Here is a 56,821-nt window from a genome sequence, read left to right on the forward strand (position 1 = left end):
CTACCACGCGCTGATCGGCACCCTGGAGCAGGTGCTGCTGTGCAGCCTGATCGCCGTGCCGATCGCGGTGCTCACCGCGATCTACCTGATCGAGTACGGCGCGAACGGCCGGCTGGCCCGCGCGGTCAGCTTCTTCGTCGACGTCATGACGGGCATCCCGTCGATCGTCGCGGGCCTGTTCATCGCGGCGCTGTGGCTGCTGACCTTCAAGTTCACCTACTCCGGCTTCGCGGGCGCGCTGGCGCTCAGCATCCTGATGATCCCGACCGTGGTGCGCGCCACCGAGGAGATGCTGAAGCTCGTCCCGAACGACCTGCGCGAGGCCTCCTACGCGCTCGGCGTCCCGCGCTGGCGGACCATCATGTTCGTGATCCTGCCGACGGCGCTGCCCGGCATCCTCACCGGCATCATGCTCGCCGTGGCCCGCGTCATGGGTGAGACGGCCCCGCTGCTGCTGACGATCTTCTACACGCAGGTGATCAACAACGACCCGTTCAGCGGGCCGCAGGGATCGCTGCCCACGTTCATCTGGTCCAACATCGGCGACCCGCACCAGACCGCGCACGACCGCGCCTGGGCCGGGGCGCTGCTGCTGATCATCATCATCATGGTGCTCAACCTGATCGCCCGGTTGGTCGCCCGCCGATTCAAGCTCGCCGGCCGCTGAGCCGTCCCGAAAGACCCATAAGGAGCATCAACCCCATGGCGAAGCGGATCGAAGTCTCCGGACTGCACGCCTACTACGGCGGCGTCCACGCCATCGAGGACATCTCGATGACGGTCGAGCCGCGCTCGGTGACGGCGTTCATCGGCCCCTCCGGCTGCGGCAAGTCCACGTTCCTGCGCACCCTCAACCGGATGCACGAGGTCATCCCCGGCGCCCGCGTCGAGGGCAAGGTCCTGCTGGACGACGAGGACCTGTACGGCAGCTCGGTGGACCCCGTGGCGGTCCGCCGGGTCGTGGGCATGGTGTTCCAGCGGCCCAACCCGTTCCCCACCATGTCGATCTACGACAACGTGGCCGCGGGCCTCAAGCTGAACGGCGTGCGCCGCAAGTCGCAGCTGGACGAGATCGTCGAGGAGTCGCTGCAGGGCGCCAACCTCTGGAACGAGGTCAAGGACCGCCTCGGCAAGCCCGGCGCGGGCCTGTCCGGCGGCCAGCAGCAGCGCCTGTGCATCGCCCGCGCGATCGCCGTGCAGCCCCAGGTGCTGCTGATGGACGAGCCGTGCTCGGCACTGGATCCGATCTCCACGCTGGCGATCGAGGACCTCATCGCCAAGCTGAAGCACCAGTACACGATCGTCATCGTCACCCACAACATGCAGCAGGCCGCCCGTGTCAGCGACCGGACCGCGTTCTTCAACATCGCGGGCACCGGCAAGCCCGGCAAGCTCATCGAGATCGACGAGACCAGCAAGATCTTCACCAACCCGGAGCAGAAGGCCACCGAGGACTACATCACCGGCCGCTTCGGCTGATCTTCGCGGCCTCGGGGGCCTCGCCTAGCGGCTCGGCCCCCCGAACCGCAAAGAGTGCGAGCGCGACATCGCTTCGCGATCTTCGTCCCGGGCGCTCGCCTTCGGCGTCGCGCCCGGGACTCAGGTAACGCGCTCGCGTGCGGGCTGAGGTTCTCGCGGGGACTGCGCCGGGTGCTCAGGCGGGGGCGGGGGCCGCTGCCTCCTCGGACTCTTCGGGGCGGTGGTCGGGGACGAAGCGGTAACCGACGTTTCGGACCGTTCCGATGAGCGACTCGTACTCGGCGCCGAGCTTGGCGCGCAGGCGGCGGACGTGGACGTCCACGGTGCGGGTGCCGCCGAAGTAGTCGTAGCCCCAGACCTCCTGGAGGAGCTGCGCGCGGGTGAAGACGCGGCCCGGGTGCTGGGCGAGGTACTTCAGGAGCTCGAACTCCTTGAAGGTGAGGTCCAGGATCCGGCCGCGCAGGCGGGCGGTGTAGGTGGCCTCGTCGATGGTCAGCTCGCCGCTGCGGATCTCGCCCGGCACGTCCTCGGCCTCGGCGACCGACACGCGGCCCACCGACAGGCGCAGGCGGGCCTCCACCTCGGCGGGGCCCGCGGTCTGCAGCAGGACGTCGTCCAGGCCCCACTCGGGGCTCAGGGCGGCCAGGCCACCCTCGGTGACGACCGCGAGGAGCGGGCTGTCCAGGCCGGTGGTGCGCAGCAGGCGGCACAGGCTCTTGGCCTGGACCAGGTCGCGGCGCGCGTCCACCAGGACGACGTCGGAGGGCGGCGCGTCCAGCAGCGCGGACGCCTCAGCCGGCGCGACGCGGACCGAGTGCAGCAGCAGCCCGAGCGCGGGCAGGATCTCGTCCGACGGTTCCAACGCGTTGGTCAGCAAGAGCAAGCTGCTCAAGTGCCGCCTCCTCGCCCTAAAGACGTCAAGGACCCAGGCGGCTCATCCTCCAGCCCGGCCATAGGCCGCCGACTCTGGGAGGAGAGGTGACCATGAAGGGTGGTGAATGAACTCCATGGCCTCGTCGCCCGGATCCCTCACCCTGAGCATATCCGAGGTCCTCATCTCGGCAATGGGCTGTTTACGGCGGGTTTCCGGGTCAACGGAGATGAGACGCTGGTGCCATGGCCAAGGGAATCATCCGTTACTGGGCCGCGGCCAAGGCCGCGGCGGGCGTCGCCGAGGAGCCCTACGACGCGGCGACGCTGGCGGACGCGATCGCGGTCGCGGCCTTGAAAGAAGGGCGAAACGGAGATTTCGAGCGCGTGATCGCGAGAAGCTCGTTCCTGGTGAACGGCGACCCCGTCGGGACGCGCGATCACGACGGTGTGGCGCTGCCCGAGGGCGGTGTCGTCGAGGTCCTGCCGCCCTTCGCGGGTGGCTGACATCACACCGCGGGGTCGTTCCGTGAACCGATGCGGCACCGCCGGGATCTCAATCCGCAGGGCGACCCGGCGGGGGGACGCGGCCCACTATCGTGTGGCGATCGCCGCCGTCGCCTAGAGGAGAGACATGCGGAAAGTACTGCTGGTGTTCGCGATCCTGCTGGTCGCGGGCGTGATCGTCGCCGACCGGGTCGGCGTGCGGATCGCGCAGAACGAGATCGGCAAGCAGGTCGCCGCCCAGTACAACCTGCAGACCCAGCCCGAGGTCACCATCCACGGGATCCCGTTCCTCACCCAGGCGATCCAGGGCGACTACGACCAGATCGACGTCAAGCTCGGCAACTACACCGAGCAGGGCGTCACCGTGGGCGATGTGACGATCGAGATGCGCGGGGTGAAGGCCCCGCTCTCGGAGGTCGTGGGCGGGAACGCCGACAACGTCACCGCGCGGACCGCGACGGCCTCCGCCGTGATCCCGTACAGCGTGATCAAGCAGCGGGCGCCCAAGGAGGTCCAGGGGATCTCCGCCAGTGGCGACAACCTCAAGCTCGACCTGGCCGGCGCCCTGCTGGGCACGCCGCTGAAGGGCAGCGCGGTCGTGTCGGTCAAGCCGTCCGCCAAGGGCATCGTGATCACGCCGATCTCGGGCGGCCTGGAGGGCCTGCCGCAGGTGCCCGCGATGGGGCAGCTCGTCAGCTGGCGCGTCCCGGTCGCCAACCTGCCGGTCGGCTCCAAGATCACCGAGATCCAGCCGACCCCCGAGGGCCTGAAGGTCGGCGCCACGGCCAGCGACGTGCGCCTGAACGACCTGCCGAACGACGTGCCCAAGGGCTGATTCCGCGCCGGAGGGCTGATCCCGGCGCCGAAGGGCTGATTCGGGGGCGAACGGGTGTTCGCGGCCCACGGAAGATTTCCGCGGTCTTGTGAACCGGAGCGAATCGGCGTACGTGGTTGAGGTGTGGGTCCCACCGCGGATGAGGGGTTGCTTCGCGCCCTCTACATGGAGCACGGCGGTCCCCTCCTCGGTTACGTACTACGGCTGACCGGAGGGGACAGGCCGCAGGCCGAGGACGTCGTCCAGGAGACGCTGCTGCGAGCCTGGCGGCACCCCGAGGCTCTCGCGGGACGTCCCGTACGGCCGTGGCTGTTCACCGTGGCGCGCAACCTCGTCGTGGACGCGCACCGGGCACGGCGGGCACGGCCGCCCGAGACGGGGATCGACGAACAGATCACGCAGACGCCGGGTGCGGACGACATCGACCGCGCCCTCGAGTCATGGACCGTCGCCGAGGCGCTGGCCGACCTCAGCCCCTCGCACCGCGCGGTCCTGGTCGAGACCTACTATCGCGGCCGTTCGGTCGCCGAGACCGCGAAGGAGCTGGGCATACCTCCCGGCACGGTGAAGTCCCGCACCTATTACGCGCTGCGTGCGCTCAAACTCGCGTTGGAGGAGCGGGGGCTGGCGCCATGACCACGTGCGCGGAACTGAAGAACACGCTGGGGGTGTACGTCCTCGGCGCGATCGACCCCACCGAGCGCGGGCGGCTGGAGACCCATCTGGCCTCCTGCCCCGCCTGCCGCGACGAGCTCGCCGGGCTCGCCGGGATGCCCGCGCTGCTCGGCCGGGTCGAGGAGGGGCAGATCGACCAGCTCGCCGGGCCGCCCGACGAGCTCCTGGACTCGCTGCTCGCCCGGGCGGCGTCGGAACGGCGCAGGGGTTCGTTCGGACGCGTCCTGGGCGGGCGCGGGCTGAGCTGGACGCCGCTCGCCGCCGCCGCGTCGGTGGTCCTCCTCGCGGGCGCGCTCGTCGGCGGCATGCTGCTCGGCGGGAAGAACGACGAGGCCAAGCCTCCGCCGCCGCAGGCCGCGCCGACGGTGACCGTCTACCCGAAGCCCCCGATCGACTCCAAGCCCGAGGCCCTGCGGGTCAGCTCGCCCGACGGCAAGGTCGAGGCCGAGATGATGCTGACCAAGAAGAAGTGGGGCACCGCCGTCGAGCTCTACCTGTCCGGCGCCCCGTACGGCGCCCGCTGCCGCCTGTACGCGGTGGCGCGCGACGGGCAGCGGGACATGCTGGGCAGCTGGGCGGTGGCCTACCGGCACGGCTACGGCGAGTACGAGGGCTCCACGATGTTCCAGCGCAGCCAGATCTTCTCGTTCGAGGTCGTGACGGTCGAGGGCCAGCCCCTCATCACCATCCCCGCCTGAGCAGCGGGAAATCTGGGGCCCGCGGGAATCATCCGGGCCTGCGGGTACTTTCATCTGTTGATGACTGGTGCGGTGGTCGCGGGCGTCGTGATCGTCCTGGCAACGGCGTTCGGCCTCATGAGGCGGCGCCGTGACGGCGTGCTGCGCCTGACTAAGGCCGTGCCGTTGAACGAGAAGTCGCACGAGAAGGGGAGCGGCGAGGTGGAGGACGGCCTCGGAGCCGCCGAGAGCCTCGCGGCCGCCGATCTCGGCGGCGCGCAGCTCGGCGAGCGGGCGACCCTCGTGCAGTTCTCCAGCGCGTTCTGCGCGCCCTGCCGGGCCACCCGGCGGGTGCTCGGCGAGGTCGCCGGGATGGTGGACGGCGTCTCGCATGTCGAGATCGACGCCGAGGAGCACCTGGACCTGGTCCGCCGCCTGAATGTGATCCGCACCCCAACCGTGCTCGTCCTGGACGAGGCCGGTCGGATCGTTCGCAGAGCCGCTGGTCTGCCGCGGAAGGCCGATGTCATCGCGGCTCTCGGCGATGCGATCGCCTGACTCATCAGCCGAGAAGGGACCGTCGTGACCTGCGCTAAGAGCGCCGCCACTGTCTCGGAACGCGAGACAGATGTGACAGGGCGACGGAAATCGGCTTACCATCGATCCGTGCGTTACTGGACAGAGCAAATGCTCACGAAGCGTCGCGCGGTCGACTTCTGCCGCGTGTCCGCCTCGCTCTGTCGCATGGCCTGAGGCATCGAGCCCGTTCGCCCCTGAGCTCTCTTGACTAGCTCGTACGCACACTCTCTCCGCCAGGAGCAAACCCGATGCAGGTTGACCCGCGAGGGCAGCGTTTTGCTGCGGCCATCACGTCGGTCGTTCTGATCGGTGTCCTGATCCAGGGAAGCTGGGTGTTGCTGGCCTGCCAGGCGCTGGTGTTCGCACTCGCGACCTTCCTCGGCCTGCGGTACGCCCCGTACGGACTGATCTTCAAAGCGCTCGTCCGGCCGCGCCTCGGCCCGCCCACCGAACTCGAGGACGCCGCACCGCCCCGCTTCGCGCAGGGCGTCGGCCTGGTCTTCGCCGTGGTCGGAACGGCCGGTTACGCCCTGGGGATCACATGGCTCGGAATCGGTGCCACCGCCCTCGCACTGGCGGCGGCGTTCCTGAACGCGGCGTTCGGGTTCTGCCTCGGCTGCGAGATGTATCTGCTGGTCCGACGTTTTTCTCCGAAGAAGCACTCCGACAGGGAGGTTCCCGCATGAGCCGCTCCGACGTCCTGGTGGACGCCAGCTGGGTGGAGTCCAACCTGGACGCCCCCGGCCTGGTTCTCGTCGAGGTCGACGAGGACGTGTCCGCCTACGACAAGGGCCACATCCGTGGCGCCGTGAAGATCGACTGGAAGACCGAGCTGCAGGACCCGGTCCGCCGCGACTTCGTGGACAAGACCGGGTTCGAGCAGCTGCTGTCGGCCAAGGGCATCGCCAACGACGACCTGGTCATCCTGTACGGCGGCAACAACAACTGGTTCGCCGCCTACGCCTACTGGTACTTCAAGCTGTACGGCCACCAGAACGTCAAACTGCTGGACGGTGGCCGCAAGAAGTGGGAGCTGGACTCCCGCGAGCTGGTCACCAGCGTCCCGTCCCGCCCGGCCACCGACTACAAGGCCAAGGACCAGGACCTCACGATCCGGGCCTTCCGCGACGAGGTCGTCGACGCGATCGGCACCAAGAACCTCATCGACGTGCGTTCCCCTGACGAGTTCAGCGGCAAGCTCCTCGCCCCGGCGCACCTCCCGCAGGAGCAGGCGCAGCGGGCCGGTCACGTGCCCACCGCGCGCAGCATCCCGTGGTCCAAGGCCGCGAACGACGACGGCACCTTCAAGTCCGACGACGAGCTCCGCCAGATCTACGGCGACGCCGGCGTCGACCTGTCCAAGTCCACCATCGCCTACTGCCGCATCGGCGAGCGGTCGTCGCACACGTGGTTCGCGCTGCGTGAGCTGCTCGGCCTGCCCGACGTGAAGAACTACGACGGTTCGTGGACCGAGTACGGCTCGCTGGTCGGCGTGCCGATCGAGCTCGGCGAGGCCAAGTAACACCCTTCCCTGTTCCGGAGTCGATTCACCGCCGTCCGAGGCGGAGAAGGAGGAAGACATGACTCAGGGCTGCGCAGCGCCCGCGCAGACGGCGCACCTTCCGGCGACCGTCGACCTGAACAACGAGGCCGTCATCCAGGGCACCGTCACCCGTGACGGCGCGCCCGTGTCCAGCGCCTACGCCAGGCTGCTCGACTCGACCGGTGAGTTCACCGCCGAGGTCGTCACCGGCGACGAGGGCGTGTTCCGCTTCTTCGCCGCCGACGGCGACTGGACCGTCCGCGTCCTGGCCGCGGGCGGCGTGAGCGTGGACAACGCCGTCAGCGCCAAGGTCGGCGAGGTCGCCGCCCTCGAGGTGGCCATCTGAGCCGCGCCTGATCCCGAGCCATCGGGCCCACCGGCGGACCCCGTCGCCCCGCGCCTCAGCGCGGGAGCGGCGGGGTCCGTCGCGTTCCCGGGGTCCGCCGCGCTCTCATCGTCGTCTCATTTTCCTGCTGCAAGATCATGCGATGGCGCCGGTGGGGATCTTGAGGACGGCCTCGTCCCCGGTCCCGGGCAAACCCGCTCAATTTCCCCGAACCTTCGGGTGAGAGCGTGCGTCTCAGTAGTGAGGTGTGTGGTCTCCGTGAACGAGATGGGTGCAGTAGACCAATTTTGGCCGATGTAGTCGACTGGTTACTTAGTTGACCTATTCTTCGTTGCGCGACGAGCACACCACCCCCCGCAGGCTCCCGAGTGAAGGACAGGACGTTGGGCAACATCATCCAGGTCAATCCGGAGCGGATCGAGCAGCACGGCAAGGACATCGACAGCAACATCACGCCCGAGCTGGAGAAGGTCGGCTCGGAGACGCTGGGCGGCGACGGGGTCTACAACCTCGAGGGCGGGTCGTTCAGCGTGACCTGCACGGCCGCGTCGGTGACCTACCCGGGCGCGATCCAGTTCGCCTTCCAGGATCTCCGGACCCATCTGGAGATGCTCAAGCACTTCGGTGAGGGCATCGCCACCACCGCCAAGAACTACACGGCGGCCGAGCAGGCCAGCGTCGTCTCGTCCTAGCGATCCGGCTACCTCACAGCGAAAGGCGCGATCATGACTGCGCTCCCACTGGCGAACAGCCTGATGGACACCGCCTCCACCGAGGCCGCCATCGCCGGGTCCATCCTGCCGCCGGCCCTGATGATCAACTTTGAGTTCAAACTCTCCAAGGGCGACCCGGAGACCCTGGACAAGGCCGGCCAGGCCTGGCGGAAGGCCTCCGACCAGATCAACCAGGTCATGCAGAAGCTCCAGGACAGCGTGTCGGGCATCGGCGGGCAGGACTGGACCGCCGAGGACCGGCCCGCCTACGAGAAGAAGGTCCAGGAGTTCACCTCCCAGCTCCAGGTCCTGTCCACCTACTGCATGGTGGTCGGCATCGCGCTGACCACGCTCGCCTACGCGCTGCTCGTCTACGCGATCTTCGCCGTCGGCATGGGCACGTTCCTGGGCGCGCTGGCGATCGAGGCCGCGGCCGCGCTGGCCGTGCCCGTCGTCGGTGAGGCGGACTACGCGGCCGCCCTGGGCATCGCCGCGACCTGCCTGACGATCACATCGGTCGCGACCGGCGTGCTGGCCGCCGCCGGGCAGCTGGCCGGCGCCGCCTTCGCGGGCGGCTCCCTGGTCGCCGCGACCGTCGAGTACAGCAGGGGCAACGACCAGGCGTTCAGCGACTGGGCCAAGGCCCAGGAGGTCGGCGCCGCGGGCGCCGCCGCCAACCTGCTGCAGAACGCCGGCAACGCCGGTCTGGACTTCCTCAACCGCGGCGGTGGCAAGAGCGGCAAGGGCTTCCCGGTCACCGCCGTCGACGCCGACGCCGACCGCGGCTGGGACAAGACCTGGAGCGTCGGCGGCGGCGCCACCGTCGACACCAAGGGCGGCGGCAGCGTCGACGCCAGCGGCCACGTCAAGGTCGGCGACCACGGCATCCAGGGCGCCGACGGCGACGTCAAGGTCACCGGCAAGGGCGGCACCGAGGTCGAGGGCAAGGGCGGCTGGGACGAGGACGCCGACGGCAACGACACCTACTCCGGCGGCCTGTCCGGCAAGACCAAGGGCGGCGCCCACGCAGGCGCCGAGGGCGAGTACGGCGACGACGGCCACTGGAAGGGCAAGGTCGACGGCGGCTACGAGAAGGGCAACAGCGACACGACCGGCTCGGCCGGCGTCGACCACGACAAGGACGGCAACACCAAGTACACCGGTGAGGCCGGCAACACCTACCGGGGCGTCACGACCGGCAGCACGAACCAGGAGGTCAGCACCGGCGACGGCGGCACCCAGTACAAGGGCAGCTACACCGGCGCCGGCGGCGCCTACGACAGCGAGAAGCCCCCGTGGGAGTCGTGACGTGCCGGGTGACGGCCGCCGATCCGAGCTGACCTAAGGTGACCGGGATGAACGACCTCTGGAACGCCCCGTACCTCAAGATCGACCAGCCGTCCTCGGCGCTGACGTACGAGATCAGCGACGGTCAGGGTGCCCCCCTCGGGCGGGGCACCCAGGCCGCCGGGCCCGAGCCCCGCAAGTTCGGCGGCAGGCTCTTCGGCTCGGGTGTGAGCGACGAGCGCGTGGTGGTGCAGATCGCGGCCCTGGACGGCGTTCCGCGGATCTATGTCGACCGGGCGCCCGGCTCGCCGATCGCGATCGTGGCGCCGGACGGCACGGTGCTGGGCCGCTTCCAGAAGAACATGGCCGCCGAGGCTGCCAGCTTCCTCCAGGGCGCCCAGCAGCAGGAGGTCGGCAGCCGTACGCTCCAGAGCCACTACCGGATCCTCGACGGCGCGGACCGGCCGGTCTGCGACATCGCCTGGGAAGAGGTCGAGATCAGGCGCGGCTGGACCCTCGACACCTCCACCGACCAGGCCGGTGACGTCACGTACGGGCAGCGGCCGAGCACCGGCGGCCGCTACTGCACGATCACCGACATGGCGGGCACGCAGATCGCGCGGATGGACCTGAACCTCGACGCGGTGCACCAGACCGTCAAGGACGGCTACTACCTGCAGATCAACTACCAGCTGCCCGAGCCGCTGCGTAGCCTGGTCATCGCAACGCCCATCGCCTACGACATGACCAGGGACCTGTAGTGACCGACCTCTGGAACGCCCCGGCGTGGGTCCTCGAGGAGCCCGAGCAGCGGCGCGAGTACGTGATCCTCGATCAGGCCGGCCAGGTGCTGGCCAACGTTCCGCGCGTACCGCTGCAGCCCCAGGGCGGACAGGGCGGCGGCGGTGGAGGCGGCGGAGGCCTGCCGTACGCCAACCCGCACGCACAGCACGACGAGTCCCGCGTGGTGGTGCGGGTGGCGGACCCGAGCGGCACCACGCTCTTCTTCGTCGACCGGATCGGCACGCCCGCGGACGGCACGCCCGACCACGTGCTGGTCGTGGCCGGCGACGGGCAGACCATGATCGGCTCGCTGGCCCTCGCCACGGCGGGCGCGCGGTCGGCCTTCCGGATCGTGCGCGGCGGCGGCTTCGGCGGCACCGGCTACGCGATGCGCGACGCCCAGGGCCAGGAGGTCGGCCGCGCCACGCGGCAGCCCACCCCGCCCGGCACCCCTGAGCTGCACTTCTCGCTCGCCGACGGGCAGGGCACCGAGGTCGGGCGCCTGCACGCCACCCAGTCGGCCTACGGCGAGCGGCGGCGCCGCTGGGAGCTCCAGTGGGGCAACTGGCCGCAGGATCCGCTGCGCATGCTGGTGATGGCGTCACCGATCGCGATCGAACTGCTCACGCCGATCGACATTCATCGCTGATCAAGCCCATAAGGGTACGATCTGCGCGTGCTCGGACCATCCCCCCGGTCGCCCCTCGTCCTGCCGTGGGCCACCGTGAAGCTCGCGGGACGGTTCGTGCTGCCGCTGACCCTCTGGTACACGATCGGCCAGCTGCTGCGGTACGGCCTCCTGTACGGGGGCTACAAGATCGGCCAGCAGAAGGGGACCCTGGCGACGGTCGTGCCGCTGGTCATCATCAGCCTGCTGATCCTGACCACGCTGTTCGTCACGGTCGCGATGGTGCACAGCGTGCGCGAGGGCCTGGACGTGGTGAACGCCCGCGAGGCGGGCGGCGGGCTCACGCCCTGGGCGGTCGGCAACGACGAGTCGATGATCGAGGCGCTGAACCGCGCGATCGTGCCGTTCGTGATCTTCTACCTGGCGTGGGGGATGATCAGGGACGACGCCCTGGAGTTCGCCGACTCGGCCTCCAGCCGCGGGTTCGCCGACGGGGGTTTCGAAGGGAGCACCAAGAGCCTCGGCCTGGTGAGCGCGCTCGACAAGCACATGCCGCTGGCGATCGGGCTGACCGCCGCGTTCTTCGTCCTCCGGCTGTTCGCGGACTGGCTGCTGTCCCGGCGGTTCCAGAGCGCCGCCGGGATGATCCGGGCGTTCCTCGAGGTCAACTTCGCGCTGTTCGCGATCTTCACGGTCGACCACGCGCGGGGGCTGGCGGGGGACTGGGTGGTCCAGCGCGAGGCGTGGGGGTGGTTCACCGACCTCTCCGGTGGCGTCCTCGGCCTCTGGCCCTCGTTCAAGTACGCCGTCCTGGGTGGCCTGGTGTGGCTGGTGATCGCCGGGGTGATCCTCGGGCTGGACGCCAGCGACGAGCGCGTCGTGCTCGGCCAGAGCCGCGCGGCCAAGCGCCTCGCCAAGGCGAGCGGCATGGAGGGCGACAACGGCCTCATGGAGGTCCTGACCAGGGGCTTCCGCGAGATGTGGCTGCCCGCCTGGTACGGGCTCCGGCTGGTCCGCCGGGCCGGAATCGTGCCGTTCGGCGCGTTCGCCATGCTCTTCAGCGGCCTGTACGTGGTCGAGGACCTCTCCCGGCGGCTCGTCTACGACCTGCTGGGGCCGCACGAGGCGGGCTGGTGGATGCCGGTGCTGCCGATCGTCGGGTTCTGCACCGGGCTGATCTTCGAGATCCTGCGGATCTGCCTGCTCGCCGCCACGTTCAACCTGGTGATGGCGCGGGTCACTGTGCAAACCGCAGCGAAACCTGTCGCGCCGGCTTTCGCCCCACCGAGTCAGGCTGGATCTGCAGGGCCACTGAACCGGCCTTGGACCGAGGGAGCACGCCCGTGACGACCAGGCGCAGCACCACCCCCGGCTGAGGGTTCGCGGTGTTGCCGTCCGGGGTGTCGGCCGTGGCGTCCCACTCGCGGCCGTCCTGATCGCGGAACGAGTACTCGAACCCGTGCCCGTCGATCTTCTTGGCGCCCGCCGCGTTCAGCGGCTTGACCAGCATCGTCAGCTTCAGCTCGGTCGCCTGCGGGTCGACCTTGGAGTACGGCGGGGCCTCGGCGCGCTGCTCCAGCTTCCACTGGACCTCGCCGATCGTGCCTGCCGTGCCCTTGGTCACCTGCGTGGGCGCCTCGGGCCCGCCGAACGTCTTGTCGGAGTTCTTCTTCCAGTCCACCCACTGGAGGCCGAGGATCAGCGGGATCATCGCCACCAGGGCCAGCGCCTCGATGATCCGCCGGTCGCGCAGCGGCATCCGCCGGGCCGCCCGCCTGAGCTCGGCCTCGCTGGGCTGCTTGGCGGGGTCGGGCCGCGTCTCGTCGAACGGATCCCGTTCCCGCCGCTGCTCCTGGCCGCGCCTCCACTCGTGCGTGCCCTGGCCGCCGCCGTACGGGCCGTTCTGCGTCTGCTGCCGCTGCCACTCGCCGGTCCCGCCCTGCCGCTGCCGCTCTCCGGTCCCGCCCTGCTGCTGGCCCCGGCCAGGCTGCTGGCCCCGGCCAGGCTGCTGGCCACGGCCGGGCTCTGGGCCACGGCCGGGCTGCTGCTGACCAGGGCCAGGCTGCTGACCAGGGCCAGGCTCCGGGCTACGGCCGGGCTGCTGGCTACGGCCGGGCTGCTGGCCACGGCCGGGCTGCTGGCCACGGCCAGGCTGCTGGCCACGGCCGGGCTCCGGGCTACGGCCAGGCTGCTGCTGGCCAGGGCCAGGCTGCCGGTCACGGCCAGGCTCGGGGCCCCGCGAGCGGGGTTGGGGCTGCGAGGGCTGCTGGGGGTGGCGCGGGTCGGGCTGGGGCGGGCGCCTGTGCGCGGGGCCGCGCCGTGCGCGCGGGTCCGGGTCGGACGGGGGCCAGGGAGGTGGCGCGCTCATTGCTGCACCGTCCGCATGTCGAAGCTCGCCGGTGCCGTACGGATCATCTCGTCGGCGCGGGACTTGCTGATCCCCAGGTCGATGTCGGTCGCCGCGGACAGCTGGGTGAACAGGCCGCCCTCGCTGACCACCATGCGCGCCCCGGCCAGCCTGTTCTTGGGCAGCTCGAAGAGGAACGCGGCGCGGCTCCAGACCAGGGGCGCGTAGTCCGGTTCGAGCAGGCCCGAGGCGCCGAGCCGCGGGCTCTTGTTGAACTTGTAGCCGCCGGGGGTCTCCAGCGTGCCGGTGTTGAGCCTCAACGGCTTGCGCCGGCTGGTCGCGCGGAACTGCACGATCAGGAAGATGCCGTCCGTGGCGGTCGGCGGGTTGATCGACAGCGAGGGTGCCAGGGAACGGGCCGCGGTGACGCGCTCGACCTGGAGGCTGAAGTCGGCGTTGGTGACGACCTTGCCGACCTTGCCCTGGGTACGGATCGGGTCCATGACGTCGGCCTCGACGTGCGGGCGCAGGGAGTGCAGCCACATGGCGGCGGCCAGCAGGGCGGTGCCGATCAGCGCCGATCCGCCGCGTACGAGCAGCATCCGGGTGTTCATGAGGCGGCCAGCCGAAGCGTCAGCTTGCCCGCGAGGGCGTCATCGGTCGGGTCCGTGCGCCAGTCGTACTCCTTGTCGGTGAACCCGGTGCCCCACTCCCACTGGCGCAGGCCGACGGTGAACTCCTTGGGGGCGTCCGCCGGGCCCATCTTCCACATGGCGACCGCCTCGACCGGCAGCCCGGGCTGGATGGACAGGGTCTTGCTGCCGGCGGCCGTGGCCTCGATGTCGTCGGGCGGGACCCACTTGCCGGTCTTGGTGCGCGCGGCCACGCCGTTCAGCAGCCCGCCGGAGCTCAGCGAGGCGCTCTCCTTGTCGTGACTGACCACGTGCATGCGGACGATCACGTACCGCTGGATCTTGATGTCGAGGGCGCCCTTCTGCATGACGATCTTCGCGTCGCGTACCGTCACGCTGAATCGCCCCTGGTCGATCTCGTTCCCCGGAGCCTTCACCGGCTGCTGCGGGGTCTCCTTCAGCCCGCCCACCACCCACAGCACCCCGACGAACAGCGCGAAGGCCACGGCCGCTCCCACGGGCAGCACGAATCGGTGCCAGCGCGGCTTGGGCCGCGGGGCGGGAGCTCCGACCGGGGGTGGCGGGGCAACCGGGGGAGGTGATCGCATGCGGCAGATGGTAATGCCTGACCGGTTTCGGGTCAGTTCGGACCCGGATTCCGGGATATCAGTGCGGTTCTAGATCCCGGGATGTCGGCTCCGGCAGCGGGCCGGGGATGTCGGCTCCGGTCGCGGGTCAGGGAGGTCGGCTCGGCGGCAGGGCCGGGGCGTCAGTTCTGGTCAGGGTCCCGGGAGATGGCGACCCGGCCCGGGCGCCAGCCGCGGCGCTTGCCCGCCGGGATCAGGGTGCCCGCCGCGAGCGCGACGAGCGCGAGACCGAGGGCGCCCAGCGTGATGATCGCGGACAGGTTCCGGGTGGTGGAGTCGGCCCGTTCCGGCATGACGATCTTGACCGGCGTGATCGGCGCCGGGGCGTTGGGCTTGGCGTTCGGGCTCAGCACGGCCGAGACGGCCGCGTTGGGGTTGACCTTGCCCTGGCCGCTGCCCTCGCCGATGTTGCCCTCGGCGGTGGCCTCGATGCGCTGCTTGACCTGCTGGGGCGTCAGCTTGGGGTAGCGCTCCTTGATCAGCGCGACGACGCCGGCGACGTACGGCGTGGCGAAGCTGGTGCCCTCCTTCGGCACGGCCCACTGGCCGTCGGGGGCGGTGGTCAGCGTGTCCTTGCCCGGGGCCACGACGGTGACCTGGCCCTTGCCGTTGGAGAAGTCGGTCAGCTGGCCGTACTGGTCGATGGCGCCGACCGAGATGACGCCCGGGTACTGCGCCGGATAGAGCGGCCCCGGGGTCTGGCCGTTCTTCTTGTCGATGTTGCCTGCCGCGGCCACGACGGGGATGCCGTGCGCGAGGGCGTTCTCCACGGCCTGCCGCATCCGCGGGGTGTCCTCGGGGAACTGCGCCGACACGTTGATCACGTCGGCGTTCAGCGAGACCGCCTTCTCGATGCCCTCGCTGATCGGGTCGGCGCTGTTGAGGTCGGCCGTGTTGGAGATCTTGACCGGGATGATCTTCGCGTCCGGGGCGACCCCGTAGAACGGCGTCATCCCCTTCTTGGCGGCGATGATCCCCGCGACCCAGGTGCCGTGGCCGACGCAGTCCTCGGTGCTGGTCTTGGTCAGGTCGGCGCCGCCGCTGACCTGACCCTTCAGCTGGGGGTTCTCGGTCGACACGCCGCTGTCCACGACGGCGACCGAGATGCCCTTGCCGGTCGCCTTGGACTGGGCCTCGTTGATGCTGAGCACCTTCTGCGGCCACGGCTCGTCGGTGATCTGCTTCTGGGTGAGCTCGGTCACCTGCTCGGGCTGGCTCTGGCAGCCCTTCGGCGCCGCGAGGGCCGGCTGCGCGGTGAGCGCGGGCGCGAACGGCACGAGGCATCCGGTGACCGCCACCGCCGCCGCCCATCTCATCCCGAGGCCTCCAACACGTAGCTCACCGTCACGTTCGTCGCACAGATCCTACGGGACCGCGCGACTTGAGGGGTCTGGGGCCTTTCTTTTCGTTCAGAACGCATCTGACCAGCTGAGTCATTTGCCCCTTACGGATACGCTTCATGATCACTCCGCTCTCATCGAAATCTCATAGAGCTACCTCATAGAGCTCCTCCGACCGACCGAACCCCCCGCTGAGGCCGACGAAGGACACGCATGGGCAACCAGATCTACGTGGATCCCGACGGGATCTCCAAGCACGGCAAGGAACTGAAGGAGAAGTACGTCACCCAGCTCGAGAAGGTGGGTGAGGACATGAGCAAGGACGGCGTCTACAACCTCGAGGGCGGCGCGTTCAGCATCACCTGCACGATGGCCTCGGTCGCCTACCCGGGCGCGATCCAGTTCGTCTTCCAGGACCTCAAGACCCACATCGAGATGCTGGACGGCTACGCCGGGAACATCGAGGTGACGGCCAAGAACTACCAGGGCGCCGAAGACGCCAGCCGGATCACCGGCTGACCTGCCTGCACTCCTTGCCCCCGTACGTACTGAAGGAAGGTTGAGCCATGGGAGCCGGCAGAGCCCTCGGAGCCGTCGAGACCATGATGAGCACGGCGGTCACCGAAGCCGGGACCGCCTCGTTCGTGCTGCCACCGGCGGCGATGATCACTTTTCAGTTCAAGCTGTCGACCGGCGACGCCCCCGCGCTGGACGAGGCCGGCCAGGCCTGGCGCGACGCCTCGGAGGCGATCCAGAAGCTGATCAGCGAGCTGCCGCAGAGCGTCTCGGCCGTGCCGGGCGAGACCTGGACGGCCGACGACCGGCCCGCCTACGAGGCGAAGGTCCAGGAGTTCTGCTCCCAGCTGGACGCCCTGCAGACCTACTGCCAGGCCGTCGGGATCTCCCTGACCTCGCTGGCGTACGCGCAGCTCACCTACGCGGCGTTCGCGGTCGGCATGGGCACCTTCCTCGCCGCCCTGGGCGTGGCCGTGATCGCGGCGGCCGCCTCGGTCGTCGGCTCGCCCTCGATCGCGGGCATGGAGGCGACGGCCGCGACCTGCCTGACGATCACCACCGTCGCCACCGGGATCCTGGCCGCGGCGGGCCAGATCATCGCCGCGGTGCTGGCCGGCGGCGCCGCCCTCACCGCGGTCACCGAGAAGGGGCGCGGCAACGACCAGGCGCTCGGCGACTTCCTCAAGGCGCAGCAGGTCGGTGCGGCGGGCGCCGCGGCCAACCTCCTGCAGAACGCCGCCAACGCCGGGCTCGCCTTCGTGAACCGCCGCCAGGACGCCGTGCTCCCCAAGGGCAAGAAGCTGCCCAAGGGGCAGAAGGGCACGCCCCTGCAGGGCGTCGACCTGGACGCCGACCGCGACTTCAACAACACCTGGAACGTCGGCGGCGGCGCCAACATCCAGACCCCCGGCGGCTCCTCGCACGAGTTCGGCGTCCACGGCAAGAAGGGCGACGGCCAGGCCTGGGGCGTCGACGGCAACTACTCCTACGAAGGCCCGCTCGGCAACTCCGGCAGCGTCGAGGGCGGCTACGAGCAGGACAAGGACGGCAAGGCCACCTGGAACGGCAAGGGCGAGTACAGCAACCAGTTCGGTACCAGCGGCAACGTCGGCTACGAGCACGACGACAAGGGCCACGACAAGGTCACCGGCGGTGCCGGCATGGAGCGGGGCCCGGTGACCGGCAACGTTGAGGGCAACGTGAACGCCGACACCGGCGAGTGGGGCGGCAAGGCCGATGGCTCGGTCGCGCCGGGCGGCGCCGAGGTGTTCGGCGGCTCGGGCGAAGTCCAGGGCCAGGGCGGCAACGTCACCGACGCCAAGGGCGACATGCGCCCGCCGTGGGAGATCCAGTGACCGACCTGTTCAGCGCACCCGTTCTGCGCTACGACGAGCCTGACGGCGAGGGCGATTACCGCATCACCGACGCCGAGGGCCAGGTCCTGGCGACCGGCAGCCGCGTCATGGGCGACAAGGAGAAGGGCTGGCTGAAGTCGGTGATGGCGAGCGGCGAGGAACTGCGCGGCCGCGCCATCGTACGGATCGACGCCCCCGACGGAACACCGCTCTTCTTCGTCGACCGTTCAGCCGACGAGCCCGGCGGAGCGGCCCGCGTGGCCGGCCCGTCGATCGCGGTCGTGGCCCCCGACGGCAGCCTCATCGGCCGCGTGGAGACCAACCTCCAGATGCTCGCCGAGACCGTGTCCGAGGGCATGCCCTCGTTCCCGGGGATGGGCCACTCCTACACCGCCGGCGACCGGGTCTTCGACGCCTCCGGGCAGCACATCATGGACGTCGTCTGGGAAGAGGTCCAGATCGACTACCACCACAACTGGTCGTCGGACGGCACGGACATGCGCACCGGCGGTCGCTACTGCGTCATCAGCGACACCAAGGGCGTGAACCTGGCGCGGATGGACGACAACTCCAACACCCGCAAGGACAAGTACGAGCTGCGCATCAACTTCCAGCTCCCCGAGCCCCTGCGCACCCTCGCCATCGCCACCCCGCTGGTAGTCGACCTGGGCGCCGCCCACTGAGGAGCCGACCATGGGCAATCCGCAGGACCCTCAGGCGCCCTACCCGGGCTTTGAGAACGTCCACGCCGACCACCACCAGCGGACGCGGCACCAGGCGGAGCTCGCCGCCCAGCAGCCGGTCCAGCGGGTCACCCCGATGGACCTCATGCGAGGCGCGAGCGGCCCACCCGGCCCCGCCGCCGAGGTCGGCAAGAAGTACAGGAGCCAGCTGATCGTCCTGGCCGCCTTCTTCGCGCTCCTGGCCGTCATGGGCCTCATGCTGCTGATCAACAAGGCCCTCTGAACCAAGAGACCGGCCCGGGCGGAGATCATCTCCGCCCGGGCCGATCTCTTATGCCCTAGTTACCGTCGCTGTCCCAGGGCGGGTTCTCGTCCTTCTTCTTCTCGACCTTCTGGGTGCCGCCCGCCGTGTTGCCCTCGAGTTTCCCCTTGGTCTCACCGTCGTCGTTCACCTGCCCTTCGGCCGAGCCCTTGCTGCCGGAGGCTCCGTGTTCGATGCCCACCTTCCCGCCCCCGTAGAAGTCCCCGCCCTTGCCGTCGGGATCCTCCTGCCAGCCGAACTTCGCGCCGCCGGAGCCCTGGAACCCGGAGCTACCCAGGTCGCGCTTCTGGCCGTACTCACCCTCGATCCCCTGGAAGCCGTGGTCGCCGTATTTACCGCGCAGGCCGAACTCGTGCTCGCCCGCCCCCGCCTGGACCTTCGCACCGGCGCCGAGATTCCAGGTGTTGTCGATCCCGCGGTCGGCGTCGAGGTCGATCTCCTTGAGCGGGCTGCCCTTGTGGCCGCTCGGCGCATACCCGCTGGGGTCGAACCGGTTGATCCAGGACAGGCCCGCGTTGGCGGCGTTCTGCGCGAGGTTGGCCGCGGCGCCTGCGGCACCGGTCTTCTGCGCGTTGAGGAAGTCGCGCATCGCCTTGTCGTTGCCGCGCGACTGTTCGACCATGGCGCTCAGCAACGTGCCGCCGCCGATCACGACGCCGGCGATGTTCCCGGCCGCCGCCAGGATCCCGGTCGCGACGCACGTGATGGTCTGGGCGGTGAGGCACGCCTCGACCATGCCCGCGATGGCGGCGGTGGCCGCAGGGGCTCCCACGACCGTGGCCTCGGCCGCGATCGCGGCCAGCATCGCGACCGCCAGCCCGTCCAGGAAGACCGCCATGCCCATCGCGAACACCGCATAGGTCGCGAGGGCGTAGGCAAGCGCGGTCAAACTGACGCCGACGGCCTGACAGTAGGTCTGGAGGACCTCCAACTGGGAGGAGAACTCCTGGACCTTTTTCTCATAGGCGGGCCCATGTGCACGCAAGGTAGTGGCGGGCCTACCCGGTTTCAACTAGATGCCTGACCAGGCTTGACTATCCATCGAGTTGAGCAGGGGAAATGCAAAGTGCCCGTTGTTCAGAACAGGATCGCTCTGATCAACGGGCACCTTTATTAAAGCGCTTGCGCAAATGTCTTACGGCTGCGCTCCGGGGTGGCCGGGGCCGGTGTAGTTGTCCATGGCCTCCTTGGCGCGCTGCTGCTGCAGGCCGAGCTCGCGCGCCAGGTCCCTCATCTGGGTGGCGAAACCGTTGGCCATCTTGTCGAGGGAGGCGAGGGCCGCGGACGGGTCCAGCGCCTTCTCGGCATTGTCGAACTTGAACAGGGCCGAGCTGGCCTCGCGGACCTTGGCCTGGAAGTCCTCGGCGGCCGCGTTCACCGCGGTGCGGATCTCGTAGCTCAGCTCCTCCGACGACAGCCGCAGGGCGCGGGGGTCGAAGTCGAGCCTGGTCAGCCCGCCCTCGGTCCGGTACTCAGCCGTGATCTTGCCCTCGGCGGCCTCACCGCGACCCACGGCCTCCTTGATGGCGTCCTGGATCTTGGTGTACTCGCCCATCTGCTGTTCCATGTCGCGCTGATAGCGCCCGACGCCTTCGCTGAAGTCGGCCATCGTCTATTTCTCCTACTCCTGGTGGGCGGTCTGGATGAGACGGGTCCCGTTGCGGCGGTCGATGAAGTAGCCGCGGCCCACGGGGAGTGCGTGGCCCTTGACGGTTCCCAGGAGGACGCCCTCGTCCTTGTTGCCCGACATGAGCAGGCCGGGGGAGCCCATTTCCTTGATGCGCTGCAGCACCGAGTCGTACATGCCGCGCCCGGCACCACCGAACGCGCGCGAGACGATCACGTGGAGGCCGATGTCGCGGGCCTGCGGCAGCAGCTCGGCGAGCTGGCTGACCGGGTTGTTGGACGTGGCCACCAGGTCGTAGTCGTCGATGATCAGATAGAGGTCGGGGCCCTTCCACCAGGAACGGTCGCGCAGCTGGTCCGGGGTGAGGTCCGCCGGTGGGAGCCGCTGCTGCAGCGCCCCGACGATGTCCTTGACCAGGCCGCCGGCGGCGGCCGAGGACGCGGCGTACCCGATGCGGTGATCGGTGTTGGCGTTGTCCAGCAGCGCGCGCCGGTAGTCGATGAAGATCATCCTGGCCTGCTCGGGCGAGTAGCGCTCGATGAGGCCCTGGGTGATCCCGCGCATCAGGTTGGACTTGCCGCACTCGGTGTCGCCGATGACCATGAAGTGCGACTCGACCGAGAAGTCGAGGTACACCGGCTGCAGCGCGTCCTCGTCGATGCCGATCGGGATCCGCGACCCGGTCTCGGCCGGCGTCGGCATCTGCGCGGCGGGCAGCACCGCCGGCAGCATGCGGACCTTGGGCGCGCCCGGTCCCTGCCAGTTGCCGGTGACCGCGCCGACGAGCTTCTTGACCCCGTCGGCGAGCGTCGTCGGGTCGGAGTCGGCGTCCAGCCGCGGCAGCGCCGTGAGGAAGTGGTGGCCCTCACGGGTCAGGCCGCGGCCCGCCTTGCCCTCCGGCACGTTCGCGGCGAGCTTGCGGTCGATCTCCGACTCGTACGGGTCACCGAGCTTCAGTTCGAGCTTGGTGCCCCACATGTCCCGGATGTTCATCCGGAACTCCGACCACTTGTTGACCGTTGCGACGACGTGGATGCCGTAGCCCAGCCCGCGCGCCGTGAGGTCGGTCAGCGTGGGCTCGAGGTTCTCGTAGTCCTGGCGCAGCGTCATCCAGCCGTCCACGACCAGGAACACGTCGCCGTAGCCGTCGCCGCTGATCTCGCCGTTGGCGCGCATCCGCCGGTAGGTCGGCATCGAGTCGATGCCGCGCTCGGCGAACTCGCGCTCGCGCTGCTCCAGCAGGCTGGTGACCTCGGCGACCGTACGGCGCACCCGGTCGGCGTCCAGGCGGTTGGCGACGCCGCCGACGTGCGGCAGGTCCTCGAACGCGGCGAGCGTGCCGCCGCCGAAGTCCAGGCAGTAGAACTGCACCTGCTGCGGGCTGTGCGTCATCGCCAGCGAGGCGATCAGCGTCCGCAGCATCGTCGACTTACCGGTCTGCGTACCGCCCGCGATGCCGACGTTGCCGGCCGCGCCGGACAGGTCGGTGTACATCGTGTCGCGCTTCTGGTCGAACGGCTTGTCGATGATGCCGATGACCGCGTGCAGCCGGTTGCGCCAGGCGTCGTGCTGGGTGGTGAGCCCGAGACCGGGGATCACCGCCAGCGTCGGCAGCAGCTCGTCCAGCGTGGGCGGCGCGTCCAGCGGCGGCAGCCAGATGGCGTGCGCGGGCGGGCCGTTGTTCTCCAGCTGGCCGACCACCACGTCGAACAGGCTCGCGGTGTTCTCGTTCTTGCCGGTGTCCTGCTGCTCGGGGTGCTCGATCAGCTGCGGCCGGATGTAGTCCGGGATGTACGGCACGATCTGCCGGATCACCTCGGCGCCCTTCTTGGCCTTCGGCTGCATGTCCTCGTTCGCCGGACCGGAGACGTAGGCCGCGCGGAACCGCGTCATCGCCTCGGTGCCGAACTTCATGTAGCCGTGACCGGGCGCCGACGGCAGCTCGTACGCGTCGGGAACGCCCAGGACCACCCGCGACTCCTGCGCCGAGAAGGTCCGCAGACCGATCCGGTACGACAGGTGGGTGTCCAGGCCGCGCAGCTTGCCCTCTTCCAGGCGCTGCGAGGCCAGCAGGATGTGCACGCCGAGCGACCGGCCCAGCCGGCCGATCATGACGAACAGGTCGGCGAACTCGGGCTTGGCCGACAGGAGCTCGGAGAACTCGTCCAGCACCAGGAACAGCGTCGGCATCGGCGGGATGTCGGCGCCCTGCTCGCGGGCCTTCTCGTAGTCGCGCAGCGAGGCGTAGTTGCCCGAGGCGCGCAGGTACTCCTGGCGGCGGACCATCTCGCCGTGCAGCGCGTCGTACATGCGGTCGACCAGGGGGAGCTCGTCCTCCAGGTTGGTGATGACCGCCGACACGTGGTTGAGGCCGTCCATGCCGAGGAACGTCGCGCCGCCCTTGAAGTCGACCAGGACCAGGTTGAGCACCTCGGAGGAGTGCGTCATGACCAGTCCGAGGACCAGCGTGCGCAGGAACTCCGACTTACCGGAACCGGTCGCTCCGATGCACAGGCCGTGGGGGCCCATGCCGCCCTGTGCCGACTCCTTGATGTCCAGGTGGACCGGGCGCCCGTCGACGTCCACGCCGATCGGAACGCGGTAGCGGTTGCGCGGCGCCCGCGGCCGCCAGCTCTCGCGCGGGTCGACGTTGAACGGGTTGTCGATGCCCATCAGCGAGGTCATCGTGGTCGCGCCCGACAGCGCGTCCTCCTCGGGGCCCGCCGTGGCGCTGGCGCGCAGCGGCGCGAGCTGGCGGGCGAGGGCCTCGGACTGCTGCAGGGTGACGTTGTCGGGCCCGCCGATGCGGGTGGCGACGTCCTTGCCCGTACGGTCCTTCTTCAGCATGTCGATGCGGCCCGCGGTCGCGTGCAGCCGCAGCATCGTCGGGTCGGCGGTCGGCGCGACCGAGCCGGTCAGGTCGATGATGCAGACGCCCTCGACGCCGTCGGCCGCCAGCTGGGAGTCATAGGACGCCTGGCCGCCGTCCATGATGATGATGTGGTACGGCAGGTCGTCCTGCGACAGGCCAGGCTGGAAGCGCGGGCGGTCCTTGACGTCCTGGCCGAACATCGCCTCCAGCGTGGTCATGCTGTCGGCCATCAGGCGGACCGGGCCGGCCGCGTCGGAGTCGGTCGGGTGCAGGTTGTGCGGCAGCCACTTGATCCACTGCCACCACGGCATCCGCTCCCGCGCCGCGCAGACGGTGATCCGCACGTCGTCGGGGGAGTGGAACGCGGCGATCTGCAGGATCAGCGCGCGGACCATGCCGTACACGGCCTCGGGCTCGCCGGTCGGGATGACCCGGGCGAACGACCGGAGCGACACCGCGATCGGCAGGTTCGGCACGTTCGCGTGCGTGCGCATGAACCGGCGCAGCGCGCCCGCGCTCATGGGCTCAAGATCTTCGATGGGCTTGGTGTCGGGGGCGATCAACTGGATGGCGAGCTTCTGCGAGCCGCTGCCGACGCGGACCTGAAGGAAGTCGTCGTCGGACGGCCTTCGTTCCCACAACCGGGCGCTCATCACCAAAGACCACAATGACCCGGGGTCCGGGCTGCCCCATTCCAGGGCCTCGCGCTGCTGCTTGGCGGCGCTGCGGACCTTCTTGCGCACCTGGCCCAGGTAACGAAGGTAGTCGCGGCGCTCACCGTTCAACTTGACCTTGCGCTCGCCACCGCCTCGGCCGACCTGGCCCAGCATCATGCCGAACATCGAGACGGCGAACATGCCGCCCGCGACGTATTGGAGCGTGCCGCCGCCCCGGCCGACCATCATGAAGACCATGGCGCCCGACCCGGCCAGCATCGGCAGGTAGGTCATCACCGCCTGCATGCCCTGAGGTACGAGCTCAGGCAGCTCGGGGGGCGATTCCAAAAGGATCTCGCCGCGCGGCATCGCGGGGGGCTTCCGTCGCTCCTTGCGACGGACGATCACCGTGCTCACGCTTACTTCCTCCCACTGTCAGCCGATGCGGGAGCGCCGACCGGGGTTATCAGACGCTGTGACGAGCGCATCAGGATTACCGAACCGCCCACAGATGGTATGGCGACTCGGGTGTTTCCTGCGCCTTCTCGCCTAGAACGCCCGATCTTACGGGTCTTTACCGACCGGAGTCTCTGCCCTACCCGCTGGAGTCTTCGCACGAAGATGACCCTGATCACCAATTGTGGCCACCGGCTGACAGCCCGGTGTGATCGCTGCTAGCGTCTCGCGGCGATCTTTAGACATGTCAAGACATACGGAAGCGCAGTCCGCGAGCCGGAAACGGGGGCCGGGGGCCTGGCGCGGGGGTCTGTGATCTCTGGCGCCATGGCCTGGGGTTTCTCACTCTGAGGAATCGCCGTCCTTCGGGAACGGACTCGTACGGCATGGCGAGCGGGTTCCGGTGACCGTGACGGCGGGTCCCATCGGCAGGTGAGGCCCGCTTTCGGTACCGGACCGCGGTTGTGCGAAATGGCTGCCTGCCTGTACGGATGTGGTCAGACCTGGCCCCGGTGGAACGCGTCTCAGATGTTTCGCCTGGGTTGGGCGGATCAGCTGTCGTTGCGTACTGTAGGCGAGACTCGTGTCACTGGTTGTACATCAGTGTCCCTGCCGGTGGCGCCGGTGGCATACCAGCGGGCACTCTGGTCACCCCCTAACCGATACCGGACTACTTGCGAGGAAGTCGTGAGCGCGCCCCCTGGAGCTGACCTCTGCCGGATCACGGTCGTCGGGCCGGAACGGCGGGTCGACATCGCGCTGCCCGCCGACGCGACGTTCGCCGAGCTTTATCCGACCATGCTGCGGTACGCGGGCCAGAACCTCGCGGACACCGGTCTGGCGCACGGCGGCTGGGTTTTGCAGAAGCTTGACGAGGCCCCCTTCGAACCCGCCGCGACTCCCGCGCAGGTGGGGTTGCGGGACGGCGACCTGATTTATCTGCGGCCGCGGATGGCCCAGATGCCCGACTTGGCCTTTGATGACGTTCCGGACGTGGTGGCGACCGCGGTGCGCGACCGCCCGGGCCGCTGGCGGCAGGAGTCGACCCGCCACTTCGCCCTCGCGTGGGGCGCGGTCGGGCCGTGCGTCGGCATCATCGCCCTCATTTTCTCCGGGCCCAATTGGATCCTTCCAGCGGCGGTCGCGGGGATCGTCGCGCTGGTGCTGCTGGTCGGCGCCATCGCGCTCTCGCGGGCCATGGGCGACGCGGGCGCGGGCGCCGCGCTGGGCTATGTGGCCCTGCCGTACGCCTTCCTCGCCGGCGTGCTCGGCCCGCTGCGCGACGACCCGCTCACCAAGATCGGCGCGCTGCATCTGGTCGCCGGGTTCGGCGCGGTGGTGCTGGTCGCCACGATCGCCGGATTCGCGATCGCCGACGGGCTGCCGGTCTTCTACGGCGTCGCCGTCGCCGCGCTGCTCGGCACGATCAATACCGGCATCGCGCTCAGCTTCGACACCGACGCGGCCGGCGTCGCCGCCGTGACCGTCGCGGTCGCGCTGGCGCTCACACCGCTGCTGCCGGGCGTCTCGTTCAAACTCGCCAGAGTGACCCTGCCGCCGGTGCCCAACAGCGCCGAGGACCTGCGCCGCGACACCCTGATGGTGGACGGCAAGCAGGTCCTGGACCGCACCGCCGCCGCCGACCGGTTCGTCACCGGCGGCGTCTCGGCGATGGGCCTGGCGGCCGCGGGCGCCGCGATCCCGCTGACCATGGACAGCGGCTGGGTGAGCCCGACCATGTGCGGGGTGGTCGCGTTCGCGCTCATGCTGCGCGCCCGGATCTTCCGCGGCCGCGCCCAGAAGCTCTGGCTGCTGGTCCCGGCCCTGGCGATGCTGGCCATCCTCGGGGTGAACACGGCCCGCGACATGGACTCGCAGCCGATGATCCTGGCCGGGGTGCTGCTGCCCGCGCTGGTGATCTCCGGCATCGCGGTCGGCGTCGGCATGTGGCTCCCGAACAACCGGCTCACCCCGTTCTGGGGCCGGGCCGGCGACATCGTCGAGGTGCTGCTGGTGGTCGCCCTGATCCCGCTGGCGCTCGGCAGCTTCGGTCTGTACGACTACGTCCGCGGACTGCTCTGAGCTGGGGGCGCTGAATGCAGACCAAGAAGGACCTCCTCCAGGCGCACCGCCTGATGACCCAGCGCGCCTCGCAGGCGCTGATCCTGGGTGAGCCCGACAACCCCGAGCAGCCGCTCAAGCGGCTGAACGCGGCCACGTTCGCCGGCGTCATGGTCGGCGTGCTCGTCGCCGCGGGCTTCGGCATCGCGGGCATCTTCCTCGGCCAGGGCACCCGTGGCCTGACCGACGGCGGCCTCCTGTTGATCGAGAAGGAGACCGGCGCCCGCTACATCTGGTGCCAGCCCGAGGGCGCCAAGGACAAGCTCCTGTGCCCGGTCGCCAACTACGCCTCCGCCAAGCTGGCGCTCTCGGGGCAGTCGAACTCGGGCGGCAGCGGGCCCAAGCAGAAGTCGGTCTCGGCCAAGTCGCTGACCAAGTTCCCGCGCGGCCCGAGGATCGGCATCGCCGACGCTCCCGACACCATCCCGGACAAGAAGCGGTTGCGCGGCGGGCCGTGGTCGGTGTGCGTCCGCCAGATCGGCGCGTCCGGCGCGCAGCGTTCGGTGGTGACTCTGGTCGGCGGCACGAGCGTCGGCGGCCAGACCCTCGACGCCGGCACCGGCGTGGTCGTCAGCGACGGCAGCCGCCCCTGGCTGATCTGGCGCAACCAGCGCCTGCTGATCAGCCCGGCGGGCCAGACCGTGCTGAACGTGAGCAACCCGCCGACCGTCGAGGGCCGGTTCCTGAACGCGCTGCCCGAGGGCCCGCAGTTCGCGGCGCCCCCGCTCGGGGGCACTCCCGGCACTCAGGTCAGCGCCCCCGGCGGGGCCAAGGGTCCGCTCGGGCAGGTCTACAAGGTCTCCGACGGCGTCGGCAACGGCGACCAGTTCTACGTCCTGCGCCAGGACGGCTACGACGCGATCTCCCCGGTGCAGGCCGCCCTCATCCGGGCGACCAAGGGCTACAACCTGCAGGACGCCCAGTCCCTGCAGCCGAACGCGGTCACCGGCAACCTCGGCAAGTCGCTGAAGGACGAGCGGATGCCGCAGACGCGCATCGCCGCGCAGTCCTTCGACGGCTCGCAGTCGCTCTGCGTGGTCTACCCGGACGCCTCCAACGGGGCTCAGACGCCGAGCATCGCGGTGGGCGGCGGCAAGGACCTGCCCGTTCCCGGCTCCCCGTCGCAGACCGGAGTCGACAACGTCGTGCTGCCCCCGGGGAGCGCGGTGCTGGCCGGCTCGCTCGGCACCAGCACCGACGCGATCAGCACCTACTTCTTCATCTCCGACAACGGGCGCAAGTACCCGCTGAAGTCGGCGGAGACCGCCAAGGCGTTCGGCTACACGATCTCCAAGGACTCCAACGACTCGGTGCCGGTGCCCGCCAGCCTGCTGAGCCTCATCCCGACGGGTTCCACCCTTGACCCCGCGAAGGCGCAGCTCCCCGTCTCGTCAGGGGCGGGGTGACTATGAGATCACCAAAGGGTAAAACGTGGCGACCGTTTGGTCCCACCTTGGTAGCCTCAGGGCCGTAACTGGTGTGATGGAGGGATTGTCGTGGGTGCGTTCAGCACGGAATACACCGCGATGCAGCAAGCGGAACAGCTGTTCCAAAGCAAGCAGCGTGAGATGAGCCAGCGCCTGGACGAGCTCGAGGGCGACCTCCAGAGCGGCCTGTCCAAATGGGAGGACGACGCGCGCGACGCCTACTTCAACGCCAAGAAGAAGTGGGACAAGGCCGCGCGTGAGCTGGCCAAGTGCATCGAGACGTTCTCCAAGAACGTGAGCGGTGCCCGGCAGAACTACCAGAAGGCCGAGCAGGCGAACACCCAGCTCTGGGCCTGATGGTCGGTCGTGGGCCCTGGAGCGTTGCAGGGTCTGACGGTGCTCAACAGAAAAATGTGCTCGGCGAGGCGAACCGAACGATCTCGCGGTGCATCCAAGGAACAGAGTGTCTACCCCCGAGAGGATGACTGATGGGTCAGAGGTCGTCTGTCGACAGAGCAGAAATGGCGCAGGCCGCTTCCCGTGTGGAGTCTGCCGCGCAGGACTTGAGGCAGATCCAGGGCGCTGTCGGCCAGGAGCAGTCTCAGCTTCAGGGGCGCTGGATCGGTGACGCCGGAAGCGCCTTCACCAAGGTCTTCAACGAGTTCAACCAGGAGCTGAGCAAGGTCCTGCAGACCTTGGACAACCTCCACGAGAAGCTCGTCCACACCAAGATCAACTACGAGGCCAGCGAGCAGCACCAGACCGAGAGCGTGAACCGCATCGCCGGTCTGCTCAACGGCTGAGCCCCCTAAGACGATCAAGGACGAGACGGAGGAACGATGAGCTTCAGCTCTATGGACTTCGGCGCTATGCAGCAGGCATACGCCGCCTTCCAGCAGCAGTACAACCGCATGACGTCCGAGCTTGACGACCTCGAGAAGAACGTCGAGAGCAAGCTGGCGCAGTGGGAAGACGACGCGAAGAACGCCTACTTCGACGCCAAGAAGCAGTGGGAGCAGTCGGCGCAGGAGATCGGCCAGGTCATGCAGGCCCTCGGCGCGGTCATCAACTCCTCTGCCGAGACCGGCCAGGGCACGGTCAAGAGCAACGTCAACCTCATCGGCGGCTGACGATGGCACCCCAGGCCGGCCGTCCCCTTTGATTCCGGGACGGTCGGCCAGGTGTCGGCTGGGCCCCATCCGCCGGCGCCTTCTTCACCACTAACTTCCAAGAACTGTGTAGGGAGCGGGCACTCTCGGCCCGCCGGGAGGCTCACGTGGGTAACAAGAGCGAAATTGATGTCGACGAGGTCAAGAAGATCCTCAAGGTCCTGAAGGACGAGATCGCCAAGTTCGACGACGGCAGCCAGGGCACGCGCAGCGAGATCTCCGTCAAGGGTCACATGACCTCGGGCGAGCTGGGCAACTACCCGGCGGTGACCCAGGGCCTCGGTCTCACGACCAACCAGGCCTACGGTCAGATCAAGGGCCAGTACGACGCTTTCGTGAACGCCTATGACCAGGTGATCCAGTCATTGGAGCAGATCGTCAAGAACCACGGCGACAAGGAGCAGCAGAACACCGCTGCCGCGAACCGTGTGACGACCAATAGCTCCAATCAGCCGACCACGAGCAACACCAGCAGCTGGTAACCAGGGATTCGACGAGGCGGGATCGGGACTATGGCCCCCAATAGCACGCGGCACGACGAGCAGATCCGCATGAGCCCCCAGGGTTCCACCGACTGGGACGGCGACATGGACGCCATGAACGGCATCCTTGACGCTTGCCAGCCCGGGAAGGTGAAAGAGGCGGCCAACAACTACACGGCCGCGGGTGACAAGTTCAAGAACGCGGCGGGTGTGCTGGGCGCCCAGATGACCGCCCTCAGCGGTGTCTGGAAGGGCGACGACGCCGACGCCACCATTGAGCAGATGCGCAACCTGCAGACGAGCGCCTCCGGGTTGCAGTCGACTTCCACTCAGACCGGCAAGACGCTGGACGACCACGCCACCAAGCTCCAGTGGTACAAGGACCACAAGCCCGGCAAGGGCATGTTCGGTGGGTTCTCCTGGAAGGACGGCCTGGTCGCCGTCGCGCCCGCCGGTCTCCCCATGCTGGCCGGGAAGAAGATCGGTGAGGCCTTCGGTCTCATCGACAGCGAAGAGGACAAGGCCGCCAAGGAGCACATGAAGCGGCTCTCCGAGCGGACCATCCAGGCCAACACGGCCATGCCCGAGCGGCTCTCCACCAACCTCCCGAGCAGCGGCGTCTACAACGTTCCGCCGCCGAACAACTCGCCCGGCGCCACCACCGGTGGGGTCCACGGCGGTGGCGGTGGCAGCGGCAGCTTCAAGCCCCCGAACAGCGGCGGCAGCGGCCAGTTCACGCCTCCCGGCGACCACGGCGGCAGCGGTCAGTTCACCCCTCCCGGCAGCCACGGCGGGCAGTACACGCCGCCCGGTAGCCACGGCGGCAGTGGCACCTATGACCCGAACGGCGGCAACCACGGCGGCAGCGGGACCTACGACCCGCACGGCGGCCGCAAGGGTGGCCTGGCCGGACTTCCCGGTGGCGGCGGTGGCGCCGGCGGCGGCGACCCGTTCGGCAAGGGCGGCCTCGGCGGCGGTGGCGCGGGTGGCGCGGGCAGCATGCCCGGCGGTGGCGCGGGCGGCGCGGGCAGCATGCCCGGCGGCGGTGCCGGCGGACTGGCCGGTGGCATGCCCGGTGCGGGCGCGCGCGGTGCCGGTGCGGGCGGCCTCGGCTCTGGCAAGGGCGCGGCCGGGCGCGGCGGCATGGGCGGCGGCATGGGCGGTGCCGGCCGTGGCGGCGGCGGCAAGGGCGAGGAAGAGCAGGAGCGCAGCACCTGGTTGTCCGAGGACGAGGACGTCTGGGGCGGTAATGACGGCGATACCGCACCGCCTGTGATCGGATGACCGATTAGTCAATTGCAGGACCAAGCATGAGTCGGCGTGGGTAGCCTGAGGCGACATCTCGGGCTATCCACGCCGTTTCGCTTCTAGTGAGGTTGTGCTGTGCGACGGACGACACGATGGCTGGCGGCGACTGGAGCCGTCTTCACCATGGCCATGGGGACGGTAACGCCCGCCGATGCGGCGCCGGGGCCCAGAACCGATCAATGGTGGTTCTCGGCCTGGCAGATCCAGCAGCGGGTGTGGCCGATCACCAAGGGGGCGGGAGTCACCGTCGGTGTCGTCGACAACGGCGTCAATGGTCAGATCCCCGACCTGCAGGGCACGATCGTGCCCGGCGCCAATGTGGAGACGCACCAGGGCGACGGTCAGATCCCTCCGACCTCCGATCTGGAGGCCTCGCACGGCACGGCAATGGCCGGTCTGATCGTCGGGCAGGGCACCGGCACCGGCTACATGGGTGTCGCCCCCGAGGCGAAGGTCATGTCGATCAATTCCAACCTCGCCGTCTGGGACAAGGCGATCCGCTACGCGACCGACCACGGCGCGAAGGTGATCAGCATCTCCCAGGCGTTCAATTCCCCTAACGGATGCCGGCCTGAACTGCAGCAGGCGATCGGTTACGCGCTTCAGCACGACGTGGTGGTGGTCGCGGGAGCGGGCAACAGCGCGGAGAAGGGCAACCCCGCCATGGAGCCCGCCAACTGCGCGGGTGCGCTCGCCGTCGGCGCCGTGGACAACAAGAAGATCCCGTGGTCCGGTACCGAGCGCCAGCCTTATGTCGCGGTGGCCGCACCGGGTTTCCTGGTGCCCGCGCTCGACGGCAACGGCAAGGTCAACGAACGGCTTGCCGGGACGAGTCAGGCGACCGCGCTCACCTCCGCCGTCGCGGCGCTGATCCGTTCGAAGAACCCCCAGATGCCGGCTCGCGAGGTGGTGCAGCGCATCATCAACACCACCAAGGACGTGGGCCCTCCCGGTATCGACAACATGACCGGCCGAGGCGTGGTCATTCCGGGCGACGCGCTGACCGCCAATGTGCCCAAGTCCGCGCCTAACCCGGTGTTCGACGCCTATGACAAGTGGGCTGCCGCGAACCCGCAGGGCGCGGGTGGGCAGCCGGCGGCGACGCCGACGGTCAAGCACAGCAAGTCGGCCAGCACCAAGGCCGACGACCAGGCCGATCAGAACACCAAGATCCTGCTCGGGGTCGTCGCCGGTGTGGTCGTGATCGGTGGCATCGTCATCGCGTTCATGGTCATGCGGAACCGGAAGAAGCCGAAGGCGTTCCCCGCGGGTGGGGGCTACTCGCCTCAGCAAGGAAACGTGCCTGGGCCGCCCCCTGGTTGGGGTGGGCATTCGGGTCAGCCGCAGGGGCCTCCTCAGGGGCCGCCGCAGGGTCCCCCTCAAGGACCGCCTCAGGGGCCGCCGCAGGGAAGCGGGCGTCCCTACCCGCCGCCGCCCGGTCAGGGCGGCCGGTAAGGCCCCCAACGCACTGGACACATGACTTCACCGCCCCTGACTCCTTTGTTGCGATATCGGGGTGTATGCGGTCGGTGACGCGCTAGCATGTTTCGGCTAAGTCGCCAGCCCCCCGTCGAAAGGCAACTCTGTGAAGAAGTTTCTGATGGTCGGTAGCGTTGTGCTTGCTCTGGGCTTCAGTGCCAGCGCTTGTAACTCTGACTCCAAGAAGGACTCTGACGGTGCTACCGCGTCCGCGACGGCGACTGCCGCGCAGGGCGGCGGTGACCAGAACGGCGCTCCGAGCAGCGCGCCGACCACCAGCAAGGCGCCCGGTGGCGGTGCCGCGCAGGGCAAGAACGACACCGAGATTGACGCCAAGCTGCGGGCCTGCTTGAAGGCCAAGGGTTACAACAACCTGCCGAAGGAGACCATCCGTTCGGTTCCCGTCAAGGGCGTCAAGGACAGCGACGTGATGGCCTGCATGAGTTAGTCGCCGCTGTGCGTTTCTAGCGTGAGACCGCTTTCGTGGGGTCGGCCATTGAGGCCGGCCCCACGAGTGTTCTGAGGGTGCGTCCCGGTCAGGTGAGGAAGCCGCCGAGGCTGCGGTTGGAGGAGACCGCGGTGTCGTACGCCAGGGGGCAGGCCAGGATCAGGGTGCGCATCGGCTCGGGCAGGTTGGGGAGCATGCGCAGCACGTAGCGGTCGGCGCCGGTGAGCATCTGGGAGACCAGTTCGCCGTAGCCGTTGAAGCCTCGCTGGAAGCGCGCGAGCTCGGTCTCCTGCCAGTCGCGGATCTGGCCCTTGTAGATGTCGTAGTAGCCGATCTGGCGTTCCTGCGGGTCGAGGATCTCCCAGCCGCGCATGGCGCGCTTGCGCAGCTGGCCCATGAGGCCGCCCTGCGGGGTGAGCACCTGCATGACCGGGGTGCCCATGAAGCCGTACGGCTTATAGAAGGTGAAGTAGGGCATGCCGTCAGGCCGGAAGATGGTCAGGGACCGTTCGGCCTTGTTCTGGGTGCCCTGGTTGACGGCGCGGAAGACCTTGCGCGCCCCGCTGACGCCCCTCTCCTTGACGTACGCGACGGGCTGCCCTTGCGGGCTCCAGACCGTGTAGTTCGCCTCGGTGGAGAAGAAGGACTGCGGCTGGTCGTAGATGAGGATGGGCGAGTTGTAGAGGTCGGCACCGCCCTGTTGCGCGGGAGGCTGTTGCGGTGCGGGCGCCGGTGCGTACTGCTGCGGCGGAGGACCGTACTGCTGCTGCGGCGCGTACTGCTGCTGGGGTGCGTATTGCTGTTGCGGCGCGTACGGCTGCTGCTGCGGGTACGGCTGCTGGGGCTGCGGCTGGGAGTACGGGTTGGCGGGCGGCGGCGCGTAACCGGGTTGCTGAGGAGGCACTCCATAGCCCGGCTGATAGCCAGGGCCGGGTGAGTATGGGGGATAGCTCATGAGGCTCCTGTAGGGCCGCCACCGATAGGGCTGGATGCCCGGAGTAGATGCTAGTGCTCCGGGTCTGCCCGATGGGGAAGAAGGTGTGCGATGGGCGTCCTTGTCTGGGCTTGCCAGGGTGTGTTGAGTTGCGGCCGGTATATTGCCGGGCATGTCTGGATACCCCCAGGAGATCAGCGGTGACCGATGACCTCAGGTCCCCCCTCCCTGAAACCAGATGACCCGCGGCGTCTCGGTCCCTATGAGCTGACCGGGCGCCTCGGCGACGGTGCCCAGGGCGTCGTCTATCTCGGCCGCGGCGAGGACGGCCGCCAGGTGGCCATCAAGCTGCTGCTCACCCAGCTCGGGTCCGACCATGAGGCGCGTGCCCGGTTCGCGCGCGAGCTGGCGGTCCTCCAGCGGGTCGCGGGTTTCTGTACGGCGCAGGTGCTCGCCTCGGACGTCGCGGGGGAACGGCCGTACATCGTCAGCGAGTACGTTCCCGGTCCCTCCCTGGACGAGCTCGTGCGATCCCAGGGCCCGCGTACCGGCAACGACCTCGACCGCCTGGCGATCGGCACGGCGACCGCGCTCACCGCGATCCACCGGGCGGGCATCGTTCACCGTGACTTCAAGCCCGCCAACGTCCTGATGAGCCCCGACGGCCCGCGCGTCATCGACTTCGGGATCGCGCGGCCGAACGACTCGGGCGCGACCATCTCCAGCGGCGTTCTCGGCACACCTTCTTATATGGCGCCCGAACAGGTGGCCGGAGCGCAGACCGGCCCGGCCGCGGACATCTTCGCGTGGGGCTCGACCATGGCGTTCGCCGCGCGGGGCCGCGCCCCGTTCGGGCACGACTCGGTGGCCGCCGTGCTGCACCGCGTCGCCAGCCAGCAACCGGACCTGTCCGGTCTGCCGCAGCGGCTCGGCGAGATCATCGCGGCCTGCCTGGCCAGGGATCCGTCCCGGCGGCCGACCGCTCAGCAACTCCTGCTGCGCCTGCTCGGTGAGGAGGACGCGCAGACCGGGGCGACCGACGGCATGCTCGCGCAGGCCACGTCCATGGTGCAGCCGACCCACCCGGCTCCCCACATGGGGCAGTACGGCCCTCCCGTGGCGCAGTCCGGGTCGTCCATGCCGCAGTCCGGGTCGTCTATGCCGCAGTCTGGCTCTTCCCTGGGGCACGCCGGCTCTTCGATGCCTCAGCCAGGCCTTCCCACGGGTCAGCCGGGCGCCGCGTACAGCACCGGGCCGATTCCGCCGCACGCCGGCCCGTACGCCACCCATCCGGGCGCCCCTCACCCCGGGCCGAACAGCACGATGCCGCCCCCGCCTCCACCCGGCAAGCGCCGTACGGGGCTGATCGTCGGTGCCGCCGTGGCGGGCGTTCTCATCCTCGTGGGCGGCACGATCGCGGGGTTCACGCTCCTCGGCGACGACTCCAAGCCCAAGGCCGATACGACGCCGCCGCCGGCCAGCACGCCCGCCGTGCCGCTGGCCACCGGCCCGCTGAACCCGACCCCCGAGGCGCAGCAGCTCCTGCCGACCGCCACGGGCACGCTGCCGAGCGTTCTCAACTACGACTACCGCTCGATCGACATCGACATCCAGCGCGCGAACTCGCAGCTCACCCAGCGGGCGCAGGCGCGCCTGGGCAGCGACCTCTCCTCGATCCAGACCGACCTGGTCCAGAACCAGAAGACCATCAAGGCCTCGGTCCTGGACACCGGCGTGCTCGCCGCGTCCCCGGGCCGCGTCTCGTTCCTCTCGTTCGTCCGCCGGGTCATCAGCTCGCCGAAGATTCCGGCGGCCAACGAGATGAACCAGGTCCGCTACACGATGGTCCGCCAGCCCAGCGGCGACTGGCTGATCGACGACATGGACTCGATGACCCCCGACCTCGCGCCCTGGTCGTACGCGGGGACCGCCTGGCCGACCCCGCAGGCCAACGAGGTGCTCAAGGCCGCCCGCACCTGCATGGAACGCGACCAGACCTACGACTACCGCCGTTTCGACAAGAGCATCCGCGACCTCATGGACTGCTCGACCGGCAACTTCAAGGACCAGGTCAGGCTGAACCAGCCCAAGACGAAGGCGGACTTCAACCGCCGCAAGGCGTCGGCGACCGGCACGGCCCTCGAGGCGGCCATCAAACCCGGTGCTCAGCCCGGCCAGGGAACCGTCTTGGTCTCGGTCATCGTCCGAGAGACGGCAGAGAAGAGGACGACCCGTTCTGTTTTCAGCTACTGGGCCGACATGCGTCAGGTGAACGGCCGCTGGTTGATGGCCAAGGTCGACCAGCTCCGTTAGCTGCCCGCCCCTCCCCGCGGGGCGAACCGTATGGTCGGCCACGGCCGTACCCACCGTTGGGAAGGGAACCTATGCGAAGGCTCTTGACAGTTCCTGTTGCAGTCTTGGTGGTCGCGCTCAGTGTGAGTGCCTGCAACTTTGGCAAGAAGATTTCTACGAGTGACAAGCCGAGCTCTTCGGCACCGGTTGCTCCTCAAGCCGCCTCTCCGAGCGCCTTGACCCCCACCCCTGACTCCTCTTTGGACGCGAGCGGCCAAGGACGCAACAAGGGTGGCGGGGCCGGAGACGGAGGGACCAACGGTGGCGGATCGTTGACTCAGGCGCAGAAGAGGCAGCTTCGGTTGATCCGGGTGACCGCTTGTATGCGGAAGAAGGGGTGGGAGGTGCCGGCTCCACAGCCGGGTGCGCTGAGGGTCGCGAAGCCCAAGAACGTTCAGCCTGGGACTGAGGCCAAGGCCAACAAGGATTTGCAGGCGTGTGTGGCCTTGGTCAATGCCGCGCAGACGAGCGGCGGGTGACCTGAAGCGTTCGGACGTTCAGGCGTTCAGGCGTTCAGAACAGGACGTTGGCGACGTGCTGGGTGTCGGTGTACTCGCGGACCGAGGCGATGCGGCCGTCGCGCACGATGAAGACGCCCAGGCAGTGGTTGTCGTAGATCTTGCCGGTCTTGGTGGGGCCGTACGCGGTCCATTCGGCGATCACCTGCTCGCCCTCGGCCAGGACGTTGGTGAGGGTGATGCGGGGCGGCTCGGTGAACAGGCCGCCGGTGGCGCCGCCGAGGAAGTCGTTGATGATGGCGTCCCTGCCCTTCCAGACGCCGGTCAGCGGGACGTCGCCGGGGTAGGTCCATGTGGCGTCGTCGGCGAAGCTGGCGGTGATGGTCTCCAGGTCGCCGTTGGCGACGGCCTCGACGTAGGTGACGACGACGGTCTTCGGGTCGGTGCTCATGGTCTCTGTCTCCGTGAAGTCGGTGCGTTCTCGCTGGCGAGATCCATGAGACCGCGGCGTAGGTTGGTGCGTCCAACAACTGTTGCCCCGCGAGCACAACCGGGGGTTGTCGTGCCTGGTCAGAACCAGGATTCGGACTCCAGGAGCGATCGGAGTTCGGCGATGCGGGCGTCGTCCCACGGGGCGGGATCGGGCTCCAGGTAGGTCAGTACGACGGCGGCCAGGCCGAGCCCGGGCTGGGACCAGTCGGCGGGCTCGGGGGCGCCGAACGGGTCGGCGTGCACGCGTTCGGTCGCGATCCGCGGGTTGGCGGGGGCCATGACGACCAGGCCGCGCATGGTGGCGTTGGCGAGCGTCGCGAGCGTCTCGAACGTGATGCCGGTACGGGGACGCAGGCCGATCAGGCCGGTGACGCGCTCGTACGCCTCGGCGACCCGGGTGTTCAGGGCGCGTTCGGACTCGGCCAGCGTGTTCTGCACCTCGGTGCGCAGGGCGCCGTCGGGCAGGCTGAGGAACGTGGTGTGCAGCGCGAGGTAGGTGCGCCACTCGGCCGAGTTGTAGAACGTCTCGAACTCGTTCAGCGCGCCCTTGCGGAGGACCTCGGCGGCCAGCGCCCGGCGCTGCTCGGGGTCCTTGAGCCAGTCCAGGTGATCGAGGATCGTCTGCTTGACCGCCTCGAGCGCGTCCTGGTTGCCCGTTCCGATGACCGGGCTGCTGCCCTTGGCGAGCTCCTTGAGCAGGTCGCTGAAGAACAGGTCCTTGTACGGCCAGCGGCGGTAGACGGCGCTGCGGGCCACCCCGGCGTCGCGGATCACGTCCTCGAAGCTGATGTGGTCGAGGCCGACGGTGAGGCCCGCCTCGTTGACCATGGCCAGCGCGGCCTCCAGCATCCGCTGCTCGGTCTCCTCGTCGGACAGCCGACGGCGGCGCCGCGCAACGCCGGTGGGCATCGGGACCTGTTGACTCACGCCGCCTTGGCTCACGCCGCCTTGGCTCACGCCGCCTTGGCTCACGCCGCCTTGACTCACGCCGCCACCTAGGAGTGTTGGGATATCAAGTTCCAAATCCCAAGTCTAACGCCTTCTCCGGGGCCGAAGGTGGCCACGAAGATGTGCCTTTGTCGCCCCTGTGGGGCGAGTGGCGATAAGGGAGGCTCCGACATACCTGCGGGTATTCGGTATGGTGCGCGGAACGTCTCTTGAGCTAGGAAGCAGTGTGAGCATCCCCCCACCGCCCGGAGGCCCCTACCCGCCGCACTCCGGCGGGCCGCATCCCGGTGGCCCCCCGCCTCCCGGGTTTCCGCCGGTCGCCGGTGGGCCGCCGCCCGGCTTCCCGCCTGGACCGCCCGGAATGCCCGGACCCGGCGGCCCGTACCGGCCGCCGCCCAAGTCCAACGGCGGCGCCGCGATCCTCATCATCGCGATCGTCGGCGTGCTGTTCGTCTGCGTCGTGGGCGTCGTCGGGTACGTGGTGCTGTCCGGCGACGACTCGGGGAAGCGGACCTCGTCCTCCTCCTCGCTGCCGTCGACCTCTATCCCGACGCCCACCACCTCCCTGGACACCGCGATCCCGTCGCCGACGCTCAGTACCCCGTCGACGCCGAAGGACGTGAACGTCACCCTCAGCTTCCTGCCCCGCTCGGTGACCACGAGCTCGGGAACGTTCCTGCAGTCCAGCTCCTGGAACCAGGGCTGCAAGGTGAAGGTGAAGCCCAAGCTTGCCACGCTGCTGAAGCAGACCAAGTGCCGGGGCGGCCTGATCGGCGCCATGTACCAGGCGCCGAACAAGAAGACCTACGTGCAGATCACCGTCATCGGCTTCACGAACGAGTCGGACGCGCGCCGCATCTCGCGGGCCGTCAGCTCCTCCACCGCGCCGATCATCAAGGTCGCGTACGGCAACGAGCCGGGCCACTGGTGGTCGAGCTCGTCGGTCGGCAACTACGTCCTCATCCGCCAGTCGTTCAACAACGAGTCCCGCTACCCGGGGCCGAAGAGCGGACCGGCGCAGACGATGGGCGACGTGCTGCTGCGCAAGTTCCAGACCGAGCTGTCGAACATGTACACCTACGGCAACTGACCTTCGGCCGACTGGCCCCCGCGTAGACCATTACGCGGGGGCCAGCGCTGTTACGAGGGCCGCTTGGGTGTTGGCGGGGATGCCGCCTCGGTTCCAGTGAGCGAGAGTCCAGGACGCCATGACCTCGGTGCTGTCCTTGTCTCCGATGTTGTTGCGCCAGTCGTTGGCGGCGGAACGGAGCCAGGCGCCCCATTCCGTGGCCATGGCCGCGACCGGGCCGGGAAGGCTGGCCTCCAGGCGGACAGGGTCTGACCATGCCGCGCGTACGGTGGCGGGCTTGGCGTCTGTACGGCCTGTCTGACGTTCTATGCGGCTCCATAGGGCGTCGTCATCGTTGATGCCCATGCCTTCCAGGAGATGGCGCAGGAGCACCAGGGAGAACACCCAGGCGGGAATGCCGGGGGACGCGCGGTGGAAGGCAAGCCAGGCGCGGGAGTCCAAGGTGAAGAGGCGGTGCACGTGGGGCATCGCCTCCGGGCCACCGAAAAGGCCCTCCTCGGGCACGTACGCGCCGGGGACGACCAACTCGACCGTTGGGCGGAGCGCGTTCAGGCGGGCATAGAGCTCGGCCTCCAGCGGCGCGCGGTTGTCCAGCGTCGTTTCGAAACGGGCCTGGAGTCCCGGCGGCCTCCGCGTGAAGAAGAAATTGGTCGTGGAGGGGTCCTCGAGAAGGGCCGTGGAGAGGTCGTCCAGCGCGCCGAACAGTTGCGGCGTCCGGCCGAAGCCGGGGGCGATGCCCAGCTGGACCCAGTGGCCGGATCCGGACGAGATGGCGGCGAGACCCGCCGCGAGGAAGTCGTCGGTCTGGGGGCCGAGGACGGGGACGAGCAGGGTGTGCAGGTGCTCGTGAAGGTAGGGCGGCTTTTGCATGGAGTCTCCTTTCGTGAAGGAGGCGTTCCATCCCGTTCCAATTTGAACCGATACCGCATGTTGATCCGTGAACTGTGCGTTCGCAGTCTGGCATCGACCCGGGACTGGCCCCGCGCGGGTGTTGTGCCATACGAGTGACGCGCATCTGGGGGCTGCCTGTGAACGGTTTGAGGACGGTCAATGATGTCGAGGGGTCTCTTCGCAAGGGGGAACGCCTGCTGATCGCAGGCAACCCCTGGGCCGCCAGGGGGTGGTTCGACGTCGCATACCGCCGGGCCAGGGAACGCAGCGACGCGACCGCGATGGCCCGCGCCGCGCTGGGGCTCGGCGGGCTGTGGGTGCACGAGCATCGCACGGTCGCGGACGCGGCGGTCGTACGGGAGCGGCAGAGCGACGCGCTGCGCCGCGTACATCAGGGGTCGGCGCTGGCGCTGCGGCTCCGGATCAGGATGACGGCCGAGGACGAGTACGGTGCCGGCGCGCACGAGATGACGCTGGCGATGGTCGAGGAGGCCCGGCTCGCAGGCGACGCGGTGGCACTCGCCGAGGCGCTGAGCCTGGCCCACCACTGCCTCATGGGGCCCGAGCACGCGCTGACGCGGCTGGAGCTCGCCCAGGAGCTGATCGGGACGGCGTCGCGCACGTCGCGGCGCGGCGACCTGCTGATGGGGCTGCTCCTCTACACGGTGGACCTCTTCCTGACGGCCCACCCGCATGCCGAACGCAGGCTCGCGGAGCTGCGCGAGCTGCTCACCCGCGAAGACCACCTCGCGGTGGCCTCGGTCGTGGACGCGCTCGCCGTGATGCTCTGCGTCCGGTCCGGGAGCTTCGCGCGGGCCGAGGAGATGGCGACCGCGCTCGCCGACCGCGCCGGGGCGATCGGCGACGTCAACGCGACCGGCTGGTTCGGCGGCCAGCTCGGCACGATCCGCTGGTTCGAGGGCCGCATCGCCGAGCTCGTTCCGCTGCTCGAAGGCCTGGTGAACTCGCCGATGCTCAGCGTCGGGAACTACGCCTATTACCCGGGCCTCGCGGTGGCGGCCGCCTCGGCCGGTGACCGGCGGATGGCGGCGGCCATGCTGGCCCGGCTGCGCGGGCGGGACATGGCGGACGTGCCACGCTCGGCCAGCTGGATGATGACGATGTACAGCGCGGTGGAGGCGTCGGCTCTCTTGGAGGACCGTGACACCGCGGCTCAGGCCTACGCGTTGCTCGCGCCCTATTCGCATCTTCCTGTGGTCGCGAGCCTGGGCGTCAGCTGCCTGGGGTCCGCCCATCATTCGCTGGGCGTCGCCTCGCTGACGACCGGAGACGTTGATCGGGCGGTCAAACACCTGCGCGCGGCCGTTCACAGCAACCTGGCGGTCGGTCACCTACCGGCGGTGGCGTTGGCCCGCGCGCGCCTGGGCCAGGCCCTGCACATGCGGCAGGACATCGGGGCCTCCCAAGAGGCTTCCCTGGCCGCGCAGGAGGCTGCCTTGCTCGGTATGGCCCTTCCCGATCTCGGACAGGGGAGTGCGGTCGCGCCGGGGGCCCCTTACGAGGTCGTGCATTCCAACGGCCTGGGTGTGCCCGCGGGGGAACGGCTGGTCTGCCGCCGCCGTGGCAGGAGATGGGCCTTCGAACTGGCCGGACGCCTTGCCCTGGCCGACCACACGGTCGGGATGGGGTACCTCGCGGTGCTGATAGCCAATCCCGGGCGCGAGATCCTGGCCACCGATCTCGCCGCCGGACCCGGCCCTGAATCGCCGTCCGACCCCGCGGCCTCGACCCAGCCCGTTCTGGACGAGGTGGCCAAGCGGGAGTTCAAGCGCCGCCTCACCCGCCTGGAGGCCGAGATCGACGAGCTGGAGGCGCTGAACGAGCTGGAGCGGGCCGCCAAGGCCCGGACCGAACGGGACTGGCTGATCACCGAGCTGGCCGCCGCGGCGGGCCTGGGCGGCCGTACGCGGGACTTCCCGGGCGCCGACGAGCGCGCCAGGATCGCCGTGGGCAAGGCCATCCGGCGGGCGCTGAAGCGCATCGCGGACGCCGATCCGATCATCGGCGCGCATCTTCGGGCCGCCGTCCACACGGGTCTGCGCTGTTCCTACCGGCCCGAGTAAGCCTCGAATGACGCCGAGTCACCCTCTCCGGTGATCCTGACGGAGCTCTCGGACCGGCCGTCCAACTAGGGTGGTGGGCAGATCCCGGCTCCCGGACCGATCTCGGGTCCGTTCGCCCCGGAGACTCCCTTAATTGGGGGTATATGGAGGGATGCTCCCGCTGCAATCTCGCGTTGCGAGTGAGAGGGTCGCTCTAGAGAAAGCTCAGCGTCTCGTAGGCTTGCGGTGACGGAAAGGGAGGCTGGTGTCCGACTCGAGCTGGCAGCACTCCGTGCTGCGTGATCTTGGCGTGTCCCAGCGTGGGCTCGCGACCCTCGAGGCCCCGGACAGCCCCTCGAGCTCCGAATGGGGGGCGGAGTCCCCGCCTCCGGCCGAGGCCGCGCTGCCGCACATGCAGGCCATTCCGGAGCCCGTGGCCGAGACCGAGGCCGCCGGCTCCTACGACCCCTTCTCCGATCCCGGCCAGCCGCCCGCGTCCGGTTCCTTCGACCCCGCAGCGGGTTCCTTCGACCCGGCGGCCGGCTCCTACGACCCCGCAGCAGGCTCCTTCGATCCCGCGGGTGGTTCCTACGACCCGGCCGGGGGCGCGTACGACCCCGCGGGCGGCTCCTTCCAGCCCGCCGCGGCCGGTTCGTACAACCCGGCCGCGGGCACCTACGACCCGGCCTCCGGCCAGCAGCCTCCAGGCGCCGGCTCGTACGACCCGTTCGGCGGCGACCAGGGCGACCAGCAGCCGCAACCCCAGCAGCCTCAGCCCCAGCCTCAGGCGGGCGCGCCGGACCAGGGCGGCTCGGGCTCCTACGACCCGTTCGGCGATGATCAGCAGCAGTCCGCCCCGCTCCTCACCCCGGAGGAGCAGCAGGCCGCCGCGCCCCTGGTGAACGAGGAGTTCAGCTGGGACGCGGCGATCTCCCCGCTGATGGGCGCCGGCGGCGCACAGGCGCCGGGCATGGCGCAGGCCCCCGGCGCGGAGGACGACGAGGACGAGTACGACGACGGCCGGTACGGCGGCGTCATCGGCGGACAGGGCTCCGGCGGGGCGCCGTCCGCGCCCATGCCCTCCCCGAGCCAGCAGGGCTCCGGCCCGCAGCCGGTCGCGCCCCAGCCGCACCACCCGCAGCAGGACCAGCAGCCTGGCGGGGTGCCGATGGCCAACGAGTTCGTCCGCAAGGACCAGCACGGCGACCCCCTGATGCGGCGGATCGGGCGCGGCGCCCGCAAGGCCGTCGGAGCCTCGGGCTCGAACCGGCTGAAGACGCAGGCGGAGATCGTCGAGCTGCTGCAGCGCCGGGTGGCCAGCTACCGGCAGATCGCGGTCGCGAGCGTGCGCGGCGGCGCCGGGAAGACCACCATGGCCGCCCTGCTGTCCACCGAACTGGCCCGGCACCGCAGCGACCGCGTGCTCGCCATGGACGCCGACGCCGAGCTCGGCTCGCTCCCGCTGCGCCTCGGCACCCGTTCCGAGCTGTCGCTGTTCGACCTCGCGGGCCGGCAGCCGCGCACGTTCGAAGAGGCCGCGCGCTACCTGATGCAGACCAACGAGGGCCTGTGGGTCCTCTCGTCCAGCCGCGGCGGCCGGATCGCCGGCGAGGTCACCCTCGACGTCTTCGAGGCCGCGCTCAGCGCGGTCAGCCGCTACATGGCCGCCGCGGTCGTGGACTGCGGCGCGGGCATCCTCACCGACCTCCACCAGGGCATCCTCGCCAACAGCCACAGCCTGGTCCTGGTGACCCCCGGCACCGCCGACGGCGCCCTCAGCGCCCGCGGCGCGCTGGAGTGGTTCGTGAACAGCAACCGGCGATCGCTGCTGTCCCGTACGGTGATCGCGATGGTGATGCATGCTCCTCAGGTGGGCGCCGACGTCGACCGCGCGGCGCAGATGCTGGGCGCGTGGGGCCTGCCCGTCGTCCAGGTGCCGTTCGACCGGCACGTGGCGGCCGGCGCGGCGCTGGACGTCACCAAGATCGGCGAGGCCACCCGGCTGGCCGTCGACCGGATCGCCTACGAGGCGTTCGGCCGGTCACTGGGCGTCGCGGGGGTGGCACGGTGAGCAGCGACCTGGTCGTTCTCGCGCGCCGCAGGCCCGACGTGCACGCCATCGTGGACGGCCTGATCGCCCTCGGTGAGCAGGTCGAGATGCGCGGCGGCGAGCCGCGCCCGACGCTGCTGTACGACTCGAGCCGCCGGCTGCTGGTGACCATCGAGGACCCGGTGCTGGTCCTGGCCCCCGGTGAGGTCGAACGGCTGCTCGGCGCCGAGTTCGCGGGCCGCGTCACCGACACGGTCTGGTGGGTGGACGTACGCGCCGTCGCCGACATCCCGGAGGCCGAGGAGCTGGCCCGCAAGGTCGCCGAGGCGTTCTCCCACTACCTGGGCGGCACGGTCTACCCGGACGGAGCGCCCGAGGCCCCGGCGAAGAGCTGGAAGGCGACCGGCGGCGGTACCCAGGAGTCCCCGGGCGGTGCGGACGCCGACGGCGCCGCCTACTCCGGCGGCGTCATCAAGGGCTGACCTCAGGACCCACACCTGCCGCGCCGACCAGCCTGAACGCGGTCGGCCTGAACGCGGTCGGCCTGAACGCGGTCGGCCTGAACACGGTCGGCTGAGGCGGTCGGCTCAAGGCGGTCGGCCTGAGGGCGGTCAGCCTGTGGTGTGGTGGGCGAGGACTCGGGCCATGAGGGCGATCAGCTGCTCGCGTTCGGCGGGCGAGAGCGGGGCGAGGAGCTCGTCCTGGACGCGGCCCAGGACCTCGTCCAGGAGCCGCAGGCGCTCGGTGCCCGCGACGGTGATCGTGATGATGTTGCGGCGGCGGTCGTCCGGGTCGGGGGAACGTTCGATCAGGTCGCGGTCGGCGAGGTCGTTCAGCGAGGCCACCACGTCGCTGCGGTCCATGTGGGTGCGGCGGCCGAGCGCGGCCTGGCTCGCGGGCCCGAACTCGGTGAGCGCGGCCAGCAGCCGGTAGTCGTAGCCGCGCGCGTCCACCGAGGCCAGACCCTGCGTCAGCAGCCGGTGGGAGTGCACGGCGGTCTGGCTGATCAGCCAGCTCGGCAGCGCCCGCAGGCGTGCTGGAGCCCGGTCCTCGGCGGTCGTCATGGCGACGACCCTAGCAAGTCGTTGGGTCCACCCACGACCAGGGCGGCGGGGCCGGGGTCAGTTGGCCCACATGATGACGTTGGCGATCTCGATGCCGAGCTCGCCGGAGGTGGTGTAGACCGTGCCGTTGCGCTCGCCCGCGTCCTTGCCGCTGGCGTAGTAGCCCTGCGAGTAGATCACGTAGGAGCCCTTGGTCCAGCTCCGCGTCCACGAGCTCGGGTTGCGGCTGAGGGCCGGCAGGCCGCTGCCGGAGGGCGGCAGGAGCAGCGTCGGGTCGGCGCCGTCGCTGGTCTTGTCGTTCACGGCCTGGGCGTTGGTCGCGTCGGCGAACTTCAGGATCGACACCACGGTGACGACCGAGCGGTCCGGGTTTGAGTACAGCGCGGACTGCATGTCCTGGACGCAGGAGTGCCCGACCAGGGCCTTGGCCAGGTCGGAGCCGGCGCGGCTGGCGCAGCTGCCGGTACGGATGATCCCGGCGCGGGTGTAGGTCGTCCCGGCGGCGGTGCTGACCGTCGGCTTCAGGATCGTGCTCATGTCGGAGGTGGTGGCCGACTGGGAGGTGGAGCTGGACGGGCTCTCGGTGGGGGAGGGGTAGCCGCCGCTGGTGCTCGGCAGGACGACCGGCGGGTTGTCCTTCTTCCCGTCGTCCCTCAGCACGAAGAACGCGCCGACCGCGACGATGACCACCAGGATCACGCCACCGATGATCATCAGCGGGATCAGCGGGCCGCTGCCGCTCGGCGGGCGCGGCGGCCCGGGCGGCGGGAATCCCGGCGGCGGCGGGCCGCCGTAGGGCTGGCCGTACGGGCCCTGCGGCGAGTATCCCGGCTGGCCGGGCGGCGGCGGTGGGTACCCCGGCTGGCCGGGCGGGGGATTCTGGCCAGGCCACTCAGGTGGGTTCATTGCAAGCTCCACGCCCGTCGTCACGACATCGCCGAGTTTCATCGTAAAGGTCGGGCAAGAATATCGACCCCGGCGAGCAGGTCACATCCGGGATCGGCCAGTCAGGTCCAGTCGCGTTTGAGTTCCAGATTCCACGGCACGAGCGTCCACGGGCTGTGCGGGTCCTCGGCCAGCCACGTGACGAGCTTCTCGTACTCCTCCTGGCCCTCGGTCCCGCCCGACCACAGCATCCGTCCCTGCAGGTAGCAGGTCGCCATGTCACGCCAGGATGAGTAGCGCCGCTGGATGTCGATGGCGAGGGGCAGCATCCGGTCCCAGCAGTACTCCTCGGTCAGCCAGCCGACCATGTGGCCCCAGCGGTAGAGCATGAGGGCGCGGGCGTAGTCCCAGATCAGGAAGCGGCCGACATTGGCCTGGAGCGCCGGGTCGGACAGCATGTCCAGCCGGTGCAGCTCCTCGGTGGCGTGGTCGCGGTCGTTGAACAGCTGGGTGAGGAACTGGCCGAGCTCGGCGCCCTCCTCGCTCGCGTCCGCGCCCGGCTCGTCGCGCAGCAGGCCGGGAACGAGCCGCGCGTACTCCTCGCCGACGACCCCGTAACGGACCTTCACCAGCTCGATGAGGCGCTCGACGAACGGCGGCTCCATCCGGTCGCGCGCGATGAGCTCGTCGACCTCGCGCAGCAGCCGGGCGTACTCGGCCTTCTCCTCCTCCGGGCGGGCGGCGAGCGCGGCGTCCTGCCCGAAGTCGGCGCGGTGGCCGTCCTGGACGAGCCAGTTGACGGCGGCGAGCAGCTGGTCCAGGTCGTAGGCGCCCCACGGCTCCTGCAGCAGGTCCTGCGCGGTGCGCCGGTCGCTGGCCGCCTCGTCCTCGGCGGGCGCGGTGCCGAGCCGGTCGACGCGGAACCCGTTGATCGCGCCGTACGGGGCGGCGGCGCCGATGATCCACCGCTGCACCGGCGTGAGGTCGCTGCCGTAGGTGAACACGGCGTTCAGGTCGGGCTTGGAGAGCAGCTCCCAGAGCAGCCGCTGGAACTCGTCCGCGGCGCGTTCCTCGGTCGCGAAGAACCCGGCCAGCTGCTTGCGCGCCTGCGGGTGCCGCAGATGCAGGGTGTCGAAGAACCGGCCGCGCTTGCGAACGAGATGCTCGGCGCGGACGTCGGAGAGCGGGATCCGCTCGTCGCGGTAGGCGATCTCCTGCTCGGCGAACCGCACCTCGAGGTCGGGCCAGAGCCGCGGCAGCGGGGTGAACCGCAGCGCCAGCACGTACAGCGCCGGAAGGGCCAGCAGCACCACGCCCGCCGCCAACGGGAAGCTCGCCCACCCGTCCGGCCCGGTGAACGACAGGACCGCGCCGGTCAGCAGGCTCGCGATGCCGGCGAAGGCGGAGGAGAGAGTCCAGCCGGTCGAGAGGATGAGCCCGCCCTCGACGCGCAGGACCCCCGCGTCCTCGTCGAACTCGAAGTCGTCCTCGGCCAGCGTTCCCTCGACGGCCTTCTCGAGAGCCCCGAGTTGACCGTTTTGATCCATAGGGGAAGACCCTATGGGATGGAGGCCTGCCCGTACGCGGCGGCCATCGCGCCGAAGACGGCCTTGCGCTCCCAGCCCAGGCCATCGCCGCTGCTACCGCCGCCGCCATCGCCGCCGCCGGTGCCCGCGGGCAGGATCTTCACGACGCCGTACGAGGCCATGTCGAGGTCGTGCAGCGGGTCGCCGGAGTCGTGCGGCAGTTCGTAGCCGGCGAAGGTGAACCAGAACGCGCTGTCGACGCCCTCCTCCTCGAGGACCGCCAGGACCTCGCGCAGGTAGCGGACCTGCTCCTGCTCGTCGCGCACGTACTCGCCGTCGAGGCGCGCGGGCTCGGCCTTGCGGTCGACGATCGCCCACCCGAGCGCGCCCCGGTCCGCCGCGCCCTTGTAGGTGCAGCAGCCGAACTCGGTCGCCGCGACCGGCTTGCCGTGCGCGAAGCGGCTCCGGATCTCCTCGCGGTAGGTGCCGGCGTTCTCCTCGGCGCGGTAGGCGTCGACGCCGACGATGTCGAACGGGCTCCAGTCGACGTCCTCCCACGGCCCGGAGGCGTAGCTGACGCGGCCGCCGAAGTTCGCGCGCACGGTCGCCACCGCGTCGGTGAGGAACGCGCTCATGCGGGCGGGCACGTCGGCCATCGCGGCGTAGACCGCGGGGTCGCCCGAGACGAGCGCGGCCATCCGGTCGTACACCGTGTCGCCGGGGATCAGCCCGCGCGAGAACAGGCTGACCTCGCAGCCGGTGACGAAGACGACCTCCGCGCCGCCGTCTCTGACCGCCTCGGCCCGCCGGGCGCAGTCGGCGAACAGTTCGAGCATCTCGTCCAGCGTCAGTTCGCAGGGGAACGGCGCGAACCAGACCTCTAGTCCTGCGGCGGCGGCCGCTTCGGCGGCGATGCTGAGCCGCTCGGGGTCGCCGCCGCTGATCCGCACGGCGTTGCAGTGCAGCTCGTCGGCGATGACTCGCATCTCGCGCCGTACGACCTCCGTGTCGAAGGCGGTGCGGGAGCTGCGTCCGCCGGGGAAGAAGCCGGTGTCGTAGTTGATGCCTCGGCCGCGCATGTCGATGTCTCCGTCTGGTCGTTGTCGCGGGTTCTGGATGTGCGTGCGATGTGCGTGCGGTCAGGCTGCCTTGGCCTCGGCGGCGACCATCTTCTCCATGGGGTCGGCCGTGCTGCCGCCGCCGACGAAGGTGGCGACCGCGATGGCGGCGAGCAGCATCACCGTGGACAGCCAGGCCATCGTGTCGACCGGGAGGGTGAAGGCGCCGATGACGCGGGCCACGCACTCGGTCAGCAGCGCGGCGCCCCAGATGACGCTGAAGCGGCGCTCAAGGCCGCGGAACGTGGCGGAGGAGCTCAACAGCCGGTCCCAGGCGGCGGTACGGGCGGCGTCGCCCTTGGTGACCCACGGCTTCAGGCCGGCGGTCATCAGCGCCTTGCCGCGGAACGCGGAGATCAGGACGACGATCCCGACGACGCTGCTGATGCCCGAGTCCTTGGCGATGATGATCCGCGGGTCGCCGGAGACGAAGCTGAGCAGGATCCCGACGACGTTCACCGCGAGGATGAGGCCCGCCAGGCCGTTGAACTCGCGCTTCCAGACGGCCGAGGCCACCGTGCGGATGCCGGGGATCACGCTGCTGAGGATCAGCGACGGCACCAGGCCGAGCCCGAACGCCTCGCGGGCCGTGAAGTAGATCCCCAGCGGGACCGCGACGTCCAGGATCAGCGGCATGAACGAGGCCAGGCGGCCCGCCTTGGCGGGGGCCTCGCTCGGGGTGGTCTGGGTCCTGGTGGTCTCGATCGTCGCCATCGTGGGCTCCTCGGTCATCGCGTCGCCTGGGGGGCGTTCGCCGTGCTTCAAGCTTGGCGAAAGGCCCAGGTCACGCGGCAGTGCCGTCGATCCATGGATCGGCAGTACAAATGTCACGGCGCCGCCGGGGACATCGGTGACACCGCGCAGGCGGGACCAGGAGCGAGAGGCTCAGGGCTGCGGCGACTGATCAGGTCAGGGCTGCGGCGACTGGAGGTGCTGCATCAGGTGGCGGTGGCGCTGCCAGCCGTCGGCGGAACGGCCGTCGCCGAGGGGGAAGAGGGTGAGCGGCGACCGGGCGGGCCCGACCTGCTGGCCGGGCATCCCCGCCGGGCCGGCGACCGATCCGGCGACCGCCAGCGCCACCGGGGCGGGGGCGCCGGTCCAGCGCGGCTCGGTGGTGAGGTCGGCGCGGCCGGGCGTCAGCTGAACGAACAGCGACGCGACCGTCTGCTCGGCGGCGAGGGCGCCGACGAGCGAGGGGAGGTGCTGGAGGGGCGGCGGGTCGTCCGGGCCGTACCCGACTGTGACAGTGCTCACTTCGGCGAGGCCGCCGGAGCCGCTCGCGGAGAACTCGCAGAGCGCCTGCGCGACGCGCTGGCCGGTCCCGATCACGATCACGCGGGAGCTGGCGCGGCCGCGCGTGTACTCGGTGAGGCGGTCGCCCTGCCAGGAGTACTCCAGCGGCTCGGCCGGGCCCCAGCCGCCGGGGGTCTTGCCGGTGAGCAGCTGCATCAGGCGGTCGATCGGGCCGCTGACGTCGCCCTCCGAACTGTGCCTGATCCGGTAGACGAGGGTGAGCTGGGCGCCGATCGGCGCGCTCGGCCTGCTGGTGAAGCCGGAGGCGTAGTCGCGGGCCTCGGGGACGGGCTCGAAGGTGTTCCGGTACCAGTGCAGCGGCCGTCCGGTGAGCCCCTCGTAGTAGCTGTCGGCCTCGCGTACGACCCACTGGACGCCCGCGCCGGCCGCGGCCGTGCGCAGCGGGAGCGAGAGTCGCGAGTCCAGGGGCGTGACCAGCTGGAGCGTCCGTCCCGAGTCGGCGCACTCGCCGATGGCCTCGGAAAGCCACGGGCTCAGCGCCACGACGGGCCGGTCCTGGAGCACGACCATGGCCTGGTCGGTCAGTACGTCTACGGTGCTCATCCTCACCCGAGTCTAGTCACGTCGCGGAGGTCTCCCGAGGCCCACCGGGAACGCTGAACGAGACGAACTTTGCCGTGACGGCAGTGTTCAGTGTCCCAAGTGTGTTGAAATGTTACGGATGCAGCGATTGGCGCAGCCCGGCGATCGGGCGTTCCCCGACCACCGCTCCGCCCCGCCTCCAAGGCAGGGGCGGGGCTGGCGAGTGCTGGGCTGGGTCGCGATCGGGGTGTCGGCCGTGCTGGTCGTCGCCAGCATCAGCTTCTACATGGTCTATCGGAGCCTCGACGGGCAGATCCACCGCGAGCACGTCGACGACAAGCTCGGCGACCACCGGCCGCCGAAGCTGAACAACGCGATGAACATCCTGATGATGGGCTCCGACAGCCGCCAGGGTGAGAACGCGCAGTACGGCACCGAGCAAGGGGAACGGTCCGACACCACGATCCTGCTGCACATCTCGCCGGGCGGCGGGCAGGCGGTCGGGATCAGCTTCCCCCGCGACTCCATGGTCCAGCGCCCCTCATGCAAGCGGCGCGACGGCTCGACCGACCCCGGCGGCCTGTCGATGATCAACGCCGCGTACGCCACCGGCGGCGCCCCCTGCACCTGGAAGACGCTCGAGGCGCTCACCAACATCCGCATCGACCACTTCCTGGAGGTCGACTTCTCCGGCTTCAAGCGGGTCGTGGACGCCCTGGACGGCGTCGAGATCTGCGTGCCGCACGCGGTCAACGACCCCAAGGCCGAGTTGCACCTGAGGAAGGGCCGCCAGGTCGTCCGCGGCGCCGCGGCCCTCGGTTACGTGCGGACCCGCACCGGCGGGCTGGGGGACGGGTCGGACCTGTCGCGCATCCAGCGCCAGCAGGCGTTCATGGCCTCGGTCGTCAAGAAGGCCACCGCCAAGGGGATGCTCACCGACCCGGGCAAGGTCTACAGCTTCCTGTCGGCCGCGACCAAGTCGCTCAAGGCCGACGACCGGATGAGCATGTCGGTGATGCAGAAGCTGGCGAGCAGCATGCGCGGCATGAGCGCGGGCAAGGTGCGCTTCGTCACCGTCCCGGTGCAGGCCTACCCGGCCGACAAGAACCGCGTGCAGTTCAACCCGGCGCTCGCCAAGCCGCTCTTCGACGCGGTCCGCGAGGACAACACCCTCCCGAACCCGGCGCCGGCCCCCGTGCCCGCCCAGGGCAAGGGGCAGCAGGTCCCGGCCAAGCCCGTCCCGCCGGCCAGGGTCAAGCTGATGATCTACAACGCCACCCGCACCGACGGCCTGGGTCAGCGCACCTCCGACCAGCTGGAGGAGAAGGGCTTCAAGATCGCCAAGGTGGGGACCAAGAAGGCCTCCTCCGGCTTCGTGACCCAGATCCTGTACGGCGCGGGCGCCGCGGGCCAGGCCGCCGCGGTCGCGGCCGCGGTCCCGGGTCACCCGGTGAAGCAGTGGGCCGGTGCCAAGCCCGGTTACGTCTACCTGATGATCGGCAAGGACGGCGCGACCGTCCCTGGCCAGGCCCGGCCAGTGCCCAAGATCGCCGGTGAGGTGCGCGCCGACCGGGATGTTTGCGCGCCCTCCGCGACCTGACCGTGTTCTGAACCGTGCGCGCCAGGTGAAAAACAGATGAAGATACCCGGCGTACGTGGACAATCTGACAAAGTCAGATCCGCCCCACAGGTATCTTGGCGGCGCGCAAACCAACATCCACATCAAAGCGTCATAACAGGGACAGGACTGAACTGATCGCTCTGAACCCCCCTAAGTCCCCCGCCCGTTCCACCTGCTGAGACCGGCTTCCGCACGGCCTCAAGGGACCGGAACGGCTACGCCAGGAACGGACCGCATGCCCCCCGAACCCTTCGCTCTCCTGATGACCGTCTACGGCGGTGATCGTGAGGAGTATGTCCGGGCAGCGTTTCGCAGTGCGGTGGACCAACAGGAGCTGCGCCCCGACCAGGTGGTCCTGGTCCAGGACGGCCCGGTCTCGCCCGAACTCGCGATGTGCCTCAAGGAGCTGGTCGTCGCCAGCCCGGTCGAGGTCACGTTCCTGCAGCTCGAGCACAACCGCGGCCTCGGCCCCGCCCTCGACGCCGGTCTCCAGGCCAGCCGCCACGACATCGTGGCGCGCATGGACGCCGACGACGTGGCGATGCCGCACCGCTTCCGGCTGCAGGTGCCGCTGGTCCAGGCGGGCGCGGACCTGGTCGGCGCGGGCCTGCTGGAGTTCGGCGCCGACATCGGCGACGTGGTCGGCCAGCGCATCCCGCCCGCCGACCCGTTCGACATCGCCCGCTACTCGCGGCTGCACGACCCGTTCAACCACCCGACCGTGGTCTACCGCCGCAGCGCGGTGATCGCCGTCGGCGGCTACGGCGACCTGCCGCTGATGGAGGACTACTGGCTGTTCGTGCGCATGATCGCGAACGGTGCGCGAGTGGTGAACGTCGCCGAGCCGCTGGTCTACTACCGGGTCGGCGCCGGCGCGTACGAGCGCCGCGGCGGCCGCGACCTGCTCCGCTCGGAGCTGCGGCTGCAGCGCGAGATGCGCCGTGAGGGCTTCATCTCCGGCCCCCAGTACTGGCGCAACGTCATCGTCCGGGGCGGCTACCGGCTGGTCCCGACCACGATCCGCAAGCCGTTCTACCGCTGGCTCGTGGCCCCCTACGGCGCCCGCCGCAACCGTGCCCGCTCGATCCCCGAGGTCGACGAGGGCGCCCAGACCGTCGAGCCGCCGGTCTACACCCCCAGGCACGCCCGCGACCGCTGACGCGAGGCTCGTAACTAACAAAGGCCCCGACCGCACCGCCTTGGGTGCGACCGGGGCCTTCGCCGTAGGTGCTCGCCCGTTCTAGGGAACGGGGCGGGTCCATAGGGTGGGCTGCTCGTCCTGCTGGTCGGTCGTCTCGCCGACGCCGACCAGGTTGTCCCCGAGCGCCGCCTGACCGTTCACGCGCTGGTCGCCGGGGCCGCTGAGGCCGTCGCCGTCGGGCGCGTCGACCGCCCAGGACGTGCCGTCGGCGGACGTCCAGGAGATCACGTTCTCCGAGCCCGGCTTGCCGGTCGTGCCGGTCGCCGCGAACCCCTTGGTCGTGCCGGTCAGCGACGTCACGGCGAGGCCGGCCGCGCCGCTCGGAGCGGGCAGCGTGACCTCGCGCCAGGTCTTGCCGCCGTCGGAGGAGGCGTAGGCGAACGGGGCCGAGCCGGAGCCGCCGGTCCCCGAGCCGGTCGCCACCAGCACGTTGCCCTTGGCGGCGATGTGGTCCAGGGAGCCCTCGGTGAACTTCTGCGGCAGCGTCGGCTGCTGGAGCGTCCACGACTTGCCGTCGCTGGAGGTCCACACCGCGGGCCGACCGCCCGCGCCGCTCGCCTTGGGGTCGCGGATCCCGCCGACGGCCGCGTAGCCGAACGAGCCGCCCGCGACCGAACGCATCCAGCGGTTGGAGTTGGGCAGCGCCGCCAGCGCGTTGGAACCGACGCCCTTGCCGCGTTCCCAGGACTTGAGGTCGGCCGAGAACCACGTGGTGGCCGACAGCCCGTCGTCGCCCACGATCACGTAGCCCGCCGGGCCCGAGGCCGTGGCGAACGTGGTGAGCGGCGCGTCCTTGGCGGGCTTGAACTCCGCGCCCGCGTCGGCCGCCTGCCAGCTGGCGCCGTCCGCCGAGGTCAGGACGACCGGGCGGCGCGGGGTGGCGTTGTCGTAGCCGACCGCCGTCCAGCCGCTCTTGCCACCGGTGACGCTGAGCAGCCGCTGCGTGCCGGGCCGGCTGAGCGCCGTCCCGGAACCGGTGCCGCGCGTCCACTTGCTGCCGTCCTGCGACGTCCACAGGGCCGCGTCGCCGTTCGAGCTCCCGGCGGCCACCGCACGGCCGTTCTGCGCGGCGACGGAGGTGACCGCGTGGTCGGGCCGGACCACGCCGGGGATCTTGGCCGCGTCCAGCGGTACGGCGGTGCCGTGCGAGTCCCAGGCCGACAGCATCGGGTCGGAGTCGGCGCCGCCGTCCTGGCCGACCAGGATCGACAGGTCGCCGGCGAGTGTGCCGCTCAGGATGTTGCGGCCGGGCTGGAGGCCGAGGCTGCCCGCGTCGGTCCAGGTGCGGCCGTCCTGGGTGCGGGACACGAGCACGTCGCGCCCGCGCACCACCACGGCGGCGTAGCCGTTGTCGTCGGCCATGATCTGCAGGGCCTGGCGGTAGCCGGAGGCGTCCAGCTTGCCGCCCTGGGCCCAGGACTTGCCGTCGGTGGAGGTGTAGGCCTGCCCGTAGGTCTTGCTCTTGTCCTTCACCTCGCGGATGACCAGCAGGCCCGCCTTCCCACCGCCGATCGCCAGGCCGCGCGTGCCCTTGGGGGCCGGAACCTTGGCGGGCGCCCACGAGCGGCCGCCGTCGTCGGAACGCCAGACGCGCCGGAAGGTCTGGTCGGGCTTCTTCTTCGGGTCGGGGGTGTTGGAGCTCTCGACCAGGATCAGGTTGCCCGCCGCGGCGGCGTCGACCAGGGAGACCTTGCCCTTCAGCGCCGGGAGCGAGAGCTCGGAGCCGATCAGGGCGTCCCACCGCTGCCCGTCCGAGGACAGCCAGGCGGCGGGCTGGGAGTCGCTGAAGTCGCCCTTCTTGGAGTTCTCGCCGATGGCCAGGAAGCCGCTGCCGGTCGTGATCAGCTTGGTGACGCGGTTGCCGGGGCCGAAGGCGGTGGCGGCCGAGTCGGGCTGGCGCACCCACTCCCGGCCGTCCTGGCTGGTCCACACCGCGCCGCCGCCGGCCCGGGAGCCGATCGCGACCCAGCCGTGCTGGCCGCCCGCGACGTACTGCGGCACCTCGGCGGTGTCGGCCTCGGAGCCGTCCTGCGATTTCACCGCCGCGGGCTTGTAGGTGCGGCCGCCGTCGGTCGAGGTCAGGAAGATCCCGCGGGCGGACTCCAGGCCCGACTCGCCGCCCACGGCGACCACGGTCGAGCCGACCGAGGCCGCGCTGGTGAGCTGCTGGTCGCGGCCGTCGCCCTTCGCGGCGGGATCGGCGGCGAACGTCTTGCCGGCCAGCGTCGCGCCGCCGCCACCGTCGGAGTCGTCGTCGCCGCCACTGAGCAGGAAGTAGCCGCCGCCGGCGACCAGGGCAGCCGCGGCCAGGCCGCCGACCGTGCCGAGAACGGCCTTCTTGCCGACCTTGGGGCCGCTGCGCTTGGTCTTGTTCTTCTTGCCCTTGCCGGTCGTACGCCAGGGCTCGTCGATGACGGGCGGGGGAGTGCCGGGCCGCTGCATCGGCATGTCCGCGACGGTCTGGTCGCGTGCGGGAACCTGCTGCGCGTACGGGAAGGGGTCGGCGGCAGGGGGCTGGTTCTGGGGCTGGCCGGGGATTTCCTGCGCGTAGGGGAACGGCTCAGCGGCGGGAGGCTGCTGGTTGCTGCCCGGGATTTCCTGCGCGTAGGGGAACGGCTCAGCGGCGGGAGGCTGCTGGTTGCTGCCCGGGATTTCCTGCGCGTAAGGGAAAGGCTCTGCGGCGGGAGGCTGGGCCTGGTGCTGGCCAGGGATCTCTTGCGCGTACGGGAAGGGCTCGGCGCCGGGGGGCTGGTTCTGGGCCGGGGGCTGGCCGGGCAGCTCCTGCGCGTACGGGAACGGCGGCGGGGCCGACAGCGGCTCCTGCTGGCCGGGGAAGTCCTGGGCGTACGGGAAGGGCTCGGGGGCCGGGGGCTGCGCGGGCGGGATCTCCTGGCCGTACGGGAACGGGTCGGACGGCGGGGGACCGACGGGAGCCTCGTACGCAGGAGCGGGCGGAGCGGGTGGCGTGGGCGGCTCGGCCGCGGGCGGGGCCGGGCGCTGGGGCTCGGGCGGAACGTCCTGGCGGCGGGTCGGGGGCGACAGGTCGTCCTCGTCCTCGGCTTGGGCGGGCGCCGAGCCTCCGCCGGAGGTCCCGGCCGACTTCATGTACGCCGAGACGTCGGTCACGGTCGTGTCGGGGGCCGGGCCCTTAGCGGGCTCCTGCGGCACCGGCGACTCGGTGAACATCGTCGTCTGGGCGTCGGCCGACGCGTCCGGCGGGATCATCTGGGTCCGCATCGAGTCGTTGATGTCGATGTCGGTGACCGTCTTGTCCCGCGAGGACGAGGGCTTGGAGGGCTTGCCGGGCTTCGGCGGCTCGGGGGCGGGCGGAGCCTCGGAGGCGCCCGGGGCCTCGGGGAGCAGGTGGCCGCCGGGCGGCAGCTGGCCGTCCTCCAGCCACTGCGGCGGAGGGGGCGGAGGCGCCGACGGCTGCCCGAACGAGTCGGCCCGGGTCCGGTCGTCCTCGGTCCGGTCGTCGTCCGG

The 56,821-nt window shown here is 70.1% G+C and carries 55 protein-coding genes (2 of these 55 only partly in view); 36 read left to right on the top strand and 19 right to left on the bottom strand.

What is annotated here, in order from left to right; all coding sequences use genetic code 11:
* Both pstA and pstB read left to right on the top strand, forming a co-directional pair.
* Positions 1–667, top strand: partial view of a phosphate ABC transporter permease PstA gene (gene pstA, locus J4573_RS44870; RefSeq protein WP_208262482.1) — the 3' portion only. It extends 236 nt beyond the left edge of the window; only the last 667 of its 903 coding nucleotides appear in the window; the start codon falls outside the window, past its left edge; the stop codon is at positions 665–667.
* A gap of 35 nt (positions 668–702) precedes the next feature.
* Complete coding sequence (gene pstB, locus J4573_RS44875; RefSeq protein ID WP_208262483.1) at positions 703–1,479, top strand: phosphate ABC transporter ATP-binding protein PstB; 777 nt, start codon at positions 703–705, stop codon at positions 1,477–1,479.
* A 175-nt stretch (positions 1,480–1,654) separates the two neighbouring features.
* Here the strand turns inward: pstB and J4573_RS44880 are convergent, their stop codons facing one another.
* Positions 1,655–2,371, bottom strand: a complete 717-nt coding sequence (locus tag J4573_RS44880; protein WP_208262484.1) for a winged helix-turn-helix transcriptional regulator — start codon at positions 2,369–2,371, stop codon at positions 1,655–1,657.
* A 224-nt stretch (positions 2,372–2,595) separates the two neighbouring features.
* Here J4573_RS44880 and J4573_RS44885 point away from each other — a divergent pair, with 224 nt between their 5' ends.
* The 14 genes from J4573_RS44885 (at position 2,596) to J4573_RS44945 (ending at position 12,269) form a co-directional block, all read left to right on the top strand.
* Positions 2,596–2,856: a MoaD/ThiS family protein gene (locus J4573_RS44885; RefSeq protein WP_208262485.1), complete on the top strand. Its 261-nt coding sequence runs from the start codon at positions 2,596–2,598 to the stop codon at positions 2,854–2,856.
* Between the two features lie 127 nt (positions 2,857–2,983).
* Positions 2,984–3,691 carry an LmeA family phospholipid-binding protein gene (locus J4573_RS44890; protein WP_208262486.1) on the top strand — a complete coding sequence of 236 codons (708 nt, stop codon included), beginning with the start codon at positions 2,984–2,986 and terminating at the stop codon, positions 3,689–3,691.
* Positions 3,692–3,814: 123 nt separating this feature from the next.
* Positions 3,815–4,327, top strand: a complete 513-nt coding sequence (locus J4573_RS44895) for a sigma-70 family RNA polymerase sigma factor (protein ID WP_307797432.1) — start codon at positions 3,815–3,817, stop codon at positions 4,325–4,327.
* The gene (locus J4573_RS44900) at positions 4,324–5,064 is read left to right on the top strand and encodes an anti-sigma factor family protein (protein WP_208262487.1); all 741 of its coding nucleotides are present in this window, start codon (positions 4,324–4,326) and stop codon (positions 5,062–5,064) included. The genes J4573_RS44895 and J4573_RS44900 overlap by 4 nt, the downstream gene beginning before the upstream one ends.
* Before the next feature lie 60 nt (positions 5,065–5,124).
* The gene (locus J4573_RS44905) at positions 5,125–5,601 is read left to right on the top strand and encodes a TlpA family protein disulfide reductase (protein WP_243774615.1); all 477 of its coding nucleotides are present in this window, start codon (positions 5,125–5,127) and stop codon (positions 5,599–5,601) included.
* A 129-nt stretch (positions 5,602–5,730) separates the two neighbouring features.
* Positions 5,731–5,796, top strand: coding sequence for a putative leader peptide (locus J4573_RS56845; protein WP_372443026.1), 66 nt, complete (start codon positions 5,731–5,733; stop codon positions 5,794–5,796).
* Positions 5,797–5,870: 74 nt separating this feature from the next.
* Positions 5,871–6,308: a DUF4395 domain-containing protein gene (locus J4573_RS44910; RefSeq protein ID WP_208262488.1), complete on the top strand. Its 438-nt coding sequence runs from the start codon at positions 5,871–5,873 to the stop codon at positions 6,306–6,308.
* The gene (locus J4573_RS44915) at positions 6,305–7,144 is read left to right on the top strand and encodes a sulfurtransferase (protein WP_208262489.1); all 840 of its coding nucleotides are present in this window, start codon (positions 6,305–6,307) and stop codon (positions 7,142–7,144) included. Before J4573_RS44910 ends, J4573_RS44915 begins: the two co-directional genes overlap by 4 nt.
* Positions 7,145–7,202: 58 nt before the next feature.
* Positions 7,203–7,511, top strand: coding sequence for a DUF1416 domain-containing protein (locus tag J4573_RS44920; RefSeq protein ID WP_208262490.1), 309 nt, complete (start codon positions 7,203–7,205; stop codon positions 7,509–7,511).
* A gap of 383 nt (positions 7,512–7,894) precedes the next feature.
* Positions 7,895–8,203 (top strand): hypothetical protein, encoded by a 309-nt coding sequence (locus J4573_RS44925; protein WP_208262491.1) that lies wholly within the window; start codon positions 7,895–7,897, stop codon positions 8,201–8,203.
* Positions 8,204–8,236: 33 nt separating this feature from the next.
* Complete coding sequence (locus J4573_RS44930) at positions 8,237–9,532, top strand: hypothetical protein (protein WP_208262492.1); 1,296 nt, start codon at positions 8,237–8,239, stop codon at positions 9,530–9,532.
* A gap of 47 nt (positions 9,533–9,579) precedes the next feature.
* A complete protein-coding gene (locus J4573_RS44935; protein ID WP_208262493.1) occupies positions 9,580–10,272 on the top strand; it encodes a hypothetical protein in 693 nt (230 codons plus the stop codon).
* Entirely contained in the window at positions 10,272–10,943 is a 672-nt protein-coding gene (locus tag J4573_RS44940) for a hypothetical protein (RefSeq protein ID WP_208262494.1), read from the top strand. Before J4573_RS44935 ends, J4573_RS44940 begins: the two co-directional genes overlap by 1 nt.
* 27 nt (positions 10,944–10,970) lie before the next feature.
* Positions 10,971–12,269, top strand: a complete 1,299-nt coding sequence (locus J4573_RS44945; RefSeq protein ID WP_208262495.1) for a hypothetical protein — start codon at positions 10,971–10,973, stop codon at positions 12,267–12,269.
* Here the strand turns inward: J4573_RS44945 and J4573_RS44950 are convergent.
* The 4 genes from J4573_RS44950 to J4573_RS44965 form a co-directional block, all read right to left on the bottom strand.
* On the bottom strand, positions 12,160–13,290 hold the full coding sequence (locus J4573_RS44950) for a hypothetical protein (protein ID WP_208262496.1): 1,131 nt from the start codon (positions 13,288–13,290) through the stop codon (positions 12,160–12,162). The genes J4573_RS44945 and J4573_RS44950 overlap by 110 nt on opposite strands.
* Positions 13,287–13,883, bottom strand: coding sequence for a hypothetical protein (locus tag J4573_RS44955; protein ID WP_208262497.1), 597 nt, complete (start codon positions 13,881–13,883; stop codon positions 13,287–13,289). The genes J4573_RS44950 and J4573_RS44955 overlap by 4 nt, the downstream gene beginning before the upstream one ends.
* Complete coding sequence (locus tag J4573_RS44960) at positions 13,880–14,509, bottom strand: hypothetical protein (protein WP_208262498.1); 630 nt, start codon at positions 14,507–14,509, stop codon at positions 13,880–13,882. Before J4573_RS44960 ends, J4573_RS44955 begins: the two co-directional genes overlap by 4 nt.
* 161 nt (positions 14,510–14,670) lie before the next feature.
* Positions 14,671–15,864, bottom strand: coding sequence for a S8 family serine peptidase (locus J4573_RS44965; RefSeq protein ID WP_208262499.1), 1,194 nt, complete (start codon positions 15,862–15,864; stop codon positions 14,671–14,673).
* 237 nt (positions 15,865–16,101) lie between these two features.
* On the opposite strand from J4573_RS44965, the gene J4573_RS44970 reads away from it, so the two are divergent.
* The 4 genes from J4573_RS44970 to J4573_RS44985 are packed head-to-tail and all read left to right on the top strand — an operon-like array spanning position 16,102 to position 18,725.
* Positions 16,102–16,407, top strand: coding sequence for a hypothetical protein (locus tag J4573_RS44970; RefSeq protein WP_208262500.1), 306 nt, complete (start codon positions 16,102–16,104; stop codon positions 16,405–16,407).
* A 47-nt stretch (positions 16,408–16,454) separates the two neighbouring features.
* Positions 16,455–17,759: a hypothetical protein gene (locus J4573_RS44975; protein ID WP_208262501.1), complete on the top strand. Its 1,305-nt coding sequence runs from the start codon at positions 16,455–16,457 to the stop codon at positions 17,757–17,759.
* Entirely contained in the window at positions 17,756–18,442 is a 687-nt protein-coding gene (locus tag J4573_RS44980) for a hypothetical protein (RefSeq protein WP_208262502.1), read from the top strand. Before J4573_RS44975 ends, J4573_RS44980 begins: the two co-directional genes overlap by 4 nt.
* A gap of 10 nt (positions 18,443–18,452) precedes the next feature.
* Positions 18,453–18,725, top strand: coding sequence for a hypothetical protein (locus J4573_RS44985; RefSeq protein ID WP_208262503.1), 273 nt, complete (start codon positions 18,453–18,455; stop codon positions 18,723–18,725).
* Positions 18,726–18,780: 55 nt separating this feature from the next.
* Here the strand turns inward: J4573_RS44985 and J4573_RS44990 are convergent, their stop codons facing one another.
* The 3 genes from J4573_RS44990 to eccCa form a co-directional block, all read right to left on the bottom strand.
* Complete coding sequence (locus J4573_RS44990) at positions 18,781–19,653, bottom strand: hypothetical protein (protein WP_208262504.1); 873 nt, start codon at positions 19,651–19,653, stop codon at positions 18,781–18,783.
* 246 nt (positions 19,654–19,899) lie between these two features.
* Entirely contained in the window at positions 19,900–20,373 is a 474-nt protein-coding gene (locus J4573_RS44995) for a YbaB/EbfC family nucleoid-associated protein (protein WP_208262505.1), read from the bottom strand.
* Between the two features lie 12 nt (positions 20,374–20,385).
* On the bottom strand, positions 20,386–24,336 hold the full coding sequence (gene eccCa / locus J4573_RS45000; RefSeq protein WP_208262506.1) for a type VII secretion protein EccCa: 3,951 nt from the start codon (positions 24,334–24,336) through the stop codon (positions 20,386–20,388).
* A 726-nt stretch (positions 24,337–25,062) separates the two neighbouring features.
* Here eccCa and eccD point away from each other — a divergent pair.
* The 9 genes from eccD to J4573_RS45045 all read left to right on the top strand — a co-directional run bounded on the left by eccD (position 25,063) and on the right by J4573_RS45045 (position 32,809).
* The gene (gene eccD, locus J4573_RS45005; protein WP_208262507.1) at positions 25,063–26,457 is read left to right on the top strand and encodes a type VII secretion integral membrane protein EccD; all 1,395 of its coding nucleotides are present in this window, start codon (positions 25,063–25,065) and stop codon (positions 26,455–26,457) included.
* A 14-nt stretch (positions 26,458–26,471) separates the two neighbouring features.
* On the top strand, positions 26,472–27,902 hold the full coding sequence (gene eccB / locus J4573_RS45010) for a type VII secretion protein EccB (RefSeq protein WP_208262508.1): 1,431 nt from the start codon (positions 26,472–26,474) through the stop codon (positions 27,900–27,902).
* A 90-nt stretch (positions 27,903–27,992) separates the two neighbouring features.
* Positions 27,993–28,280, top strand: a complete 288-nt coding sequence (locus J4573_RS45015) for a WXG100 family type VII secretion target (protein ID WP_307797434.1) — start codon at positions 27,993–27,995, stop codon at positions 28,278–28,280.
* 131 nt (positions 28,281–28,411) lie between these two features.
* Positions 28,412–28,726, top strand: coding sequence for a WXG100 family type VII secretion target (locus tag J4573_RS45020; RefSeq protein ID WP_208262509.1), 315 nt, complete (start codon positions 28,412–28,414; stop codon positions 28,724–28,726).
* A 36-nt stretch (positions 28,727–28,762) separates the two neighbouring features.
* Complete coding sequence (locus J4573_RS45025; RefSeq protein WP_208262510.1) at positions 28,763–29,053, top strand: WXG100 family type VII secretion target; 291 nt, start codon at positions 28,763–28,765, stop codon at positions 29,051–29,053.
* A 146-nt stretch (positions 29,054–29,199) separates the two neighbouring features.
* Positions 29,200–29,574, top strand: coding sequence for a hypothetical protein (locus J4573_RS45030; RefSeq protein ID WP_208262511.1), 375 nt, complete (start codon positions 29,200–29,202; stop codon positions 29,572–29,574).
* A 69-nt stretch (positions 29,575–29,643) separates the two neighbouring features.
* Positions 29,644–30,858, top strand: a complete 1,215-nt coding sequence (locus tag J4573_RS45035) for a WXG100 family type VII secretion target (RefSeq protein WP_208262512.1) — start codon at positions 29,644–29,646, stop codon at positions 30,856–30,858.
* Positions 30,859–31,011: 153 nt separating this feature from the next.
* A complete protein-coding gene (locus tag J4573_RS45040) occupies positions 31,012–32,337 on the top strand; it encodes a S8 family serine peptidase (RefSeq protein WP_208262513.1) in 1,326 nt (441 codons plus the stop codon).
* A gap of 130 nt (positions 32,338–32,467) precedes the next feature.
* Positions 32,468–32,809, top strand: coding sequence for a hypothetical protein (locus tag J4573_RS45045; protein WP_208262514.1), 342 nt, complete (start codon positions 32,468–32,470; stop codon positions 32,807–32,809).
* An 88-nt stretch (positions 32,810–32,897) separates the two neighbouring features.
* On the opposite strand, the gene J4573_RS45050 is transcribed toward J4573_RS45045, so the two are convergent.
* Complete coding sequence (locus J4573_RS45050; RefSeq protein WP_208262515.1) at positions 32,898–33,764, bottom strand: LURP-one-related/scramblase family protein; 867 nt, start codon at positions 33,762–33,764, stop codon at positions 32,898–32,900.
* Between the two features lie 186 nt (positions 33,765–33,950).
* On the opposite strand from J4573_RS45050, the gene J4573_RS45055 reads away from it, so the two are divergent.
* Positions 33,951–36,056, top strand: coding sequence for a serine/threonine protein kinase (locus tag J4573_RS45055; protein WP_208262516.1), 2,106 nt, complete (start codon positions 33,951–33,953; stop codon positions 36,054–36,056).
* A 552-nt stretch (positions 36,057–36,608) separates the two neighbouring features.
* On the opposite strand, the gene J4573_RS45060 is transcribed toward J4573_RS45055, so the two are convergent.
* A complete protein-coding gene (locus J4573_RS45060) occupies positions 36,609–37,004 on the bottom strand; it encodes a nuclear transport factor 2 family protein (protein WP_208262517.1) in 396 nt (131 codons plus the stop codon).
* Positions 37,005–37,123: 119 nt separating this feature from the next.
* Positions 37,124–37,972, bottom strand: coding sequence for a TetR/AcrR family transcriptional regulator (locus tag J4573_RS45065; RefSeq protein WP_307797436.1), 849 nt, complete (start codon positions 37,970–37,972; stop codon positions 37,124–37,126).
* A gap of 247 nt (positions 37,973–38,219) precedes the next feature.
* Here J4573_RS45065 and J4573_RS45070 point away from each other — a divergent pair, with 247 nt between their 5' ends.
* On the top strand, positions 38,220–39,083 hold the full coding sequence (locus J4573_RS45070; RefSeq protein WP_208262518.1) for a hypothetical protein: 864 nt from the start codon (positions 38,220–38,222) through the stop codon (positions 39,081–39,083).
* A 30-nt stretch (positions 39,084–39,113) separates the two neighbouring features.
* On the opposite strand, the gene J4573_RS45075 is transcribed toward J4573_RS45070, so the two are convergent.
* On the bottom strand, positions 39,114–39,953 hold the full coding sequence (locus tag J4573_RS45075; protein WP_208262519.1) for a thiopeptide-type bacteriocin biosynthesis protein: 840 nt from the start codon (positions 39,951–39,953) through the stop codon (positions 39,114–39,116).
* Between the two features lie 158 nt (positions 39,954–40,111).
* On the opposite strand from J4573_RS45075, the gene J4573_RS45080 reads away from it, so the two are divergent.
* The 3 genes from J4573_RS45080 to J4573_RS45090 all read left to right on the top strand — a co-directional run bounded on the left by J4573_RS45080 (position 40,112) and on the right by J4573_RS45090 (position 44,569).
* On the top strand, positions 40,112–42,058 hold the full coding sequence (locus J4573_RS45080) for a hypothetical protein (protein WP_307797438.1): 1,947 nt from the start codon (positions 40,112–40,114) through the stop codon (positions 42,056–42,058).
* 244 nt (positions 42,059–42,302) lie between these two features.
* The gene (locus tag J4573_RS45085) at positions 42,303–44,108 is read left to right on the top strand and encodes a nucleotide-binding protein (RefSeq protein WP_208262520.1); all 1,806 of its coding nucleotides are present in this window, start codon (positions 42,303–42,305) and stop codon (positions 44,106–44,108) included.
* Positions 44,105–44,569 (top strand): hypothetical protein, encoded by a 465-nt coding sequence (locus J4573_RS45090; protein ID WP_208262521.1) that lies wholly within the window; start codon positions 44,105–44,107, stop codon positions 44,567–44,569. Before J4573_RS45085 ends, J4573_RS45090 begins: the two co-directional genes overlap by 4 nt.
* Before the next feature lie 129 nt (positions 44,570–44,698).
* Here the strand turns inward: J4573_RS45090 and J4573_RS45095 are convergent, their stop codons facing one another.
* The 6 genes from J4573_RS45095 to J4573_RS45120 form a co-directional block, all read right to left on the bottom strand.
* On the bottom strand, positions 44,699–45,151 hold the full coding sequence (locus J4573_RS45095; RefSeq protein WP_208262522.1) for a MarR family winged helix-turn-helix transcriptional regulator: 453 nt from the start codon (positions 45,149–45,151) through the stop codon (positions 44,699–44,701).
* Between the two features lie 57 nt (positions 45,152–45,208).
* Positions 45,209–46,057, bottom strand: coding sequence for a hypothetical protein (locus J4573_RS45100; RefSeq protein WP_208262523.1), 849 nt, complete (start codon positions 46,055–46,057; stop codon positions 45,209–45,211).
* 101 nt (positions 46,058–46,158) lie between these two features.
* Positions 46,159–47,583, bottom strand: coding sequence for a DUF1266 domain-containing protein (locus J4573_RS45105; protein ID WP_208262524.1), 1,425 nt, complete (start codon positions 47,581–47,583; stop codon positions 46,159–46,161).
* Positions 47,584–47,594: 11 nt separating this feature from the next.
* Complete coding sequence (locus J4573_RS45110; RefSeq protein ID WP_208262525.1) at positions 47,595–48,641, bottom strand: glycoside hydrolase family 113 protein; 1,047 nt, start codon at positions 48,639–48,641, stop codon at positions 47,595–47,597.
* 60 nt (positions 48,642–48,701) lie between these two features.
* Positions 48,702–49,394 carry a VC0807 family protein gene (locus J4573_RS45115; protein ID WP_208262526.1) on the bottom strand — a complete coding sequence of 231 codons (693 nt, stop codon included), beginning with the start codon at positions 49,392–49,394 and terminating at the stop codon, positions 48,702–48,704.
* Positions 49,395–49,589: 195 nt separating this feature from the next.
* On the bottom strand, positions 49,590–50,537 hold the full coding sequence (locus tag J4573_RS45120) for a DUF6177 family protein (RefSeq protein WP_243774618.1): 948 nt from the start codon (positions 50,535–50,537) through the stop codon (positions 49,590–49,592).
* Between the two features lie 118 nt (positions 50,538–50,655).
* Between J4573_RS45120 and J4573_RS45125 the strand changes: the two genes are divergently transcribed.
* Both J4573_RS45125 and J4573_RS45130 read left to right on the top strand, forming a co-directional pair.
* Entirely contained in the window at positions 50,656–52,116 is a 1,461-nt protein-coding gene (locus tag J4573_RS45125) for an LCP family protein (protein WP_208262527.1), read from the top strand.
* A gap of 256 nt (positions 52,117–52,372) precedes the next feature.
* A complete protein-coding gene (locus J4573_RS45130) occupies positions 52,373–53,296 on the top strand; it encodes a glycosyltransferase (RefSeq protein WP_208262528.1) in 924 nt (307 codons plus the stop codon).
* Between the two features lie 81 nt (positions 53,297–53,377).
* Here J4573_RS45130 and J4573_RS45135 read toward each other — a convergent pair whose 3' ends face one another.
* Positions 53,378–56,821, bottom strand: the 3' portion of a protein-coding gene (locus J4573_RS45135; RefSeq protein WP_208262529.1) for a sialidase family protein. It continues 30 nt past the right edge of the window; the window shows 3,444 of its 3,474 coding nt (coding positions 31–3,474); its start codon lies beyond the right edge, outside the window; the stop codon is at positions 53,378–53,380.

The organism is Actinomadura barringtoniae (assembly GCF_017573505.1).
Lineage (GTDB): Bacteria > Actinomycetota > Actinomycetes > Streptosporangiales > Streptosporangiaceae > Spirillospora > Spirillospora barringtoniae.

Coding starts and splice junctions, on each gene's coding strand:
- pstB (WP_208262483.1), top strand. CDS start 703: ATGGCGAAGCGGATCGAAGTCTCCGGACTGCACGCCTACTACGGCGGC.
- J4573_RS44885 (WP_208262485.1), top strand. CDS start 2,596: ATGGCCAAGGGAATCATCCGTTACTGGGCCGCGGCCAAGGCCGCGGCG.
- J4573_RS44890 (WP_208262486.1), top strand. CDS start 2,984: ATGCGGAAAGTACTGCTGGTGTTCGCGATCCTGCTGGTCGCGGGCGTG.
- J4573_RS44900 (WP_208262487.1), top strand. CDS start 4,324: ATGACCACGTGCGCGGAACTGAAGAACACGCTGGGGGTGTACGTCCTC.
- J4573_RS44905 (WP_243774615.1), top strand. CDS start 5,125: ATGACTGGTGCGGTGGTCGCGGGCGTCGTGATCGTCCTGGCAACGGCG.
- J4573_RS44910 (WP_208262488.1), top strand. CDS start 5,871: ATGCAGGTTGACCCGCGAGGGCAGCGTTTTGCTGCGGCCATCACGTCG.
- J4573_RS44915 (WP_208262489.1), top strand. CDS start 6,305: ATGAGCCGCTCCGACGTCCTGGTGGACGCCAGCTGGGTGGAGTCCAAC.
- J4573_RS44920 (WP_208262490.1), top strand. CDS start 7,203: ATGACTCAGGGCTGCGCAGCGCCCGCGCAGACGGCGCACCTTCCGGCG.
- J4573_RS44930 (WP_208262492.1), top strand. CDS start 8,237: ATGACTGCGCTCCCACTGGCGAACAGCCTGATGGACACCGCCTCCACC.
- J4573_RS44935 (WP_208262493.1), top strand. CDS start 9,580: ATGAACGACCTCTGGAACGCCCCGTACCTCAAGATCGACCAGCCGTCC.
- J4573_RS44950 (WP_208262496.1), bottom strand. CDS start 13,290: ATGAGCGCGCCACCTCCCTGGCCCCCGTCCGACCCGGACCCGCGCGCA.
- J4573_RS44955 (WP_208262497.1), bottom strand. CDS start 13,883: ATGAACACCCGGATGCTGCTCGTACGCGGCGGATCGGCGCTGATCGGC.
- J4573_RS44960 (WP_208262498.1), bottom strand. CDS start 14,509: ATGCGATCACCTCCCCCGGTTGCCCCGCCACCCCCGGTCGGAGCTCCC.
- J4573_RS44965 (WP_208262499.1), bottom strand. CDS start 15,864: ATGAGATGGGCGGCGGCGGTGGCGGTCACCGGATGCCTCGTGCCGTTC.
- J4573_RS44970 (WP_208262500.1), top strand. CDS start 16,102: ATGGGCAACCAGATCTACGTGGATCCCGACGGGATCTCCAAGCACGGC.
- J4573_RS44975 (WP_208262501.1), top strand. CDS start 16,455: ATGGGAGCCGGCAGAGCCCTCGGAGCCGTCGAGACCATGATGAGCACG.
- J4573_RS44985 (WP_208262503.1), top strand. CDS start 18,453: ATGGGCAATCCGCAGGACCCTCAGGCGCCCTACCCGGGCTTTGAGAAC.
- J4573_RS44995 (WP_208262505.1), bottom strand. CDS start 20,373: ATGGCCGACTTCAGCGAAGGCGTCGGGCGCTATCAGCGCGACATGGAA.
- eccB (WP_208262508.1), top strand. CDS start 26,472: ATGCAGACCAAGAAGGACCTCCTCCAGGCGCACCGCCTGATGACCCAG.
- J4573_RS45020 (WP_208262509.1), top strand. CDS start 28,412: ATGGGTCAGAGGTCGTCTGTCGACAGAGCAGAAATGGCGCAGGCCGCT.
- J4573_RS45025 (WP_208262510.1), top strand. CDS start 28,763: ATGAGCTTCAGCTCTATGGACTTCGGCGCTATGCAGCAGGCATACGCC.
- J4573_RS45035 (WP_208262512.1), top strand. CDS start 29,644: ATGAGCCCCCAGGGTTCCACCGACTGGGACGGCGACATGGACGCCATG.
- J4573_RS45040 (WP_208262513.1), top strand. CDS start 31,012: ATGGGGACGGTAACGCCCGCCGATGCGGCGCCGGGGCCCAGAACCGAT.
- J4573_RS45050 (WP_208262515.1), bottom strand. CDS start 33,764: ATGAGCTATCCCCCATACTCACCCGGCCCTGGCTATCAGCCGGGCTAT.
- J4573_RS45055 (WP_208262516.1), top strand. CDS start 33,951: ATGACCTCAGGTCCCCCCTCCCTGAAACCAGATGACCCGCGGCGTCTC.
- J4573_RS45060 (WP_208262517.1), bottom strand. CDS start 37,004: ATGAGCACCGACCCGAAGACCGTCGTCGTCACCTACGTCGAGGCCGTC.
- J4573_RS45075 (WP_208262519.1), bottom strand. CDS start 39,953: ATGCAAAAGCCGCCCTACCTTCACGAGCACCTGCACACCCTGCTCGTC.
- J4573_RS45095 (WP_208262522.1), bottom strand. CDS start 45,151: ATGACGACCGCCGAGGACCGGGCTCCAGCACGCCTGCGGGCGCTGCCG.
- J4573_RS45100 (WP_208262523.1), bottom strand. CDS start 46,057: ATGAACCCACCTGAGTGGCCTGGCCAGAATCCCCCGCCCGGCCAGCCG.
- J4573_RS45105 (WP_208262524.1), bottom strand. CDS start 47,583: ATGGATCAAAACGGTCAACTCGGGGCTCTCGAGAAGGCCGTCGAGGGA.
- J4573_RS45110 (WP_208262525.1), bottom strand. CDS start 48,641: ATGCGCGGCCGAGGCATCAACTACGACACCGGCTTCTTCCCCGGCGGA.
- J4573_RS45115 (WP_208262526.1), bottom strand. CDS start 49,394: ATGGCGACGATCGAGACCACCAGGACCCAGACCACCCCGAGCGAGGCC.
- J4573_RS45120 (WP_243774618.1), bottom strand. CDS start 50,537: ATGAGCACCGTAGACGTACTGACCGACCAGGCCATGGTCGTGCTCCAG.
- J4573_RS45125 (WP_208262527.1), top strand. CDS start 50,656: ATGCAGCGATTGGCGCAGCCCGGCGATCGGGCGTTCCCCGACCACCGC.
- J4573_RS45130 (WP_208262528.1), top strand. CDS start 52,373: ATGCCCCCCGAACCCTTCGCTCTCCTGATGACCGTCTACGGCGGTGAT.